The organism is Streptomyces sp. NBC_00154, from assembly GCF_026342835.1.
Taxonomy (GTDB): Bacteria; Actinomycetota; Actinomycetes; order Streptomycetales; family Streptomycetaceae; genus Streptomyces.
Window position 1 is genome coordinate 799,325 of the sequence record NZ_JAPEMI010000002.1, and the last position, 55,846, is coordinate 855,170.

Here is a 55,846-nt window from a genome sequence, read left to right on the forward strand (position 1 = left end):
TCTGGCCCGATCTGGCGGCCCGCGGAGCGATGACGGTCACGGGCGCCGCCTGGCCTGAGGAACCGGCCGAGCAGAAGCCGCCGATGAACGGTACGGGCCCACGCGTCGACCTCTCCGCAGTCGCGCGGCAGATCGGTGGGCTGCCGCACCGGCTGCTGGCATTCCGGGGCGCCGACGGCTTCCCTGTGATTCTCCCGGTGGCGGTCACCGGACACGACGACGCGGGACTGCACCTCGACGTGCCCCCTGGACTGTTGCCGCCGGGCGGGCGCAGAGCCGGGTTCCTCGCCCACGCCTTCCGGCCTCAGTGCGTCGGGCTGGGCATGCGGACGTTCACCGGATGGCTGACCGTCACCGATGAAGGTGCCCGCTACGCCCCCCACACATCCAAGGGGCTGGCCGCGCCACCGTACAAGACTCTCCTGACGGTCTCGAATGGGCTGCTGGCCAAGTACGGGCTGTGGCGTGCCCGTTGTGACGGCACGGCTGCCCGCCTGCAGGACCTCGCCGCCCGCGGCAAGGTGGGCTGACCCGGAAGGCCATGGGTCGCCCTGCGGCCTCGTCGCGCCCCAAAGCGTCGGGGTGTTGACGGCTGGGTGGGCTGACGCCGGTCGTCTTTTCGAAGCGCGGAGATTCAACTCCCGTAGTGAATCGCCGCGTGACACACGCTTTCCGATCGGAGATATACCGATGAATTCCCTTGCCATACGCGCCGGTTCGATGTTCGACGGATTCAGCCTGTCGGGTCCCGCCACCGTGCACGTATCGGACGGCCGCATCGTGCGCGTGGACCGCACCGGCGCGCTGCCCGCCGACGGCAGCGAGGTCATGGATCTCGGCAGCTCGGCTTGTCTGCTGCCTGGCCTCATCGACACCCACGTCCACCTGGCCTTCGACGCCGGCTCGGACCCCGTGACCTCCTTGGCCGCTGCCTCCGACAGCGAACTCTTGGTGCACATGCGGGCCGCGGCCCGGTCCGCTCTGCTGGCCGGCATCACCACCGTGCGCGACCTCGGCGACCGCGGCTACCTCTCGCTGGCCCTTGTGGAGGAGATGGCCAAGCACCCGGAGCAGGGTCCGGAGATCCTCGCTGCCGGCCCCCCGCTGACCACGCCGGGCGGCCACTGCCACTTCCTCGGTGGCGAGGTCGAAGGCGCCGGAGCTCTGCGTGCCGCTGTCCGCGAGCATCACACCCGCGGCTGTGCCGTCATCAAGATCATGGCGAGCGGCGGCCACATGACACCCGGTTCCGTGCCGCCGCACGCGTCCCAGTACGGCCTGGAGGACCTGCGTGTCGTTGTGGACGAAGCGCACCGCCTCGGACTGCCGGTGGCCGCTCACGCCCATGGCATCCAGGCCATCAGGGACGCCGTCGAAGCGGGCGTCGACAGCCTGGAGCACGTCTCCTTCCTCACCGCTGATGGCATCGTCTCCGAGCCTGACCTCATCGACGTCATCGTGAGAAAGGGAACCTTCGTCAGCCTGACGCTGGGCATGGACCCCGGCGAAGCCGTGCGGCCGCCCCAGGGCATGGCTGCACATGCAATGGCTGCGCATGTCAATGGCATCTTGGACACCTACAGCAACTTGCACAAGTACGGCGCCAACGTCGTCATCGGATCGGACGCCGGTATCGGGCCCTGGAAGCCCCACAACGTCCTCCCCCACGGCGTGGCCGACCTGGCCCGGCTGGGCGTCGCGCCGCTGGACGCGCTGATCTCCATGACCAGCCTGGCAGCCCGCCTGTGCCGTGTGGAGGGCCGCAAGGGCCGGATCACCCCCGGTGCCGACGCCGACATCCTGGTCGTCAACGGCGACGTCGAGCATGACCCTGCAGCAGTCCTGGACGTACAGGCAGTCTTCCGCGCCGGTATCCGTGTGTGCTGATCAGAGCGGGGCAAGTTGGCGCATTGTCAAGTTCGTTCGCCAGTAGGCCGACATGAGCAGGACCCGCTCCTCCAGCGGAAGGGTCCACGGGCGGCCCCTGCGAACCGGATCTGCACCTTCGCGGTGCAGCGCGGTCACCAGCTTCCCTAAGGAACGCGGGCTCAGCGCGGTGGGGCTATCCAGACACCTCAGGGTCCTAACTCGTCAAGTCAAGCCACTGAGGCGCTGGGGCAGGCGCTGTCGTCATCGAACAGAGTCCCTTCGATCTCGATGAGTTCAGCATGGGTCAACGGGGGTGCAGCCCAGTTCTGGCCTTGTGCATGTTGAACGAAGCGCTCGTCCAAGGCGACGTGGTACCGCTCGACGTAGCGCGCGAGGTCCGAGTACCAAAACCACTGTCCGTCGGTGAGTAAATGCAGTCCGTCGATCAGCTCACGGCCCGGACTCAGGATGTCGTGAACCGGAGACGCCTGGCGGCAAGGATTGTTCCCGATCGCAGATATTCCACGAGGCGGAGCTCGTCGGGGTCTGCGCGGTCACGCACGGCAGCGCGGAGCGAAGCCCCGTCAGGCCGGCCGTGTTCGAGCTCCTGGAACTCGCCGAGGAAACGGTCCGCGTTCTCGCTGTTCATGGGCGGGAGCCCAACTGGGGAGACGCCCCGTGTGACTCCCTGGGAGACGTCCTATGCGGCTTTGGGCGATGCCTCAGTTTCCGTCGCGAAGGCCACAGCTTCGTCGTAGTGCTGACCCTGCTGGAGGCAGCGGTAGAGCTGGCCGATCATGCGGTTGAACAGGTTGCGGCGGACCGGTGCGATGGGTGTCCGGGCGACTCGGCGTCGCCGAGTCGATGGCATTCGCGTTAGCCGCCAGCAGTCACATAGCGGAAGCTGGTCTCCTCGCCTGGGAAGTGCCCGGGTGAACGGCTGAGCGACAAGTGTCGGATCAAAGCCGAAGGGATATGGCCCCGGTCGACGACGCCGATGCCATGCTCACGCTCGCCGACTACCAGGGCTGCTGGTCTTATGGAGGAGTTCCACTTTAAACCGGATGCCGGAGGCCAGTCGAAAGCTTGCCCACGCACCGGATGGGGCCGGGCACCTGGTCGGCGCTAGACGGGAACAAAAGCGCGGCGAGAAGCTTTAAGTCGCGATTCCCATTGCGTATCACCGCCGCTCGTAACATTGGCACAGATGAGGCGAGGCTGAGGATGCCCCTGCGGGGCGTCCGGCCATGCGAAGAGGAGGAACCCATGACTGAGTCAGAGGCTGAGAAGCAGCGCGTTAACATCGGAAAGCAGCACCCGGCCAATTACAAGGCTCTTATCGCCCTGTCCTCGACAGTGGAAGACACCACCACCGCGGCAGGTCTTGACCCGCTTCTGGTCGAGCTTTTGAAGATCCGCACGTCCCAGATCAACGGCTGCGCGTTCTGTCTCAAAATGCACACCCGCGACGCGCTCAAGAAGGGCGAGAACCCGGACCGGATCGCAGTGCTGCCCGCGTGGGAAGAAACCGATTACTTCTCCGAGACCGACCGCGCGGCCCTACGTCTTACAGAGGCCATCGCGCGCGTGTCCGAGGGGCACGTGAGCGACGACGACTACAACGCGGCAGCAGCCGTGCTCTCCGCAGATCAGGTCTCGGCGGTCGCCTGGCTGTCAACGCTGATGAACGCCTTCAACCGCGTCGCGATCACAAGCCGATACCCGGTCACCGGCAACTGAACCAGCTTGCTTGCGAACGGGCGGCATGCTGAGCAGTCGATCAGGACGTGGAGGCAAGAAGCGACCGCACATCCACCAGCGTGTCATGAGCGGATGCTCGAACTCGTTCGAGAGCGGGGGCCGGGGGATCTGGGACCTCGCGGCCGAGCTTGGGTGTCCACCGTTCGGAGTTGCGGGTGCTGGAGGGTGAAGCGGTCCTCTCGCTGAAACTCTCCGCCTTCACGTGCTATCAGAGTCGACCACGACGAAGACGTGGTCGGTGATGGACCGGACGTTCCTGACCTGTCCTGGTACCAGACCGCCACGATCAGGGAATTGCGTGACCTGATGTCAAGCCTCAAGCAGTGAGCTCGAGATTCAACCTGTGCGAGCGTCGGCTGGCGTGCCCCCAGACCCGGCGAACGTTCGCGGTCACCGCATTAGCGGAACCTCTTTGGGCCTAGGATCGGGCCATGAGTAGGACGGACCGCGCCAGCCGGGTGATCGCGGCACCACCGGAGACTGTCTACGGCGCTCTCCTGGACCGGGAGTCGCTCGAGGCCTGGCTGCCGCCGGACGGCATGCGCGGGCGGGTCGAGCGGTGGGATCCCCGGCCTGGTGGCGGGTTCCGGATTGTCCTCACCTATCTCGACCCTGCTGACAACCCCGGCAAGACCTCAGATGCGACGGATGTCGTCGACGTCGGGTTCGCCGACCTGGTGCCCCCGGAGCGTGTGGTGCAGCGGGCGGTGTTCGAGGCCGACGACCCGTCGTACGCGGGCATCATGACGATGACCTGGTACCTCGCAGCCGCCGGTGACGGGACCGAGGTGACCGTGACCGCCACGGATGTGCCACCCGGCATCGACCAAGGGGTCCACGAGGCCGGGATCGCCTCCTCGCTGGCCAACCTGGCGTCGTACGTCGAAGCGGTCGGCTGACTCACGTCGGACCCTCTTCGCCATCACCTTGGATGCAGACGCTGTCACACGCTGAGAGCCGAGAATCAATACGAAACTCGGGACACAGTTGGCGGGCCTCGATACCGGTATGAGCGCGCGGGTTGGGGTGGGGTCAAAGACTGGTCCGCAGGCTGCAGTCGGTGCCGCCGCCGCAGACGGCCGGGCTTGTGTCAGGTGCCGAGCCAGGCGAGGGCGGCCACGGTCATGGCGCTGACGCCGGTGGCCAGCGTGGGCTGGATGACGGGGGCGAAGGTCGGGCTGTGGTTGACGGGGATGTCCTGGGCGATGGTGTCGTTCTTGGCGGCCTCGGCATAGCGGCCGGGGTCGAGGCCACCGATTCCCCTGTAGGTGAACTGCGTGCCGAACGCCTTGGGGATCTCGCTCATGTCGTCGCTGACGGTCTGCATGTCGATGGTGTGTGCGTCGTCGCCGAAGTGGGCGGCGAACGCGTCGGCGACGCGCCGGGTCGGCGCCTCGTCGTTGACGGTGGGCGGGAAGGATGTGGTCCGCTCGATCTCGGGCGCCGTGGGCGAGCGGGACGCCTCGCACTCGGCTTTGACGATCCGTTCGATCGCCTCCAGAATCTGGGTGCGTGAGGCGTCGTCGTAGGTGCGCACGTTGAGCTGGATGACAGCGCTGTCAGGGATGACGTTGGGGACGGTACCGGCGTGGATGCTGATCACGGTGACTACGGCGGGGGTGGTGGCGGCCAGTTCCCGGGAGACGATGGTCTGGGGCGCCGCCGCCGACGGCGGTCAGGGTGCCCAGCAGGACGGCCGGAAGCCAACCCAGACCGACCGCCAACGTCTTGTTGGCGCCCGCGACCGCCCAGAACCCGATGACCGCGGCGTCGAGCGCGGTGAACAGCCGGTTCCAGGATTCCTCACTGATCTTGATGAGGAACACCACCACGGAACCAACGACGGCGGCCAGCAGGTAGGCGTAGTCGGTCAGCGCGACCGGTGTGTCGTGCTGCAGCAGCACATCCTTGATCAGGCCTCCACCCAGACCGGAGATGATGCCGACCACCAGGAACCCCGAACAGGTCAAGGCCGGCCGTGCGGGCCACCGCACCGCCCAGCAGGGCGCACGAGAAGACGCCGGGAAGGTCCAGGTAACGCGTCGCGACACCCGAATGGCCGGCTCGCTCTCGGTCGCCACGCATGAACCTCACGGACGGGCCCTCGTCCAGTCACAGGGACGACGCGTGGGACGCCGAACGGAAGGCGAACGCGGCACGGGCCCAGGCCGACGCGACCTCTGCCGTAGATTCGTGCTGGCAGAGCGAGCTCGCCGCTCGGTTGCGTGGTCAGAAGGGGCCATGGAGTGTGCCGAGGCGATCGGTCAGCCGCAGGTTCTCGGAGTAGTCGATGGGGCAGGCGATCACGGACACGGCGTCCTCCTCCAGCGCGCGCCGCAGGACGGGAAGCAACTCGTCGGCCGACTTGATGAGGTGGCCGCGCGCGCCAAAACTCTCGGCGTAGGCGACCAGGTCGGGGTTGGTGAAGCGGGTGTGGCCGTGGCGGCCGAGTTCCAGCTCCATTTTCCAGGTGATCAGTCCGTACTCCCCGTCCACCAGTACGAGGACGGTCAACGGGACGTGTTCGCGGACGGCCGTCTCCAGTTCCTGGGAGTTCATCAAGAACGAGCCGTCGCCCATCATCGCCAGGACCTTTCGTTCGGGTCGGGCGAGTTTGGCGGCGATCGCACCCGGCAGGGCGAATCCCATGGTGGACAGGCCGTTGGAGACCAGGCAGGTGTTCGACTCGTAGGCCGGGTACAAGCGGGCCATCCACATCTTTCCGGCGCCCGTGTCGACGAGCACGATGTCCTCCCGGTCCAACGCGGCGCGCACATCGGCCACCACGCGCTGCGGCACCAGCGGGCACGCCGCGCTGCGCTTCCCGTAATCGAGTTCCTCGGTGAGCAGTGCCCGGATGCGCTGACCGGCTGCCTTGCATGAGAAGGTCTCCGGAACGGCGGCCGCGAGCGCGTCGAGCGACTGGGACAGATCGCCCTCGACGCCGACTGTCACCGGATAGTGGGCGTCGACCTCGGCGGGGAATCGGTGCAGGTGCAGGATGCGCTTCTTGCCGTCCGGGTTGATCTTCGCGGGGTCGAACTCCTGTACCTCGTACCCGACGCAGACCAGGACGTCGGCCGCGTCGAAGCCGAAGTTGCTGTAGTCGTGACGCATGAAACCGACTGCACCGAGCGCGTTCGGATGGTCGTCGGGAAAGACGCCTTTACCGTGGAAGGTGGTCGCGACCGGTAGGTTCAGTTTTTCGGCGAAGCGGACCAGGGCCGCCGAGGCCCCGGCCCTGGCGGCGCCGTGACCGGCCAGCACGACGGGACAACGGGCCGTGGCTAGCGTGTCTGCCGCACGCGCGATCTGTGAGGGGGATGGTGCGTCGGCCCGTACCGTGTCGACCTGCAACGGGGCGAGCGGCCTGGTGGAGCGTGCCGCTTCGATGTCCTCGGGGACCGCCAGGAACACGGCGCCAGGACGCTCGCTCTGCGCGGTCTTGAACGCCTTGCGCATCACCTCCGGCACTGCATCGGGGGTCTGGACACACGCCGCCCACTGGGTGACGGGAGCGAACATCGAGACGAGGTCGATGACCTGGTGGGACTCTTTGTGGAGCCGGGCCAAGGAACCCTGCGCGGCCAAGGCCACGAGCGGGGTGCTGTTGGTCGTCGCGTCCGCGGTGCCCAGGAGCAGATTGATCGCGCCCGGCCCCAGGGTGGCCGAGCAGACGCCGGCCCGGCCGGTCAGCCGACCGTACATCTCGGCCATGAAGGAAGCTCCTTGCTCATGGCGGACGAGAACATACCGGATGCCGGAGTTGTTGAGCGCGTCGACGAAGCGGATGTTCTCCTCGCCGGGGATCCCGAAGACGTACTCCACGCCCTCGGCCTGAAGACAGCGCACCATCAAGTGCGCAACATCCTCCGTCTCGAGTGCGTGGTTCTGCCGGTCGGAGGGGTCCTGTGAGGCCATGGGCACAACGTAGGCACGCCGCGGGGGCTGCGGCGAGCCGGCAACCACGCACGGGTGACCGCGTGGCTCCCGATGCTCCGGAGCGCTCGGTTGCCGGGAGGATCGGCGGCCTTGCGCGTCGCGGGCGTCACGGCCCCAAGCAGCACCACTACTTCAATCCCGGAGCACCAATTCCCGGGCAGCACGGCAGCACCACAGTCAGAGCTTGCAATGGACCCATGTGCCGTCGGCCGACCAGCGAAGCTGCCTGTCGTAGACCCCATCTGGCTCACAGGATCGTGTTGCGAGCTCTATGCCTGACCGGGAGTACCGGCTTCCGGCGCTGCGGCCCGTTCTGCGACAAGCGTGGCTGGGGCTTCGTCGCCACGACACCCATCGGCGGCCGACCGTGGCTGAAGACCTGAGCTCGGACCCTCAGTTTCAGCGGCACATGCCTATCGCCAGTCTGACTCCCTGGAACTCGCGCGTCGTAGAAGGACACGTCAACCGGACCAAGGTGCTCAAGCGCCCAGAGCCGCGACGAGGGCGATGTGGCGGTGCTGCGCCTCCGTCAACGGCCGCTGGGGGCCGCGCATGCCCTCCGTGCGGGCGCACGGCCAAAGAGCGGCGTACGGAGCGGTGCGGGTGCCGACGAACCTTCAGCGCTGCCGGTCGATGGCGTCGGCTGCGGCGAGCTGCGTCCTGCGGCGCCGATCGGCAGGCGACCCACGCGCGGGTCGCTCGCAGCGCAGAGCGACCGCCCGCACCCGGGCCCGCTGCAGCCCTCAGAGCCCGGTACATCTCGTACGCCGCGTCACGCAGATCCTCGGTGTGCGCGGACGGGCCACCGGACAGCTGGCGGCTTCGATCGACTTCCTTCACCTGGCCACGCACTGGGCCGCCACCCTCCTGCCGGACCACTCGGAGCGCGTTCGCCAGGCGCTTGCACGCGTCAACATGAAACGGACCGCCGCCCTGCCCACCGAAGGGGACCTCCTGCGCGTCGAACTGGCCGCACTCGGCCGCCAGGCCTTCCTCGGAGGCGGCAGGGGCGGCTTCGAGCCTGAGGCCAGTAACTACGGGCACGACTCCTCGTACTTGACCGCGGTGAACTTGACTGGCTGCCCGTGCAGTGCGACACCAGGGCTGGGGAACTGGGTGCAGACCTGCCAGTTGCTCTCCAGGAACACGATGCGATCACCAGTCGCATCGGTCACCGTGATCCACGTCCCCGAGTCGAGAGCCCCACGTGCGGCCTTCACAGACTTGCCGGCCAGGTTCGGCATCTTGCCTCCCTCAACCTCCGGCTCCTTCTGATCCTTCGCGGGGCAGGCCTCTTCGAGCTTCACGGTGCCGAAGTCCAGCTCGGTGTCGACCGGAACGGCCTTGCCCGGCGCGTAGTTCTGAGAGCAGACCTTCCAGTTCCGGTCGAACGCCTGCATGCGATCCCGTCCGGCACTGTCATGAGACTTCAGGCTGTAGAAGCCGTCAGCCTGCGCCTTGTCCTGAGCGGACTGCAGTCCCATACCAACGAAGTTCGCGACCGCCTTGCGCTCGACAGGCTTGTCGTCCTTCGCCGACGGCGCCATGGCCGAGCCGGCGATAGAGGGTGTCGGAGCAGCGGGCTGCCCGCTGGAGGTGGCCGGGTCGCAGCCGACCAGGGTCACAGCTGCCAGACAGCTGAGTGCGGCGGTAAGTGTGCGGGTGTACAAGTTGTCCCCCCAAGGATGGTTCATGGAGGGATGACCGTATCGGGCCCGCATGGGCGAAGGGAGCCACATGTTCCGTTGGTGACGCAGTTGTGACCGGAAGGTTGGAAAGTTGCATGTTGGCCTGCCGAGTTGATGGTGGCTTCGTGGACACGCCAGTCGTAGTCGAACGCCCAGTACGTGACGAGGCGTCGCAGTTCGCCGGGTCGGTGCCGGCCTCTCATCCGCCGGCGGGCCAGGGGGCCGGCCAGCGTGTGTGGAGCAGTCGTGAGCGCAGCTCGTTCAGCTGAACTCCTAACAGAATGAGGATGGGACAACCTGGTTGTGCCTGGTGATCTGGTTCAGCACCATGAGCCGTGAACATGTGGGCAGGCGGAGCAGAGGGTGCACGGTGGAACTGATCAGCCTCTCGGATGGCGACAACAGCTTTCAGGTGCGTGTGCTGGGGCGTCAGTCGCCGGGCGTGCTGCATCTTCACGACATTCTCGACGCAGAGGTCGTGGTCACGAGCAGCTTTGTCAGCGGTCGACTGGCCATGTCCCTGTTCCCTGCAGATCTTGAGGACTGGTCTCGGGCTTTGGACTTGCTCGCTGCCGGTCAGGACGTCTGCTGGAGGGACGACGATCACAGCCCCGAGATCAGGATCCAGCCGTACAACGCAGAGCACGAGACTCCAGTCGTCCGTGTTGAGGATCCGAGCAGTTCGTGCGTCTCAGTGTTGCTTCCCATGAGTCTTGAAGAGGGCTGGATCGACGAGCAGCGGGGGCTGCTTGGGCAAGTGCTGAGGAAGTGGCCGAGCGAAGTGCTGAACCCCTCACCAGGTGTGTATGAGTGGCGTCGCTGAACTGCGACCAGGCGGCGCCGGCAGATGAGTGCGCATCCGAGGGTGAGGAAGGGTTCGTGGATGTCATCGCGGATCTCCCAGCGGATCCGTAGCGGGCGGAACCTGCGAAGATGGGTGAAGGCGCGCTCAACGACCCCGGCGGGACGCTGACTCGGCCGGCGGCACGAGCGGGCTCGTCGGCCCCGGCACTCATGCTGATCGGAAAGCCGAGCGCAGCACCCATCCCCCAGAGCAGTGTTCCGGCGAACGCCATGCCGGTGGACGGCCCGAGCGCGAAGACGACGACTCCGGCGGTGGCGAAGGCGGCGACTGTTCGCAGGACGGTGACCCGTCCGGATCGTTCGAGGACCGTCGGCCCAAGCCAGCGGCCGGCCGTGAGTGCGGCCAGGAATGAGGCGTACGCCAGTGTCCCGATCGTGGCGGTGACGTGGTGGCGGTCGATGACCGAGACGAGACGCTGACCCAGTTGCTGCCCCCCTTTCGCGATCGCGAAGGCCAGTGCGACGAGCCCCGGGGCTCTCTCCACGCGCCCAGCCCCGGGCGGGACACCTTCACCGTCGGCGGTGCTGCGCTGCGGCGCGCGGAATGCTCGGGCAGGAAGTGTCGTGCGGCCGCGGGTATCGTCCGCAGGCTCGCCGGCGCCCCCAAGGGAGGCAAGAGGTGCCGGTGACCTGCCGGGCGAGTCACCGTTGGTTGCTGGGAGGGGCAGGCGCTGATGCATCTCCGGCAGGTGTCGGAACGCTCCGCCCGTGCGACCTGAAACCCGGGCGGTGCTTTGCCTCGCAGGGTTATGTGCGTCACCTGTCGGTGATCTCGGAGAGCCAGGCAGTGTCCTCCGGGCCTGGTGCTTCGGAGCCGGGCGCGGGCAGCCGGCGGACCTCGCCCGTGCGCAGGGCGACCGTGGCCCGTGGCCGCATCGGCCCATCGCCCCTGCGTGAGAGCAGGACGAGCTCCCAGACCGTCGCCGTCATGGCGTCGAGCCGGGTGGCGCAGGCGGCGGTGACTCGCCGCGGATCTCGGGTCCGGCCCAGGGACAGATGCGGGGTGAAGTTCTTGGCGGGCCCATAACAGCGCGGGAACCGCTGCTGCAGTACGCGGTACAGGTCCGCCCACGGCGCTTTGCCGGCCGCCGTTGGGTCGAGCCACACGGTGAAGTACGCCCTGTGCCGGAAGGTGCGCACCCCGTCCAGCCGGGCGGTGAAGACCGGCGTCTCGGCCGTCGCCGCGGCGAGCAGCGGGGCCGCCCGCTCGAAGTCGGACTCCGGCACGAAGCCGAAGAGCACATTCACGTGCGGCGGCCAGCGGTGGATCTGCGGATCGTAATCCCGGCGGATGTCCTGGATCGGCGGCCACAGCTCCGCAGGCGGGATCCAGGCCACCGCCGTGCGGGCCGTCGGGGACACGTCGAGGACGCCGTCGGGCTCGCCCCTGCCGGAGCTCGTGTCGGAGCTCAGCTCCGCTTGCCGGTCATGCACCCGGCCGGCGCGCGACGCGTCGATGCGGTCCACACCCGTGGACCGGTCCCAGATCACCTCGCCGTCCGCCTCGATGAACACCACCCGGTGCCACGGGATGTCGCCCCCGGGCACGAAGGAAGGCAGTGGGATGCGTTTGAGGGCATCCCCGCGCTGGCTGATCCCCAGTACGAACCGGGCCGGGTCGAACCGCGGGTCCCAGCGGACCCGGTGATAGATCTCGTCGCTGGTCCGCATCACGCCTCCTCTGCCGCCTTCATACCTTCTCTTCCTCCAGGGTGCCGCCCACCCTGTCGTCGATGGTTGTTCCGCTCGCACCGCGACGCATCAGGCGCGGTGCGCCTGATGGGGGAGGGCAGGGAGAACCGGCGCGCCAGTGTGGTGAGCACCCGCGGCAGAACTGCCGCACCTCTTCTCGGCGCGCTGATGCGCAGTGCACCGGGCGCCTTGAGCGGGAACGCGCAGCTCGGGAAGCGGACGAGCGCCGTCGCGTCGAGGCCGCCGAGGCGGCTCTCGCCGTGGAGATGCCCATGCGCACCACCGTTTATCACTTCACGGCCGCCGAGGAAGTTGCCCTCGATCAGGCGCGCGGGCTGGCTCGCACGATCGCCGACACCCTCGCCGCGATGTACCCGAGCGCCGCCTACCTGGTGCCCCCACCGACCGGGGCGATTCAGGACCCGGCAAGGGAGGAGATGAGCAACCGTCGCGACCAGGCAGGACGGCACCGCCGCGGCCCGCGGCGGGAGCGGATCGGCGGTATCCCGCGCACCGGGGATTCCAGAGCCTGGCTGTCGTGCAGATTCGCACCCGATGAGGCTGTCCTGACGGTGGGAGCGGCTACCCATATTTCGTGGCGGTACCACCGTCCGTCACACGCGGTGTTCCTGCTCCCAGATGGCTCTGGTGACGGCGGCAGGGCGTGGAAGAAGTTGCCCGTCGAGGTAGAGGTCCACGCGTTCATTGTAGAAGGCGACCAGTCCGGCGATGGGCGTTAGCTGCCGGGTTGGGAAGTCGTACGCCCAGGCGAGGTCGGGGTAGGTGGCCGTGTCGGTTGTGACAGACCAGTAACCGCTGGTTCTGCCTTTATAGGGGCAGCTGGTGACGGTGTCGGTGGGCTGCATGCGTGTCCAGTCGATGCGCACGCGGTCGAGGTAATAGCGCGTCGGGAGGCCTGTCTCCAGGACCATCACCGAGGACGGCGCGTCTGCGAGCACGGCTCCGTCGAGCATGACGCGGACACTGCGGCTCGACCGCAGCGCGTCGACGCGGGTGTAGGGGCTGCGGGGGTGGACGAAGACCTGCTCGTCCTCCTCGAACCATGCGTCGATGTCCTCCCAGCGGAAGCTGACGGAGCCGGAGATAGCGGGTGGAGCGTCGTCAGCCCATTCCCAGGCCGCGCCCGAGCGGGTGAGTGCGCCCAGCCGGAGGGTGTGGCGGCGCGCCGTGCCGATCCGTAGTGCCACGTTTCGGCCCTCGTCGAGGAGCACCCCGTCCCGGATGTCCTCCCGAGGGATGCAGTACTGCGGGTAGCCCGGCCACAGCCACACATATCGTGCTCGCACGGTGTCGAGGACGGGAAGGTTTGCCGTGTAGCCGCGGATGCGGCGCGGAACAGGCTCGACATGGCCGACTGGGACGATCATTTCCGGGTAGTCCGGTGTGTACTGCTTCATGATGCGTGTCCTCGTGGCGGTTCATGCCGGCTCTGCGGGGCCAGAGACCTTAAACAGCCCATCGGCACCAGGCAATCACGGGGGCGGCCGTCCAGCATCTTGTGCTTCAGACAGGCTGGAGAAAGCCGTCCACCAGCACGGAGGGTCCGTTGAGACCTACCGTGGCGGATCAGCCACCTTGAGCTCGTCTCCCGTGTTGGAGATGAAGATGACCAGCAGTTTCGCCGATTCCGTCCGGCTGGTGTTTTCTGTGAGTATGTGGTGGGCGCCCGGCGGCTCGACCCAGTTCTCGCCCTGGTGGTAGGTACGCAACGGCCCGCCCTCGAGCTGGCTGCGCACACTGCCTTCAAGCACGTAGGCGTATACGAAAGCGTTTCCGTGCCGATGTGGCACCGCGCGTGCAGCCGGCGGGAAGTCTACGATTGCCGAGGTGAACGTCTTGCCCTGGACATTGGGAAGCGCCTGTTCGAACAGAGTCGATAGCGTCTCGGACGGTTGCTTCGAAACCGTGACAGCAGCTGGAACCTTGTCGGCCGCATGCTCTGCTGTGGGGGCGCATGCGGCGCCTGTAGCCAACACCCCAGCAGCAAGAAGGCTACAGACAGACCGTATTCCTGTCATGACGGTTCTCTCATCCTTCTTGTGACTCTCCGCTTTGAGGCGGCGGTACGTACTCGCCTGTGCCGTCCTGTTGCGGAGCCGTTGTGGGCATGCTGCGTTTCTGCTCGAGTACCGGGCAGTCATCCGCAGGGCTTGCTTCGTCTTCCACTACGTGGATCGGTCCGCTTGGTCACTGCAATCAAGACGAGTTGGACTCGCCGGGCGGAAGGTTGTAGGTCCTGGGGTGCGTACTCTGCCGCAGCGCATCACGCCGTCAGAAGCAACTCTGGAGCCCGTGAGAGTGGCGATCTCTATCGGCGCATTGCCCGGGGCATCGCGTACCGCAGCCATCCCGCGCTCCGTGCGGGGATGCGAGTGATCTGACGCCAGGCCTCACACATGACTCGAGAACCGTGCGACCGTACGTCGCAGCAGCACCTGACGTATACCAAAGGCTCCGTCCAGCAAGTCGAGCCTACTCAGACTTACCGAGGTTGCAGTTAAGGATAGAGCGAAATGGGCACGGGCGCTTGGGTTGCGCACTGCCGCGTACGTTTGTAAGCACCCGTCTGCTCGGCCTAGCACGTCGCCAGCGGCTGTTCCGGCGCTGTGGCGCCTCGTATCCAACACCCTGGTACGCAGGGCGAAGCACTGTCCGCCGCGCCCCAGACATGGTCATCGTCGCTACCCGCGAGGTCTTCGATACGGGTGGGCAGCTCGACCGGGGTGTCAGCGGACTCGACGGAGGACTCGGCGAAGGGGTCGGCGACGAGGCCGTTGGGATGGCGGGTTTCGATCGCAGGCGCTGGGCGTCTACTGTCTTCGGCCTCCGCAAGCGCGTCCTGGTCGCCGTCGGCCACCCGGCACGTACGTGAGACCGCGGTCGACGACGCGCCGGTCGAGGTCGGTGGCTTTGCAGTGGTGCCCTTCGACCAACAACTCACGGCGCTACGACCGGCCGATTGAGCGCTCGATGTCGCGTTCGCCCCTGAGCCGGGCGCCTTGCGCAGGGCTACGGTCGGCGGCCCAATGCCCCGGACGAGGCCGGGGACGCGCTGTGGCGGGCGCGGCAGATTTGCCCACACACCCCATGTGCCATCCGTACCTGCGGCCGGCACTCAGCCTGTGCCTCATGTGTCGCGGCAGGCGGCGGGGGAGGCGTCCGGCTTTCCCCGGTTCGGTGACCGACACGGCGTCCCTCCGTCCGGCATCCCGTCGGCGAAGCGGGGGGCCGGACGTGGGCAGGTCGAGGTCAGGCGGGGACCAGCGGTGTGACGACCAGGTGCTCGGCCAGGAACCAGGTCTGCAGTTCATCGGTGCGGATCACCTCAGAGGCCAGCAGGTCGTTGGTGCCGTCGTCGCCCAGCTCAGCGACCCGGGCGGCGGCGTCCTGCGCCTGGACGAGGATCGTCTCGTGGGCCTCCAGCAGCCGTGACAGCATGGCCGGGATCTCCTCCACGCCGTTCGGCGGCCGCGGGATGGAGGTGATCTCGGCGACGAGCCTCGGATCGCCCACGGCCACACCGCCCAGGCTCTGCACACGCTCCGCCAGGGCGTCGATCTGCTGCAGTTGCTCGCCGGCGTGCTTGACCAGTACGAGGTGCAGCTGGTCGAAGGTCGTCGCCCCGCGTACCGGCCAGTGGTGCTTCTCGTAGAGGGCGTGGAGGATCTGAGTGTCGGCCAGCACCTGGATGAGCCGCTGGCAGGAGTACATGCGTGCGTCGTAGGACAGCTCAATCGGGAACTGCTTGACCGTGCCGAACTCCTGGAGGACCTCACCCTTCTGGTGCGGCCTTGGCTGGCTGCTGCTGGGTGAGGAGCAAGTCCGGCGGCGCGCTGGTCCGGGAACGGTCCGGATCCTGGTCTGACGCGCGCCGTTGCGGTGGGCGCGGCAAGCAGCAGGGGCAGCGTGCCGGTCACAACCATCCGCTGCGCTGAGCCTGCAAGGCCATCTGGAAGCGGTTCGCGGCGCCCAGTTGGGCCATCAGGATCTGCAGGCGGCGGAACAGCGTGCGGCGGCTGATTCCCAGCTCGCGGGCGATGATGTCGTCGCTCGCGCCGCCCGCGAGGAGCCACAGCAGGCGGCGGTCGCCGGGTGGCAGGCCTCCTGGGCGAGTGGTGCGGCCATGGAACGGCAGGGCGTTCTGCCAGGACTGCTCGAACAGTGCGATGAGTGCGGAGAGCAGGCCGCATGGCTGCACGACCAGCATGGTGTTGTGTACGTCCGCCTCTTTGATCGACAACGACACGAGTGCGTACGCCTCGTCGATGATCACGAGTTTGACTGGCACCGACGGCAGCACCCTGGCCTGTTCGCCGGCCTTGATGCACGGTTCGATGACCTCCTTCAGGTGGCCCGGGTGCTCCAACGACTCCCGCGAATACACGACACGCTGCGTCACACTGCGGGCGAGCGTGGCCAGCGCGTCGTCCGTGGCGTCGGCCAAGGGGAAGTACGGCGGTGACTCGAACTGCCGGATCTGATCGCGGGCGCTTGCCCATGCGTGACGAATCCTGGGGCCGATGGTGTCGCCGGTGACGACCTCGACGAGATTGTCGTTGTACGCGGCGAGCCGCTGTCGCCGGAACGACTCGAACGCGCCCCCGACGGTGATGCGTGACTCCTCGACCTCGGCCGCACGGTGCCGGGCGAGGATCTCCAGGCCTGCGGTCGGTGGCACCGGGGCAACCACGTCCTCACCCTCCTCGGCGGCACTGGCGAGACCGGCGTCGACCAGTGCGGCGTATGCCGTGGCCAGTTCCGCACCGTCCAGGTCGGCCGCGGCCGCGATCGCACTCAGCGGAGCGGGGGCCAGCTCGAGCAGTGCCAGATAGACCTGGGCCGCCGCGTGATCGATGCCCAGAAGCTGAAGGGCCTCGCCGAGTTTCGCGTTCGTCATACGTCGCATTATCGACGGCTCCGGCCGGAGGCTGTGGCCGATCTGTGCCAGTGGCACTTTTCAGCACCGAGCACGCGCGGTACGGGATACCGTCCGGGAGCCGCCGACGACCGGCGGCGGCGAGGGAGCACGAGCCGCACCGGGAGCAAGCCTGTCCGTACGGCTCACTCTGCCCAGCGCCGCTTGGGAACCCATCCAGAAGAAGGTGTATGCCGTGGCGAAAGGCCGAAAGAACGGTCTCTACTCAGGGATCTCCGAGGAACTGTCCGCTCTGATGCGGACGGGGTGGGCGGACACCGAGCGGCACGACCTGCGACTCGGCGAGCAGGCCCCGTACGCAGCCCGTCGCCGCTCCTCGCTCTCCGCGCGCTTTCCGGGCGAACGCCTCGTGATTCCCTCGGGGAACCTCAAGGTCCGTTCGAACGACGACAGCTACCCGTTCCGGCCGTACTCGGGCTACGTGCACATGGCCGGAGACCAGGCCCGGGACGGCGCTCTCGTCCTCGAACCCCGAGCGGACGGCGGCCATGACGCCTTCTGCTACCAGCTGCCGCGGGACAGCAGGGACAACGACGAGTTCTGGACCGGCGCCACGGCGGAGCTGTGGATGGGCCGGCGCCGCTCCCTCGCCGAGTCGGAGCTCGTGCTCGGTCTGCCCTGCCGGGACGTCCGCACGGCGGCCGGCGACCTGGCCGCCGCCTCCGGTGCGCCCACCCGGATCGTCCGGGGCCTCGACCCGTCCCTGGAGGTCGCCGTCACCACAGATGAGGAGCGCGACGCCGAACTGGAAGAGGCGCTCGGCGATCTCCGCCTCGTCAAGGACGACTGGGAGATCGCCGAACTCCGCAAGGCCGTGGACTCCACGGTGCGCGGATTCACCGATGTGATCGGTGAGCTCTCCGGGGCGATCGCGTCGTCCGAACGGTGGATCGAGGGCACGTTCTTCCGCCGTGCACGCCTCGAGGGCAATGCCGTCGGCTACGGCTCGATCTGCGCCGCGGGCGAGCACGCCACGATCATGCACTGGACGGACAACGACGGTCCGGTGCGCCCGGGAGACCTGCTCCTGCTCGACGCCGGCGTGGAGACACACACGCTCTACACCGCCGACGTCACGCGCACGCTGCCGATCAGCGGCACCTTCACGCCTCTGCAGCGCAAGGTCTATGACGCGGTGTACGCGGCACAGGAAGCCGGCATGGCAGCCGTCAAGCCGGGCGCCGCCTACCGCGACTTCCACGAGGCGTCCCAGCGATACCTGGCGGCACAGCTGGTCGAGTGGGGCTTCATCGAAGGCCCGGCCGACCGCGCGTACGAACTCGGCCTCCAGCGCCGCTTCACCATGGCGGGCACCGGTCACATGCTCGGTCTGGACGTGCATGACTGCGCGCAGGCCCGGAACGAGGAGTACGTCGACGGCGTGCTGGAGCCGGGCATGGTGCTCACCGTCGAGCCCGGCCTGTACTTCCAGCCGGACGATCTCACCGTGCCCGAGGAGTGGCGCGGCATCGGCGTCCGCATCGAGGACGACCTGGTCGTCACCGACGACGGTCACGAGAACCTGTCAGCGGGCCTGCCCCGGTCGGCGGACGATGTCGAGGCGTGGATGGCCCAGTTCGCGGGTTGAGCGCGTCGAAGAAGGGGCCTGGTGCTGGATCCCCTGGATCGAACTGGTGCCGAGTCTGCGTGCCCCCGTGCGTTGTCAGATGACGCGAACGAGACGACCTGGCCCGGAGTGCTACTCCTGATCCGGGCTCCTCGCGTACCAGCCGGGTCTTGACCGGTCCGTCGGGGTGACGCACGGCGTCGGCGACCAGTTCGCTCACGATGAGCGTCCAGCTGAAGTCGACTTCGGCGAGGCGCCGTTCATCGAGTTGGCTGGTGATCAGCCGGCGGGCTTCGGTGGCGCTGCGCGGGGGTGCGGGCAGCGTCCACGTGGCCGGTTTCTCCGGGCCGAGAACGCGGGTGCGCGCGAGCAGCAGGGCGTCGTCTCGCGGCGCCCGGGTAGCAGCAAGACCGTCGGTCCCAAAAGACGCCTGGCCTGGGTAAAGCCCCAGGTCAGGCACCTTCTGTCGTGCCGTTAGAAGAAGCCGAGCTGGTTCTGGGCGACCCGGGGCTGCACAGGAGTGCGGGGTCGCTTGGAGCGTGCGTGGCACGTCGGCCGGGTCGTGGCGCGCAGCATCGCAGCTTCACACCACGTGTGGCTGACTGCCGGGGGAGACATGCGGGCTCTTCCGTCCAGAGCGGCGCGCAGGTGGTGGGGCCGGTGTGCCGGGCGCGACTGCGCCCGGCACACCGGTGAGGCTCATCACACCATCACTCACGGCGATGCCGACCGGGTGCGGTCCTACGAACTGCTGGCCGAGGTGTGGCAACGCGGATGAGCCGGGTCCGGGCCGGGATGGGTCAGGCGGCGAAGCCGGCTTTGAGGGCGCCCGCGACCTGGACGACGCGCTCGGCCTGGTGACGGGCGGCGTTGCGGGTCTGGTCGCCGATGGGGTTGTTGCCCTGGGCGTCGACGTGCGAGGTGCCGTAGGGGTTGCCGTCGACGAACTTGACCGGGTCGGTGTAACCGGGGGAGACGACGAGGCCACCGAAGTGGTGGATCGAGTTGTACAGCGCGAGCAGGGTGGACTCCTGGCCACCGTGGGCGGTGGCGGTGGTGACGAAGCCGCTGTAGACCTTGTTGGCCAGCTTGCCCTGGGCCCACAGGCCACCGAGGGTGTCGATGAACTGCTTGAGCTGCGAGGAGATGTTGCCGAAGCGGGTCGGGGAGCCGAAGATCACGGCGTCGGCCCACTCGACGTCCGCGGGGGTGGCAACCGGGATGCCCGCGCTGGCGGCGGCGTGTGCGGCCCATGCCTCGTTGGAGCTGATGGCGGCCTCGGGGGCGAGTTCGGCGGCCTTCAGGAGACGGACCTCGGCCCCGGCCTTCTCCGCGGCCTGGGAGATCTCCTTGGCGATCTCGGCGCTGAAACCGGTGGACGAGTAGTAGATGACGGCAAGCTTGACGGCTGTGGTCATGTCTTTGTTCTCCGTTGAAAAGTGCGTAGGGGCAGTGGGCGGACACTGGCCGCCGGCGTCGCCGCGCCGGTGGAGCATGCCCGACATCGTTGAACCATAAATGAATATGATTTAAGAATCAACTAATTTTTTCTGAACCGGTGCTGTGCGCGACCGGTGTCTCGGCGCCCGGCAGGGGGTGGTGCCGAAATCACTGCTGCGGGATCACGCGCACGGGATGCTTGCTCATGATGGAGACGCGGTTGAACGCGTTGATGGTGATCGCTACCCAGATCGCTGCGGAGATCTCATCGTCGGTGAGGGCCTGGCGGGCTGCATCGTAGGCACTCTCCTGCACGGCGGCGTTCGCGGGTTCGGTGGCCGCCTCCGCCAGAGCGAGTGCCGCGCGCTCCCGCGCCGTGAACAGTTCGGTGTCGCGCCAGGCGGCCAGTACCCCCAGGCGCTGGGTGGTCTCGCCTGCGCGCAGGGCGGCCCGGGTGTGCACGTTGAGGCAGTATGCGCAGCCGTTGACCTGTGACACGCGGAGGTTGATCAGTTCCACGAGCGTGCGATCCAGCCCCGCGTCGGCGGCGACCGCACGCACTGCTTCGGCTGTCTCGGTCAGCGCGTGGTACGCCTTCGGGCTCTGCTTGTCGATGAAGACCCGCTTGCTCACGGGGCCTGCTGCCGTGTCACTCAACCTGGACTCCTTCACGGGCCGCCCCCGGCCCTCGCCGGCCCTGTCGTGCGTACGGCAGGGCATCCTCGTATGATCGGAAACAATTGTTGAATATAAAATCATCCTTGGGTGAGAGGGGCGTGCGATGAGTAATGTCGAGAGGGAACCCGCCGAGCTCCGCTGCGGGGCCTCGGAGCACGGTGAGCATGTGCCGCAGGTCGAGGTCCTCTCCGCGAGGGACGTCCCGTTGGGCGGTCCGAGGTCGATGACCGTACGGCGCACGCTGCCGCAGCGGGCCCGGACGCTGATCGGGGCCTGGTGTTTCATCGACCACTACGGCCCCGACGACGTTGCCGGCACGGGCGGCATGGACGTCGCGCCCCATCCGCACACCGGTCTGCAGACGGTGAGCTGGCTGTTCAGCGGGGAGATCGAGCACCGGGACAGTCTGGGCAGCCACGCCTTTGTACGGCCCGGTGAGCTGAACCTCATGACGGGTGGGCACGGCATCAGCCACTCGGAAGTTTCCACCGCCCGCACCACGATCTTGCACGGCGTCCAGTTGTGGGTGGCGCTTCCCGAAGAACACCGGCACGCCGGCCGTGACTTCCAGCATTACGTCCCGAGCTCGGTCCGGGTGGACGGAGCCGAAGTCAGAGTGTTCCTTGGGTCGCTGGCAGGTGACACCGCTCCGGTGCGGACGTTCACGCCCCTGCTCGGTGCCGAACTCATCCTTGAGCCGCACTCGACGACCACGCTCGCCATCGACGCCGGCTTCGAGCACGGCCTTCTCGTCGACCACGGGGAGGTCCGTATCGCTGGAACACTCCTGCACCCGACGGAGTTGGGATACGTCGGCACCGGAAGCGACACACTGACGCTGGCGAACGAGACGGACACCGTTGCGCGGGCAGTCCTGCTCGGCGGCACGCCGTTCGAGGAACAGATCGTCATGTGGTGGAATTTCATCGGTCGGAGCCACGAAGACATCGTCGAAGCCAGGGAAGCGTGGCAGAGCGCATCCGACCGCTTCGGCAAGGTCGACGGTTACGACGGCGACCGTCTTCCCGCGCCGGCCCTTCCCCACGCCACCATTGCACCTCGCAAAAACCCGACGCGTCACTGAAAGGCATGCGATGACCCAGCCCGCCGCCGCTCCGACTGTCCAGCGAGTGGACCCGAAGCACCGTTACGAAATCCTGGTCGACGGTACAACCGCAGGCCACACCGCGTATCGCGACCGCGACGATCAGCGCGTTTTCTACCACACCAAAATCTACGACGCCTTCGCCGGACAGGGCCTGGCCGCGATACTCGTACAGCAGGCGTTGAGCGACGTACGCACGTCAGGGAAGCGCATCGTGCCGGTCTGCCCCTACGTCGCGAAGTTCCTCAAGAAGCATGACGAGTTCGCCGACATCACCGACCCGGTGACCCCCGAGGTCCTGCAATGGCTGGACACCGTGCTGCCTCACTGACCACCGGTGCCGCGTCTTCTCCGACGCCATCGGTACGTCCGGACCGGCGGAGCGGGATCTGCGACGATGCCCCACCGGCGGCCCCACGGTCTTGGCCCACCGGGCACACCATGTAGGACAGCGGAGCACCCCGCCGCCGAAACGGTGTGGGAACAACTCGAAGACGGACGGGACGTCGGGAGCCGGGAGACGGCATCGTCGTCGCCGCGACAGTGGACCTCGACGGCGACGGCCCACTTGTTCAGTGGTCCGCGTGCCTGCCGAGGCGACACCATCGACCGTAGCGACCGCGGCGCGGTCACAGCATCTGCGGTGCGGACAAAGCCGCAAGGACCTTGTACGCCACCATCGGGGCTACACGCACCGAGGCCGAGTTCGGCTCCGCCGCGGTCGTCGGCGACTTCCATCACATCGTCGGAGGCGATGTCTTCGTGGCGGGTGTTGGGTGCGGCGTCGTCGGTATGCGGAACCGGCGCGGCAGCGCCACTGGCCGTACCGGTCGCCACCGGTACGGCCAGTGTTGGTCAACTCCAAGGACCCACTGACGGGTGACCCATTGTCCTGCCCGACGGACCACAGGACATGGGGGTCACCCTGTCGAGGCACACCCACCGGCTGCCAGTCGCTGTACGTGGCACCCCCTCGCGATCCGGCCTACCAGATCCGCGCACCTGAACGACCGGTCCCGGTCGCTGCTCCTCTTGCCGGATCCGACACGCATGGGCGGGTTCCCCTCCGGCGGGCGCGGCGCGGCCGTCGAGCCACAGCGTATGGAGAAGCACATAGGACACGCTTCGGCACCGGAGTATCGGGTGTCGGGCCGGTGGGTAATGCGGTCGCTTCATATGGGAAGGCGGTCCGTGCAGCAAGACGCGGAGGTACTCGGGCCCGGGGGCTCGTTACCGCCCGGGATGACGCCCCCCCCGCATCGGCAGACAGTTGGGTGGGGAGGCTACTCGGGAGCAGTCTGCGGGGCTTCCTGGTTCACCACCCCGAACGGGATATGGACGCTCGGTGTCGTCTGCGACGTGCCTTGGAGATGGCTTTCCTGGTCGTCGAAGAAGATGTGCGGCTTGAGCACTTCCATGATCGAGCTTTTGTCGATTCCGCCGAGGAAGAAGGCGTCGTTGACCGTGACGCCCCATTGGTTCAGGCTCATGATGGCCCGCTCGTGCGCGGGCGCATTGCGGGCCGTGACGATGGAGACGTGGACGCGGATCGCGTAGTCCGGGTCTTTCTTGCGCCGTTCCTCCTCTCGGCGCTGCAGCGTGTTCACCTTCCGGAGGAACTCCCGGAGCGGACCCGCGTCGTGAGGCGTGGCAACGTTCAGGGTCTCATGATTACGGAAGCTTTCTATGCCGTCCTGTTGGAACACGCGCTCCGACTCGTCGCTGGCGAGAACCCCGTCGAAGTCGAAGGCGATCCGCAGATCCCTGTCGTCAGGATCGTCGGCGACGGCGGAGCCAAGGACACGGCCTGCTGGCAGCCCAGCGCTTGTAGCCTCGCGGACGTCGCCGTCGTCGGCGGACAGAAACAGCGACATCTGCAGCGCGCGCATGAACTTGTACGGCGAGCGTCCCTGCATGAAAATGGCGCGAGTTATGGGCAGGCCATGAGACCTGATGGATCGCATGACCCGAAGCCCGGTGTCGGGGTCGTTGCGGGAGAGAATGATGACTTCGACCAGTGGGTCACCATCAGGATTCAGATCATTCAGCGACAGGAGTCTGCGGATGAAGGGGAAGGCGACTCCCGGCTGCAACGTCTCGTCCAATTTGGTCCGCTGATAACAGCGGTAGCTTTCCTCGCCCTTCTCCCGGAAAACGGCATCGGATTCCTTCAGGTCGAAGAGGGCGCTGGATGCGATTCCAATGACCAGCCGGTTTTCGAGGCTGTAGCGCGGCACAGTCTCTCCCTGTCGTGTCCCGGAGGGAATACTTGGTCCCTCGGTCGTGGCGACCATTTTATCTTCGTGGGCTGTGACGCCAGCGGGTCAGGGCGAGCACGGCCTGGCTTCTCTCAGGTCCCTGTGCTGGGCCGTTGGCCGACCCTGACGGCGTGCGTAGTTCCACTCGGCCAGTGTGTACAGACGCAGTCCCGCCTCGCCGGGGACCGCGAAGCCGCGCGCCGCCAGGAGTGGACGGATCTCATGGACGGCGCGTGTGACGGTGGAGCGGTCCACGCCATAGAAGACAGCGAGGGCGGCGTGCGGAAGCTGGAACCGGGATCACCAGGGTCGCGATGGCCCGGTCGGTGGAGACCAGTTGCTGGCTGGGTCTGCCGCCCTCGGCGCGCAGACGGTCATGGCCTCGGCGTTCGCCCGGCCGGGACTCTTCCCGCGCCGCCCACGGGCTGGCCAACTCGGCGATGAGCGCCCCGAGTCGACGCCTCGCCAATGCCCGTGCAGATACGACGCGAGCGACCACGACGTACCGGTAGCCGGCGTCCCGCATGCCCGAGGACACCATCGCGTCGGCGGCCTGGCGCACCTGGACCTCGGTGATCCCGCACCCGAAGCTGTTCCACCGTTCCTTGGGCAGTGAGCAGGAGTGAGTCCTGGCTCACCGGCGCGCCCCGAACGGTGTTGGGCGCACTGGTCCTCCGCTTTCGCGTCCCGGTCGGCGACGCATATCCCGTATGCGGTCCGTCCCGGGCGGGCGGAATCCCTACGATCTGGCCATATGGGTGTGGCCAGAGGCGACGGGGAGCGCACCATCTCGCTGGTGACACGGGGGCCCCGACCGCTGACGCCACACCCGGCGTCCCAGATCGCACCGAGAACATTACGCACACCCCGCCAGCCATGCCTACAGACCGTCGCACCGTTCACTCAATCGTGCCCATGTTCGCCAAAGCGGCTTGTGTGCCCAGCAGTTGTGAACCTCCAGCGGCGGGGTGCGCGCCAGGCTGCCCGGCGCGGCCGTGGCGGTGGAGTGGGAGGAGGCCGTCCCGGACGCGGTGACCGTCAGCACGGCGGTTACGGGGAGGCGGAGCAGTCGTCCGCCTGATCGTCTGGGCACCCTCGGCTCCTTCCGGTAATGGAGAGGCGACCGTAGGTCAACACCGTCCACGAAACCGGCCCCGATCCGGCACCGAAGGGCTGTCCATCCGCTCGGCCCGATCGGCTTGACCTGCGGCGTTTCATCCATAGAGCGCTGCGAATGTTTCGGCGCTACTCGCGAATCATGCGAGAAGTATTGACACCGTTCACCGGTTCCCTATCATCCAGGTTGCTCGATACTTCGACCCTTGTTCGATATCACGAACAAGCTGGAACCGCTCCACTCGCACAGCAGGGCACCTCCGGGTCACGCCCACCGCAACGGCCGAGCCGCAAGGAGCACGCCGCACATGCGTATGTCATGGCCTCGTCATCCATACCCTCGTCGTCGCGCGCCGGCGGCCGCCACCGGCCTCACCGCCGGCGCGGTTCTCCCGCTGGCGGGAGCCCTCCGCGCCGCAGCTGCTCCCGCCCAGGGGCCGGCCCGTGCCGCCGCCGGGGAGTACACGAACCCGTTGATCTGGCAGGACTTCGCGGACATCGACGTCATCCGCGTCGGAAACACCTACTACGCCTCGGCCTCGACCATGCACTACTCGCCGGGCGCGCCCGTCCTGCGCTCGTACGACCTGGTGCACTGGGAGATCGCCGGCCACTCGGTGCCGGTCCTGGACTTCGGCGCCAAGTACGACCTGAACGGGGCCCGTGGTTTTGTCAGAGGGATCTGGGCGTCGTCGCTGGCCTACCGTCCGAGCGACAGGACGTTCTACTGGCTGGGCCAGATCGACTTCGCCCGGACGTACATCTACACCGCAACGGCCGTCGAGGGGCCGTGGAACCGGCTGACGACGATCAGCACGCCCTATTACGACGCGGGGCTGCTGGTCGACAGCGACGACACCCTGTACGTGGCGTACGGCAACACCACGATCAGCGTGGCCCAGCTCTTCCCCGACGGCCGAGCCCAGGTCCGTACGCCGCAGGTGTTCACGACCCCGTCGAGCGTCGGCACCCTTGAGGGCTCCCGCTTCTACAAGATCAACGGGCAGTACTACATCTTCCTGACTCGCCCCGCGAACGGGCAGTACATCCTGAAATCGTCGGGCGGCCCCTTCGGTCCGTACACAATGCGGCAGGTGCTCCTCGACCTGCGCGGGCCGATCCCCGGCGGTGGCGTCCCGCACCAGGGCGGCCTGGTGCAGGCGCAGAACGGCGCCTGGTACTACCTGGCATTCGTCGACGCCCACCCCGGCGGCCGGGTGCCCGCGTCGGCACCGGTCACCTGGACCTGGGACGGCTGGCCTGATCTGGCGGGGCGGCGGCACGGCCGGGCTGGGACAGGAGGTGCCCCATGCGCCGTTCACCAGTTGGACGACGGTTCTTCATGGGCTACCGGTTCGCCCTCTTCAACCACGCCACCCAGGCGCTCGGCGGCTCGGTCCGCGTCACGCGGGACGAGCCGCCCACGCCCTGAACCGAGCCGATCCAGGCCAACCCCCCACCCGCACCCGACCGTACGAAGAGAAGCATGAAGCCGCTCAAACGCTTCGGCCGTCGCCGAGCCTCGGTCCGGGGCCTTGTGGCCGCGACCGTCCTGATCACGCCCGGGAGCACGACGGGCTCACCCGACGCCGTCCGAGCCTCCACCCTGGGCGCCCAAGCGGCCCGGACAGGCGGGCGAACACGGTCGGGGCCTTTGTGAAAAAGCCGTTGACAGCTCCATCCGTCCACCCGACTCGGTGGCGCTCGATGCCCTCTTCAGGTGGGGCACGGAATGTCGTTGAGCCGTTCGATTCCTCAGCTCCGTCTCACTCAAGGAACGCCATGAACAATCCAATCCACCCCGTCCCGCGCGGGCCCCGGTCTCGATCAGAGCTCGAACGGCTCGCGGAGTATGTGGCGGTCACCGTGCGGCGGGCTTGCACCACGACGATCAACGTCCGACACAGACCGGTGCGCTTCGCAGCAGCCCGAAGAAGCCGGGCGCCGCCGGTCTTTCAAAAGGTCTCGCAGGACCGGGAAGCCACAAGGGGTCAGCCCGGTGCCCACGGTCCGCTAAGAACCGCACCACATCGACAGTCCGGACAGCCTCTGGCGGGGCCAACCGGAACCGCTTACTCAAGGATGAGGAAGTCACCATGCGCAGAGGAAGTTTCAGCCGCAGGCATCTTTCTGTGGTGCTCGCCGCCGCGGTTGCGGCCCTGGTCGCGTTAGCGGCGATGCTCGTCGCCAACCCGGCTCAGGCGGCCACCAGCGGTGCCTTGCGCGGTGTTGGTTCCGGCCGGTGTCTCGATGTGCCGAACGCCAGCCAGACCGACGGCGCGTACCTGCAGATCTGGGACTGCTCGGGCAAGACCAACCAGCAGTGGACGTTGACGGACAGCAACCAGCTGACCGTGTACGGCAACAAATGCCTGGATGTTCCGGGCCACGCCACCGCGGCCGGTACCCGGGTGCAGATCTGGACCTGTTCCGGCGGTGCGAACCAGCAGTGGCGGGTGAACGCCGACGGCACGGTCGTCGGCGTGGAGTCCGGGCTGTGCCTGGAGGTTACGGGCGCCGGTACGGCCAACGGCACGGCGGTGGAGATCTGGACGTGCAACGGCGGCAGCAACCAGAAGTGGACCGGCCTGTCCGGGACGTCGACCCCGCCGGCGGGCGGCACGTGTTCTCTTCCGTCGACGTACCGGTGGACGTCGACGGGCGTCTTGGCGCAGCCGGCGAACGGGTGGGTCTCGCTGAAGGACTTCACCAACGTGGTGTACAACGGCAAGCACCTGGTCTACGCGTCGAACGTGTCGGGTTCGTCGTACGGATCGATGATGTTTGGTCCCTTCACGAACTGGTCGGACATGGCGTCGGCCGGCCAGACCGGGATGAGCCAGGCCGCAGTGGCGCCCACGCTGTTCTACTTCGCGCCCAAGAACATCTGGGTGCTGGCGTACCAATGGGGTGCGTCGGCCTTCGTCTACCGCACGTCGAGCGACCCCACCAACGCCAACGGCTGGTCCTCGCCGCAGCCGCTGTTCACCGGTAGCATCTCCGGCTCCAGCACCGGCCCGATCGACCAGACCCTGATCGCTGACGGCCAGAACATGTACCTGTTCTTCGCCGGTGACAACGGCAAAATCTACCGGGCGAGCATGCCGATCGGAAACTTCCCGGGCAGCTTCGGCTCGTCGTACACGACCGTCATGAGCGACTCGACGAACAACCTGTTCGAGGCGCCGCAGGTCTACAAGGTTCAGGGCCAGAACCAGTACCTCATGATCGTTGAAGCGATAGGTTCGAATGGGCGCTACTTCCGCTCGTTCACGGCCTCCAGCCTGAGCGGTTCGTGGACCCCGCAGGCCAGCAGCGAAAGCAACCCCTTCGCGGGCAAGGCCAACAGCGGTGCCAACTGGACCAACGACATCAGCCACGGTGACCTGGTCCGCAACAACCCCGACCAGACCATGACCATCGACCCCTGCAACCTGCAGTTCCTCTACCAGGGCAAGTCCCCCACCGCGGGCGGCAGCTACGACCAACTGCCGTGGCGACCGGGCGTCCTTACCCTGCAGCGCTAACCTGCCTGATCCACGGCGATCGCGATATGGTGCGGTCTGCCGGTGCGTGGACGAGCGGTTTACGACGTGGGCAACTCCACCAGCTGACCTGTACTCACCGCCTCGAGGAACCCCAGCCGTGCGTCGGCTGGGGTTCCTCTCTTTCGTGGACTCTCATCGTGGGTACGGACCGAAGCACCATGACGCCAAGGGGATACGACCCTCGTCGTGCAGCGGCCCCTCGGAGACGACGTAGCGGTGCGGGATGCGGGCCAGCGCGCAGCGATGGCCCTGCGTATCAACTCCACGTCGGCGGAGGCGAGCGAGCCGAGGCGAAGTAGATTAGTGCGCTCCGTCCGCACGTCCTACGAGACTGTCCGGCGGGTCAGCCAGTTCGACGGGCACCTCGTCGGTCTCCCGGACGGGGAGTCCAGCCGGTGCCAACGCCGGCCCGCTGGGCGGGCCTTCGCGTAGTCGGCGATCTCCGGGTAGAGGTATAGGTTCAGGGCGCCCTCGTGGATGAACTCCAGGTCGCGCAGCGGCCGTGAGCTCTGCTCCATCACCCAGGTGTTGAAGGCGTTCCAGACGTCCGCGTCGTTGGTCGTGTGCTTCGCGACGGTCACGGGACGCCGGTGGCGGCCTTGAAGCGGGCGGGTAGGTCCTCGGGCATACAGCCGTCCCAGGTCGAGACGGTGAACCGCTGCCTGCCCACGTCCGCCCTGGCGTCGAGTGAGGCGGGGACTGCGGAGGTGCCTCCTCCGGGCTCGGTGTCGCAGCCGCACACGGCGAGCGTGAGGGCGAGGACGGCCGCTGCCACGGCCATGGGAACGTGACGGAATCTCGGTACGCGTGACACACCACTCCCTTGTGGTGGAGACCAGCGGCCGGATCGGAGTCTCACACTGTTGACGTGTACCGAGTGAGGCGACAGGTCCGGAATAACTCCTGCTCCGCGCAAGGGAGTTCATGCCAACGGCCCGCCCAGATACACAGGAGCGGGCAGCGGCGGCCGTGGGACGACCTGACCGGTCAGGTTTTCTTGCGTGCCGACATCGCGCGTTGGATCAGGATGAACGCGCACAGCAGCACACCGGTGGCGATCTTCGTCCACCATGAGCTGAGCGTGCCCTCGAACTGGATGATGGTCTTGATCAGGCCTAGGACGAGCACACCGAAGACGGTGCCCAGCACATAGCCGGAGCCGCCCGTCAGCAGGGTGCCGCCGATCACGACGGCGGCGATCGCGTCGAGTTCCATGCCGGTGGCATGCAACGGGTCACCGGACTGGATGTACAGGGTGAACAGCAGCCCGGCCAGCGCCGAGCAGAAGCCACTCGTGGTGTACACGGCGATCTTCGTGCCGCCCTGCGGGAGACCCATCAGCATGGCCGACTGCTCGTTGCCTCCGATGGCGTACACCCGGCGCCCGAAGCGTGTGTAGTGCAGGACGTAGAACGCCACGGCGAGGACGACCAGCGCGACGATCGCGCCGATCGACAGGAAGCCCATCCCCAGCGACACCTGCGCTTGGGCCATGCTGGTCACCGAGGAGTCGCCGATGGAGATCGACTCCTTGCTGATGACCAGGCACAGGCCGCGGAAGAGGAAGAGGCCGGCGAGGGTCACGATGAAGGGCTGGATCTCGAAGTTGTGGATCACATAGCCCATCAGGAAACCGCCGAGGGCGCCCACGGCCAGCGCCATGGGGATCACGGCCAGGAGCGGCAGCCCCTGGCGCTCCACCAACCACGCCGTGAACATCGTCGTAAACCCGATCACCGAACCAACGGACAGGTCGATGCCGCCCGACAGGATGACGAAGGTGACACCGACGGCGGCGACCAGCAGATAGCCGTTGTCGATGAACAGGTTCATGAAGACCTGCGGTTCGGCGAACCCGTAGTTCTGGTACCGGCTCAGGCTCGCGATGTACATCATGAGGAAAAGCAGGGCCGTCGCCAGGACGGGCATGCGCCGGTCGCCGAGCAGAAGCACGGCCTTGGACGTGGTACGGCTGTTCGGGGCTGAGGGGCTTTGGGTGGTCGCGCTCATCACGACACCTCCATCTTGGGAGCGGCCTCGGTCGCCGCGGCGGTGTCCGCCGGGGCCGCGCCCGGCTTGGCGTTTCCCTTCGCACCGGACTTGGCGCCGAATTTGGCGCCGAGGACCTTGGCGCGGAATTTCGGGGACTGCAACAGACAGACGACGATGACGACGGCGGCCTTGAAGACCAAGTTGGTCTGGGTCGGCACGCCAATGGTGTAGATCGTGGTGGTCAGGGTCTGGATGACGAGGGCGCCGACGACCGTGCCACCGATGGAGAACCGGCCGCCAAGGAGTGACGTGCCGCCGATCACCACGGCGAGGATAGCGTCGAGTTCGATCCACAGGCCGGCGTTGTTGCCGTCCGCGGCCGAGGTGTTGGAGCTGATCATCAGGCCCGCGATGCCCGCGCACACCGCGCAGAACGCGTACACCATGATCTTGATGCGCCGGGACCTGATCCCCACCAGGCGGCTGGCCTCGGCGTTGCCGCCGACCGACTCGACCAGCAGCCCGAGTGCCGTGCGGCGGGTCAGCGCCACGGTGACGGCCACGACCACCGCCACCACGAAGATGGAGAAGGGCAGTGCCAGCCAGTAGCCGCCGCCGATCAGCTTGTACGGCTCGCTGTTGATGGTGATGATCTGGCCGTTGGTGATCAGCTGGGCCACGCCGCGTCCGGCGACCATGATGATCAGCGTGGCGATGATCGGCTGGATGCCCATCCTGGCGACCAGGAAGCCGTTCCACAGGCCGCAGACGACCGCGGCCAGTAGGCCCAGGCCCATGGCGAGCAGCACCCTGGAAAGGGCGCTTTGGTCGGCCTGGTCGCTGATGTACGAGCAGGCCAGTGCTCCGGTGATGGCGGCCACGGCGCCGACGGAGAGGTCGATGCCGCCGGTGGCGATGACCAGGGTCATGCCGACCGCCACCAGGATGAGGGGTGAGCCGAACAGCACGATCGAGACGAGGCTGCCGTAGAGGTGGCCGTCCGTCATCCGCACGGAGAAGAAGTCGGGGGTGAAGGGAACGTTGACGAGCAGCAGGAAGACAAGGACCGCTACCGGCCAGAGCAGGTGGTGGTGGGTCAGCGCTCGCCATCGGGAAGAGGTGGTCACTGGTTCTCTCCGCTCGCGATGGTCTCCAGGATCCGGCTCGTGGTGATCTCGGGTCCGTTGGCGATCTGCGCCACCAGCCGACGGTCGCGCAGCACTCCGATGGTGTGACTGAGCCGGAGTACTTCCTCCAGCTCGGCCGCGATGTACAGCACGGACATGCCGTCCTCGGAGAGTGAGACGACGAGCTTCTGGATCTCCGCCTTCGCGCCGATGTCGATACCGCGCGTCGGCTCGTCCAGGATCAGCAGCTTCGGCTGGGTGATCAGCCAGCGGGCCAGCAGCACTTTCTGCTGGTTGCCGCCGCTGAGCTGGCCGACCGTGGCCTCGGGGTTGGCGGGGCGGATGTCCAGCGCCTTGATGTACTTGGCGACGAGTTCGTCGCGCTGGGAGACCGGGATGGGCCGGGTCCAGCCACGCGAGGCCTGCAGGGCCAGGATGATGTTCTCCCGCACCGTCAGATCGGGCACCAGGCCCTCGCTCTTGCGGTTCTCGGAGCAGAACGCGACACCGGCGCCGATCGCGTCGTTCGGGGCGCTCATCGAGACCTGCTTGCCGCCGATGGACACCTTGCCGCTGTCTGGCTGATCGGCGCCGAAGAGCAGCCGGGCGAGTTCGGTCCGGCCCGATCCGAGCAGGCCTGCGAGCCCGATCACCTCGCCCTTCTTGATCTCCAGGTCGAAGGGGGCGATGCCGCCGGTCCTGCCGAGGCCGTCCGCCTGGAGCAGCGTCTCGCCGACGTCGGAGTGCAACTGGTGGTCGTGGAGCTCCTCCAGTTGGTCCAGAGCCTTGCCGAGCATGAGCTGGACGAGCCCGACCTGATCGAGGTCGCGCACCATGTGCTCACCGACGAGGTTGCCGTTGCGCAGTACAGTCATCCGGTCGCAGACCTCGTAGATCTGGTCGAGGAAGTGCGAGACGAACAGGATCGCAACGCCCTCATCCTTCAACCGCCTCATCAGGGCGAACAGTTCAAGGACTTCGTCTCGGTCGAGGCTGGAGGTCGGCTCGTCGAGGATCAGAACCTTGGTGCCCGATCCCTCTCCGTCGCTGTCGCCAGTGCCCACCGACCGTACGATCGCGACCAGTTGCTGCACGGCTAGCGGGTACGAGGACAGGGGGGCGGTGACGTCGATGTCGAGGCCGAGCCGGTCCACCAGCTCTGCCGCATCCTGACGCAGCCGCTTCCACTGGATGCGGCCCATGCGGGTCGGTTCGCGCCCGATAAAGATGTTCTCCGCGACCGACAGGTTCGGGCAGAGGTTGACCTCCTGGTAGACCGTGCTGATGCCGGCGTGCTGGGCCTGCAGTGGGCTGCCGAACCGCACGGACCTGCCGTCCAGCGTGATCGTGCCGCCGTCCAGGGAGTAGACCCCCGTCAGCACCTTGATGAGGGTGGACTTGCCCGCGCCGTTCTCGCCTATCAGGGCGTGGATCTCGCCGGGGAAGAGCCGGAAGTCGACGTCCGACAGAGCCCGTACCCCCGGAAATTCTTTGACTATGCCCGTCATATCCAGGACGGGCCGTGGCTCTGCCATGGCAGCGCTCCTTGTGAGATTGGTTCAGGCCCGCAGGGAGCCCCGGGACCGATGGCTCGGTCGGCCGGGAGCTCCCCGTCGGTGGGTGCGGTCGGTCAGTACTTGCGGTTTGGGAGCGCGGCCTTGGCCTGGTCCTGCATGAAGTCGCTCTCCTCGGTCTTGATCCAGCGCTCGACCGTCTCGCTGTCCTTGACCTTCTTCACGACGTCCATCAGCTGGGGACCGAGCAGCGGGTTGCACTCGACAATGGCGTTGATCTTGCCCTCGGACATGGCAACGAAGCCGTCCTTCACGCCGTCGATCGAGACGATCAGGATGTCCTTGCCGGGCTTCTTGCCGGCGGCCTCGATGGACTGGATGGCGCCGATGGCCATGTCGTCGTTGTGCGCGAAGAGCACGTTGATGTCCGGGTTGGACTGCAGGAAGGCCGCCATGACCTGCTTGCCGCCGGCGCGGGTGAAGTCACCGGTCTGGCTGACGACGATCTTCCAGTCGTCCTTGTGCTTTGCCTCCATGACCTCCTTGAAGCCCTTGGCGCGCTCGATCGCCGGGGCGGCGCCCGTGGTGCCCTCCAGTTGCGCGATCTTCACGGCGCCCTTGTGGCCGGCCTTCTCGAGGACCTTCTCCAGGATGTTGGCCGCGCGCCTGCCCTCGTCCGTGAAGTCCGAGCCGACCAGCGTGACGTACAGGGAGTCGTCGGAGGTCTCGACAGAGCGGTCGGTGAGGACGACCGGGATGTTCTTGGCCTTGGCCTCCTTCAGCACAGCGTCCCAGCCGGTGACGACCACCGGCGAGAAGGCTATGACGTCCACCTTCTGGGCGATGAAGCTACGGATCGCGGAGATCTGGTTCTCCTGCTTCTGCTGGGCGTCGGAGAACTTGAGGGTGTAGCCCGCCTCCTTGGCCGCTTCCTTGACCGAGTCGGTGTTGGCGGTGCGCCAGCCGCTCTCCGAGCCGACCTGGGAGAAGCCCAGGCTGATCACCTTGCTGCCGCCCCCGGAGGAGGAGCTGTTGGAGCCGCTGTCCTCCTTGGCGCAGGCCGCCAGGCCGCCCGCGGCCGCCACGCCGACCGCGGCGGTGAGGAAGTTCCGTCTGTTGAGCATGTTCTTCTCCTTTGAAGAGCCGGCCCGGGGATGGACCCGCTGGTACTCGATGGAGCGGTCGCAGTGCGTCCGGTCTGTCGATCATTGTTCGATATATCGACCACGCTGATGCGCGGGATGCAGCCGGTTGGTGACGGGTCAGTCGGGAGCGCCCCCCGATTGTGGGGTGTACGGAGATGTACTGGCGCGGACGACGAATTGGGGTTCGATGGAGATCCGGGGTGCCCCGGCGGGTGCACGGCCCTCAATGAGATCCAGGAGCAGGGCGATGCTGCGCTTGCCGACGGTCGCGAAGTCCTGCCGGACCGTGGTGAGCGGCGGGGCGAAGAACTCCGACTCCGGGATGTCGTCGAAGCCGACCACCGCGACGTCCTGGGGAGTTCGCACGCCCGCCTCCCGCAGGGCACGCAACAACCCCAGTGCCATCTGGTCGTTGGCGACGAAGACCGCCGTCAGTCCCCGGCCCACCCAGCCGGCCAGTTCCTGGCCGGCGCGGTAGCCGGAGAGCGGACTCCAGTCACCGTGCACCACTAACGGTGGCTCGATGCCCGCTGCTTCGAGGGTCGCCCGCCAGCCGGCCGCCCGGTCGGCGGACTCCTGCCAGTCCTCGGGTCCGGCGAGGTGCCAGACCTTGCGGTGGCCGGCCGCCAGCAGATGACCGGTGGCCAGCGTCGCGCCCTTGTGGTTGTCCACGGTGACGCACGGCGTGTCCACTCCGGGTCCGCCCCCGACGGTGACCACCGGGAAGGGGTGGCGCAGTCGGGAGAGGGCGTCCACCGCCGACCGCTGTGGGGCGATGGCGACCACTCCCTCAACGCCGCCCTCGCTGAGGTGGTCCAGGGCCTCGGAGAGTGTCTGGACGGTCAATTTGCGCAAGCTGACCGTGGAGACCAGATATCCCCGCGCGCGGGCCGCCTCCTCGAGCGCGAAGAGGGTACTGGCCGGGCCGTAGAGGGTGGTGTCGGAGGCGACGACACCCAGGGTGCGGGTGCGCCGGGTGGCCAGGGCCCGTGCGGAGGGGTTGCGACGGTAGCCCATCTCCTCGATCACGCGCAGCACTTTGGCCCGGGTCTCGTCCCGCACGTTGGGGTGGTGCCCCAGGACGCGGGACACGGTCTGGTGCGACACGCCTGCCTGGCTGGCGACGTCGGCCATGGTGGGCGGCCGGGGCTGTGCTGATACCACGGCCGCATCTCCTTGGCGGTCGTCTGCCGATAAGACCTGTGTCGTGGGCGGCTGCCTCCGCGTGGCCGGGTTCACGACCACCCCCGCGGTGGCCGGTTCGCCCGGCGGCCCCGTAATCCGGCCGGGTGTTCGGCCGCTCACGGCACCGGCCGAGGAGATGGGGCGGGATCCTGCGGACACGACGGTCACACCTCCTCGGATGTCACTGGCGCCGCCGACTCGGGACTTGCACGGACGTCATTGTGAGCGCTAACAATTCATGGCGGTCAAGAGGGCTGCGGCGGGAAGCCGTCACGTTTGCGTAACGTGGCGCGAGGGCGTGAGGGCGCGAGCCGGGGGACGGGTGCGCGGCGGCGTGCCTCTATCGGCGCAAAGGCCCCGATCAAACGAGGTTGACGGTCCTGCAGGACGGCCCTGTTTTCAGAACCGAAACTTCGAACCATGTACTAAATACCGGACGTTGATGTCCGCAACAACCTCGGCTGGAAGACTCCTGCCGAGGCACTCACCGAGCACCTATGCTCATTGACAAGCAGTGTTGCAACGACCTCTTGAACCCGGGCTCGCTGCCGCGGTCTGAGTGGTAGACACGCCCTTGACATCGCCGCCGCGGGTGGCGACGGCCATGTGAAGGGCGGCGACGACCAGTTCGGCGTCGTGACGTTCGGACGTGGTGCCGGGCCCTCGAGGAACCGGGCGGCATGAGCGGGGCGAGGTGCTGGATGCCGAGCAGCAGGCCGGTGACGTCGACCGCGTGGACGCGGGACATGACCTGGGTGCGCACGTCGCCGACGCGGGCGCGCCAGCACCGGACCAGTGACGACCGCAGAGCCTCCACCTTGGCCGGCACCGCGTCCAGGCCGAACATCACGGCCAACTCCTGCCAGTTCAGCGGCCCTTGGTGGAGCCGGTGCTGGTCCGCGAGGGTTTCGAGGATGCGCTGATACTCCAACGACAGCACCGACCAGGCCAGCCCCTCACGCCACACCGGCACCTGCGACGTCGGTTTCGCCGCCTGCCTGAATGCCCAGCACGCGTCCGCGTCCCGTGGGCCGAAGGCGGCCTCCTCATTGGTGATGTTGCCGCCCTCCGGAGCCAGGACCGTGCGCACGCGCCTGCGAGCGATTGCCCACTCCTGCCATTCCTGCTCGGCCGTGGCCAGCTCGGCCTGGACACGATCGGCTTCCTCACGCAACGCGTCGACCCGACGGCGAGCAGCGTTCTCGTGCTGTTCCAGCAGCCCTACGACCGACGGCATCCGCAACCCCGGAGAGTGACGACGTCGACGACGGTAGCGCCAGCGTGCACAGACCGGGATCCGGCACCTCGCCCAGACCGGTCGGTATCCGTTCCACCGCGCGCAGGAGCAGGCCGTCGGCCTAGTTGGGTGGTGCGTCACATCCAGTCGTCGGGGCCGGGATCGCCGCCCTCTGCCCAGATCACCAGGCGGCGGATGTAGTGGGTCCAGCCCTCCGCGTGGGCGGCGCATGCCTCGGGGGAGGGGAGGCCGCGGTGCGTGAGGCGCAGCAGGGTGCCCTCGTCGATCGGTTCGAGGGTGATCTCCACGGTGCTGGAGCCGGGAGGTACAGGAATGTCGCCCTCGGCCCAGCCCCAGGTGAAGACGATCCGTTTGGGCGGGTCGATTTCGATGAATTGGCCCTGGGCGATGTTTTCGCCGGTGACGTTGGTCCGGTAGGCGCCGCCGGGCTCGAAGGTGAACTCGCCGTCCTTGCCCATCCATGCGAGCCACTTGTCGCGTTCGGTGAAGAAGGAGAACACCGTCTCGGGGCGGGCGGCGATGTGCCGCTCCAGTGTCACTACTTCTGTATTCACTGTGCGATCCCTTCGGACTTCTCGCTGCGCTCGGCCGCTTCCGCGAGGACGGCGAGGGTGTCGAGTTTGGCGGCCCACATGGACTGCAGGTAGTCGGCCAGCGGGCCCATGGCCTCGCGGTCGGCCTGGTAGAACCGCCTCTTGCCGTCCTGGCGCAGCGTAACCAGGCCGGACTCCCTGAGCACCTTGAGGTGCTGCGAGACCGCGCCGAAGGTGACGTCGAAACGCTCGGCGATCTCGCCCGCCGACAGCTCCGAGTCCCAGACCAGCCGCAGAATCTCGCGACGCCTGGGCTCGGCGACCGCCCGTACCGCATCCATGCGGTTCATTTTAGCGTCCACTGCAATTTGCCAAGTCGGCGAGAGTCATTTTAGTGTGAGCTAAATCGAAGGATTCGGCACTCAGTCGGATCCCCGACGAGAAGGACTCCTTATGGCTGACATCGCACTGCAGATCCGTATCGCCGCCGACCCGGAGACCATGTACCGCGCGATCTCCACCCCCGAAGGCGTCGCCGGCTGGTTCACCACCGGTGCTGAGATCAGTGAGGGCGTCGGCGCCTTGCACCGGCTGTCGTTCCCCGGCGCCCCGATGACCTGGGACTTCCGCATCGACGAGGCTGCGGCCGGCAAGCGCCTGGCGCAGACCGTGGTCGCGGGGCCGCCGCAGTGGATCGACACTGAGATCGTCTACGCCCTGGAGGCCCATCCCGAGGGCGGCACGGTGGTCCGGTTCGACCACACCGGGTTCGCCGAGATCGACGACATGTTCCGCGAGGTCACGATGGGCTGGGCCGGCATGTTCGCCCGCCTGAAGGAGTACGTGGAGACCGGCACTCCGGTCCCGTACTTCACCCTCTGAGCCCCGCCCTCATCCCCCCATTCCCCCCCTCCCCAGGAGCAGTAATGCCCGAGATCACCTTCCGGACCGACATCGACGCCGACCGCACCAAGGTCTACGAGGCGCTGAACACCCACGACGGCCTCACCGGCTGGTGGACCACCGGCGTGAACCGCGAGGGCGAGGTCCTCCTCTTCGACTTCCCGCAGATTCCCGAGCCCTTCCGGCTCCGCCGGGACCGCGCGGACAACGAAGAGATCGTATGGACGTCGATCGGCGCCTTCCCTCCCCACTGGTCCGGCACCGTCATCACCTGGCAGCTGACCGATGCCCCCGATGGGACCGGCACGCGGGTGGACTTCCGGCACACTGGTTTCGCCGCCGACGACTCCGACCTTCCGTCCACGGCCGAAACCTGGGGCCAGCTGATGTACCGGCTCAAGCAGTACGCCGAGACGGGCACGCCCCAGCCCTTCTTCACCCTCTGATCAGGCACTCCGATGACGGTCGACGCGACGGCGGAGCGGGTGATCCCGCTCCCGCCCGGCCGGGTAGCGGCGTACGCCATTGCTCGCTGACCAGCACCCGGCCGGTGCCGTGCGAGACGGTCATCCGTCGCACCCTGACCCGACTCGATGCCGATGCACTCAACCGGGCAGTGGGCATCTGGCTTGCCGGCCGTCGTACGCAGCCCGGCCAGAGGGCCTGGCGGGCGGTGACGGTGGAAGGCAAGGGCCTGCACCGTGAACACAGCAGTCAGAGGTCCTGACCGAGCTAGAAGGGTTCGTCATCGGCGTAGTGGTCGAGTTCTCCCGGTGGGGAAACAAAGTTCGGTGACGTCCGCGCTGATCACGTACTCGTCATCGCCGAGCTGTTCGCCCTGCCAGGTGCGGGTGTACAGGTCCAGCACCCAGGCGGCCTTCAGCCGGAAGCCGGGGCTGGTGATGAAGATCCAGGAGCGGTGCTGCCAGGGCTTGAGCGCGTCCTGGGCCGGCCAGCGACGCACGGTCGACGCCGACATGAACGGGGTGATGCCCCGCCGGGCGGCCTCGCGGGCCAGTTCCGGGCACGACCAGCGTGAGAGCGGTACTTCACTCTCGGCAGGCAGCCGGCAGGCCAGCGCCTTGACCTCGGCGGCCTGCAGCGGTGTGAACGAGGCGGAGCGGCCGCAGCGTTGACGGTCTTTGAGCCCGGGCAGGCCCGCCTGGGCGAACCGGCCACGCCAGCGGCGCACGGTGTCCAAATGCAGCCCCGTCTCCCGGGCGATGCATGCGTTGGAGCGTCCACGCGCGGCGTGCAGCACCACCTGTGCACGCACCCGCAGCCGCTGCTCGGTCTTGTGGCCGTAGGCCAGCTTCTTCAACCGCACGCGTTCGGCGGCACTCGGGGCTATCGGACAGGGGGTGCGGACGGGCATGGCGGGCGAACCGATCGGCCGAAGTGGATCACTGGTACCCCGCAGCCTGCCCCGCCCGTCACCGCCCCAGCCCCCGCAATCACCGGTGCAAGAGGCCACTTGGACAGGGAAAACGCAACTTCGACATGGCCCGCAGAGGCAGCTACCTTCACCTGGTCTTCGGCGATCGCCCACCGTCGCACAGGAGTTCCTTCAGGCTGAGCCACCCGCGACGGGATGAGTTGGTCACGCCCCACGAATCCTCGCCCCCATGCGTAAGCCACCGAACCGGGTCCACACCAGGCACCCCCAACCAAGGAGAGACGCATGCCCCATCTTGCGCTGTACACATTCGGCATCCTGAAATCACCTCTCGCCGATCCCGCACCTCTCACGCGCGAGTTCTACGACAGCGGTGAGGCCGTCTACCGGAAGATCAGTCAGCACCCCGGGTACCTCGCTCGTGCTGAAGCGGCAGACGGCGACCGGGGCATGCTCTTCGAGGCGGACTGGGGTGCATGGGGAGAGTTCGCCGTACCGACCTGGTACGGCAAGGGCCATACGGTGGAAACCACCGCCCTGGCCGCGACACTCTCACTCTGGACCGACCTGCGCCCCACCTTCGACGCCGTCTACACCGGACTGCACCGTGAGGCGCTGAACAGGCGTTACGACTGGTTCGAGAGGACAGGGCACCCGAATTACGTGTGCTGGTGGGTCTCCGACGGCGTGATACCCACCTGGCGGGACGGGGTTTGCAGGCTGGAGCACCTCCACGACCACGGCTCCGTGTCGCACGCCTTCACCTTCCACCACTCATTCGCCCCGGACGGAACTCCGACCAGGATCAAAGGCATCGGGCCGAAGAGCGACCAGGTTCGCTGACAAGGAAGCCTGAACGACTGGGTTCGCTGTCAAACGCCTCGATTGAATGACGGCGAACAGATGCGTCTGCGCTACGGCGGATCCGCCAGTACCTGGGGCTTCGCCCTCTACCTCGCGAGCACCGATGAGTACCAAGACGCCATCCTGCCCACCAGCGGCTTCGCCGGCACCCCCGAAGACGCCCTCGACTGCGCCTGCGGCCTCTACCTCACCGACCCCAGCATCTGACCCCGCACCACACACAACACAGGCTCCACAGTCAACCCCCGAAGGATTTACGGAGCCGACCACTTAGAGGTTGTCTCTTTTGGCTATAGCGCGCGCCGTTGACCGGCTCGGATGTGTGTCGGTGCGGTGTGGGAGTCTCGGGGCATGAGCTACGACCTAGCTGTCTGGGAGGGCGATCGGCCGGCGGGTGACAGGGCCGCCCGCCAGATCTTCAGCGACCTGTACGACCGCTACCTCGACGGTGAGACAGGAGAGCCAGCGTCCGAACGCATCGCGAGCTACGTCAGTACCCTTCTTGAGCGGTGGCGCGACATCACCGAAGACGAGGAGGAGACCTCGCCCTGGTCGGTCGGGCCGTTGATCGACAGCGCAAGTGGTCCGCTCATCTACTTCGGGATGAGCTGGAGCATGGCTGAGGAAGCGTCGGCCTACTCGGCAGCTCTCGCGGAATCGCTGGGACTGGTCTGTTTTGACGTCCAACAGGACCGGCTCAGGCCATGAGTGGGGCAGTCAATCGGCGATAGCAGATGAGGGTTGCGGCTATGCCGACGAAGGCTAGGAAGTGCTCGGGTTTTTGTTCGTAGCGGCGGTGGAGGCGTCGGCAGCCGGCCAGCCAGGAGACGGTTCGTTCGACGACCCAGCGGTAGCGGCCAAGCCGTTGCGAGGACTCGACGTCTCTTCGGGCGATGCGGTGGCGTATGCCGCGTCCACGAAGCCATCGCCGCAGGTGGTCGTAGTCGTAGCCCTTGTCCGCGTGCAGCTTCGCCGGTCGCCTGCGGCGCGGGCCGCGGCGGGAACGGATGGGCGGGATCCCACGGACGAGCGGTTCCAGGCCCTGGCTGTCGTGCATGTTGGCGCCGGAGATGCCCAGTGACAGTGGCAGTCCGTTCCGGTCCGTGACCAGATGGATTTTCGATCCCAACTTGCCACGGTCGGTCGGATTCGGTCCCGTCAGAAGCCCCCTTTTGCCGCCCGGACACTGACGGAGTCGATTGCGCACCGGGACCAGTCCAACTCGCCCCGGGCCCCGAGTTCGTCCAGGACAACGCGGTGGAGCCGGGCCCAGACCCGGTCCGCACTCCACTGGACGAACCGCCGGTAGACCGTCTGCCAGGCCGCGCCGAACACCGGCGGGAGCTGCCTCCACGTACAGCCCGAGGTGGCCACGAAGACGACTGCTGCCAGGACTTCACGATCACCGGCCCGTCGCCGGCCCCCGCCCTGCGGACGCTTCACCTCCGTGGGCGGCACCACCCGCCGGAACAGCACCCACAGCTCATCCGGCACCAACCGCTCAACCAGATCCGTCATGCACAGCTCAACGAGCACTCACGCCATAAGAAACGGCGTCTTAAGCGCAGCGGACCGATTCTGTCCGGTGGGTGTGGCAGGACAGCACGCTGAACGGCCGCGGCAATGTCACGTACGGCCTCCAGTTGCATTTTCCGGTGGTACACGACGCGATTGAGGAAGCCCGCGAAATCGTCCGTTGCCTCAAACGCTAGGCGGCCCGGGAGATCTTCCACCTGGTCACGGACAGCTGCAGCCAGGACCCCGCTCATAGGGGCTGTGTTGGAGGCCGCTGCGGGGAGCGGAGTACGAGCAGGGTGATCTCGCTGGGGGCGAAGACGCGGAACGGCGGGCCCCAGAAACCGGTGCCGCGGCTGGTGTAGAGGAGGGTGCGGGTGCCGTGGCGGCTGAGGCCGGCGAGGGCGGGTTGGTCGATGCGGACGAGGTGGTGGAAGGGCCAGATCTGGCCGCCGTGGGTGTGGCCCGAGAGTTGGAGGTCGATGCCGCCTGCTGCGGCCCGGTCGACGAACTTGGGCTGGTGTGCCAAGAGCAGGACGGGCAGGTCGGGGTCGGCGCCGTTCAAAGCTCCGTCGAGGTGGGCGCGGTGGCCGGCCAGGCCGGAGGACTCGGCGGTGACGTCATCCACGCCGGCGACCACAAGGGTGTCGCCTCCGCGTTCGAGCAGCAGATGACGGTTGCGCAGCGGCTCCCAACCCAGCTCGTCCATCAGATCGACCCAGCCCTGGGCCTCGCTGTAGTACTCGTGGTTGCCGGTGACGTAGACCCGGGCCCGGGTGGCTCGCACGGTGCCGAGCGGAGCGGCCTGGGCACGGCGGCGTTGGGCCGTGCCGTCCGCGATGTCGCCGGTGTGGCAGACCAGGTCGGCCTCCAGGGTGTTGACCTTCTCGCAGACCCGCACCGACCAGCGGGCGCGGTCGAGCGGGCCGTAATGGGTGTCAGTGATGAGGACGACGCGGGTGCCGTCCAATCCGGCTCCCAGCCGCGGGATTTGTACGTCGAGCTGGCGCACCCGTGGCACCCGGCGGGCCTCGGCGTACCCCCAGGCGAGCAGCCCGGCGGCTACGCCGAGGACCACCCAACTGACGATCCGGGCCCGGCTCTGCCCGGTGCCTACGCCGGCCACGGTCAGGGCGAGGCGCAGCAGGACGCCGAGCAGGACGGACCAGGTGAACAGTACCCAGCTGGCCCCAAGGAGGGTGTCTCCGACGATCGCCGCCCAGTCCTGCTGCCGCCGGCCGTGGCCGCGCATCATCGCGAGCGGCATGGCGACCAGACCGAGGACGAACAGGGCGGTGCCGCCCAGCGCCACGGGGAGCGGCCAGTGCTGGCCGGCGTGCAGCAGCACCCAGCAGGGCACAGTCCACAGCAGGACGGGGGCGATCAAAGGGATGTAGCGCATCAGGCGGCGCAGTCGACTCTGCTGGGTCGCATGAGTTGCACCGTCCGCGGATCGGGCTTCGCTGGTGTCGGTCACGCTTCCCCTCCTCAAGTAACCAGACTGCCGGCGCGCACTGTACCCGGTCGTCCTAGTGACCTGAGTCGGAGATTCGTTGAATAGGTGGCGACCTTGTCGCCTCGAGCTGAACCCCGGCGCGCCCTGCAGCGCTTTGGTGGCCATCTGCGCGGTGGCGGCGACCTGGGCGTCGATCGGACCGAGTCCGGAGTCGACCAGCGAGCCGATGTGGACGGGCCGGTCCGGCGGCGCGCCCAGACAATCTCGTTCTGGCTTGCCTCGGGTGTCGACCCCGCGGAGTGTGTGCGGCGGGCCGGGCAGGGCATGCAGGTTCTCTTCCGCTGCTACGTCAAGTTCCTGGCCGAGGCGCGGAATCATGTCCACAACTGGATTGAGGAGTCGATGCGGCGATGGGAGGGGCCGGCGCTGGGACGTCGTAGTCATCGACCGGGACAAGGCGCCCGTCGGGCAGTCGGTGACGGCCGACCGCTCTGCTTGACGCCGCCGAAGGGCATGCGCACCGTCCCCTGCTGGAGAAGCTGGCCCAGGCCACCGGGGCGTCCGAGCGTGCCGCGATGCTGGACGCGTCGGAAGCCTGACCTCCGGCCGGGCCGCGCCCATGCCTGTCAGGCGGCGCTTCCCGCCGAGGTTCGGGCGGTATCAGGGACCGGGACGGTGCCCGTGTCCTCGGCGACCGCGGCCATCGCCGATACCCCGATTCCGAGCTTCTCGAGGATCTTCTTCTCGATCTCGTCGGCGAGATCGGGGTTGTCCTTGAGGAAGTTGCGGGCGTTCTCCTTGCCCTGGCCGAGCTGGTCGCCCTCGTAGGTGTACCAGGCGCCCGCCTTGCGGACGAAGCCGTGTTCCACGCCCATGTCGATCAGACCGCCCTCGCGGCTGATGCCCTGGCCGTAGAGGATGTCGAACTCCGCCTGTTTGAACGGCGGCGCGACCTTGTTCTTGACGACCTTGACGCGGGTGCGGTTGCCGACGGCGTCGGTGCCGTCCTTCAGCGTCTCGATACGACGGATGTCGAGGCGCACCGATGCGTAGAACTTCAGCGCCCGGCCACCGGTCGTGGTTTCCGGCGAGCCGAACATCACACCGATCTTCTCGCGGAGCTGGTTGATGAAGATCGCCGTCGTCTTCGTCTGGTTGAGCGCGCTGGTGATCTTGCGGAGTGCCTGGCTCATCAGACGGGCCTGCAGACCCATGTGGGAGTCGCCCATCGCGCCCTCGATCTCGGCGCGTGGCACCAGGGCCGCGACGGAGTCGATCACGATCAAGTCGATCGCGCCGGAGCGGATCAGGATGTCGACGATCTCCAGCGCCTGTTCACCGTTGTCCGGCTGGGACAGGATGAGGTTGTCGGTGTCGACGCCGAGCTTTTTGGCGTACTCCGGGTCCAGCGCGTGCTCGGCGTCGATGAACGCCACCGCGCCGCCGGCCTTCTGTGCGTTCGCTACTGCGTGCAACGTCAGCGTCGTCTTGCCGGAGGATTCCGGCCCGTACACCTCCACGACACGGCCGCGCGGCAGTCCGCCGACGCCGAGGGCGACGTCGAGTGCGGTCGATCCGGTGGGGATCACCTCGATGGGCTCGTTGGGCCGCTCGCCGAGGCGCATGACCGCGCCCTTGCCAAACTTCCGCTCGATCTGTGCGAGCGCGGTGTCCAGCGCCTTCTCGTGATCGGTTCCTGCCATGAGCTTCACCCGGTCCGATTGAGTGGCACGCCGCACGTCGGAGAACGTGAGCGTCTAGTGCCGACAACGGACGTGTCGGATATCCCAAAAACGAACATCCGAGCGATTTTCGTGTCCAGTGAAAGGTACCAAACCGAGGGAAGCGGGACGGGTCGCGCGCCGGACCGCTCCGGACGTAGACCGCGCCGCCCGCTTCCCCTCGCTGAACCACGGCGTCGTCGAATGTCGTCACTGCTTCCGAGAATGCGTTCCGCCGGCTTCGTGACGTACGAGACCTCGCTGCGGCGGGCCCCTCGTTGGCCTGAGGCGTACTCAGGTGGCCGTGCCGATCACGAAGCCGCAGTCACGCTGCCCTGCTGTCTCTCGGTAACAGTGAACGGCAAGCGTCCCAGACCGCATGGCAGTGCCGTCGTGCCGAGGTCTGCGAAGGCCGGTGCGGCTACTGGGGGTAGAAGCTTGACCAGACCTCTGAGCTCAGCGGAGTCGCCGGGACCTCGGGAGCGTGGGGGTAGGCGGCTGACCGGTGCTGGAAGGAGAGGATCTTCGGGTTCTGGACGACGCCGTCGCGGATCTCGATGGCCTTTCTGACCGTGACGTCGTTGTCCCATGCCGCGGGGCCGCTCATGACCTTGCGCAGGTAGGGAAGGAGCGCCTCGCTGATTTCCCAGGTGGCGGAGTTCCACAGATGGGACGGGCTGTGATCCACCGCGTAGTAGTGGCAGCCCGACCCCACCGCGGGCATGGGCTCGCCGAAGGTGGTCGGGCGGGCCCATTCGAAGCCCATGCCCTCGTCGCAGGCGACGTCGATGAAGAAGGTCCCCGGCCGGAACAGGGCGAGTTCCTCGTCGGTGACGAACATGAGCGGCGCGTCGGTGTCCTGCAGGACACAGTTGACGATGATGTCGAACCCGGCCAGGTACTCCGCGAGCGGCACGGAACCGGCCGCAGTGAATGCCCGCAGGCGCGACGGATCGTCCTCCTGCTCCTCGAAGTGGCCCATCACGACCGAGGACATCGGCGAGGCCACCGCTGCGGCGGCGCGCTGGGTGAGCACTGTGACGTCGGAAACCCCCATGGCGCCCAGGCCCGTGACCGCTCCGCGCGCCGTGGCGCCGAAGCTGATGACCACCGCGCGCAGGCGGCGTCCGTAGCTGCCGGTCAGCCCGCCGAGCTGCAGGGCGTGCAGCACCGAGCAGTAGCCGGCGAGCTCGTTGTTCTTGTGGAACACATGGACGCTGAAGGCGCCTGTGGAGGTCCAGTGGTTCATGGCTTCCCAGGCGATTAGGGTCAGCCGTCGGTCGATGCCGATCTGGGTCATCTTCTCGTCCTGCACGCAGTGAGGCCATCCCCACAGCACCTGACCCTCGCGCAGCTCGGCGATGTCGTCGTGCATCGGTTTGGGCAGCAGCACGACGTCACACTCGGCGAGGAGTTGCTCGCGGGAGCGCAGGCCGGCCACGAGTGGTCGCAGCGCGTCGTCGGCAACGCCGAACCGTCGGCCGTAGTCCTGTTCGAGGAAGATCCTCTCGCGTATGTCGGGAGCGATCCGGTCGAGGTGGCGGGGGTGCAGCGGCAGCCGGAACTCGTTCTCCTTGTGGGAAGAGGCGAGTACTCCGAGACTCATCAGGCTCATGTGGGGCGGCTCATTTCCGGCCGGCTGCGATGTGCTCCGGCCTTGCCGTTCCCCGAGGGCGACGCCGAAATGGATGACGGCATGCGAGGTGCGCTCGGTACCGCCACCGTACTCCGCCGTTCCGGCCTCGGAACGCCCATGGCCATCTTCTACTCCTTGCCGAGGCGAGCGAAAGCCTGCGTGACGTCCGGGCTGGTCCACGTAACCGTGCTCCTCGAGTACCAGCAGGTGCTCGGCGGGTCTCGCCGGCGCGTGCCGTCCCGTGGGCTTGGGAGACGAGCGTGGTGGTCAAAGCTGATGCTTGGGCGGCGATGTAGAGGACCGGTGCTGCCTTCGAGCGTTGGCTGGAGCGAAGCCGTGGAAACTCCAACCGCCTTGCGGCCGCAGTTGTGCTGGGGCTGATCGGGTACGCGACGCGGCGTGGCGGTCTATCGGCACGCTGTGGCGGGCCGGTCTGGGTGGCGGAGGCGATCTTTGTGGGCGACGAGAATCCGGTGCGCCGAATGTTTTTGCAGTCCCGCGGCCCGACGCGGCAGCCGACGTTGCTGCGTTCATAGGCTCCATGACCCCGGACGGGGCCTCCTTCGAGCGGGGTCAGGTCGGAGCATGGGGCAGCGGATGCCCCGTTGACTGAACGAAGTACGGAGGTAATGCAGTTCAGGGGCGGATGGGGTCTTCGGTCGCTATGGTCACCGGTCGTGATGAACAACGTTCCCGGACGGAGTGGGGATTGAGGAACACGCTTGTCGGATCGTGCGCTACGGCCCAGGTCGGTCCGTTGTCGCAGTTACGCGGCTGGTTTCACGCGGCGCGGGGCGTCCCGGACCCGCAGTTTGTGACCTGCGCGGTGGACGGTACTTCGGGCTTGCCCTGTGGTGGAGGCGTAGCTTCTCGTAGGCAGAGGTGGTCCAACATGCCGTCTTGAGTGGTAGGCGTACGCCTCGCCGGGGCGGGCTGCACCGAGATGGGGACGCGTTCGTCGGCCCAGGTCGTCTTACCGACTTCCGCCGGTGCCGTTGGTCTCGTGTGGGGGTGGCTGGACTGGTCTTCAGGCTGACCTCGATCTCGGCTTCGAGTTCCTTGCGGGCTTCCTCGGTGGCGGCGTCGTTCTTCAGCCGGTGCATCGGGCCCTCGTCGCGCCGCTCGGATCCGCTGCGGATCGCGCGCAGGGAGACTCGGTTGATCAGCGGGATGAGGGACGCGAAGTGCCCAGCTCTGGACTGTCAGCGGCGTCTACGGCTGGTTGAGGACGGTCGCGTTCGGCCAGTGGGCCGCAGGCGCAGGGCGAACTCTCGGCCCGGGCAGGTGGTGCTTGGTCTAGAATTGAAGAGTTCTGCAATTTATTAGTTACTGAGTCAGTCAAGTGTCGTGCGGGGGAGTGACCGTGGGCGGGTTCGCCGAGGCGGTACGAGAGCGCATCCGCGAGGCGCGGGCCCGGCTGAAGGCCGCCTTGGAGACCGAGGACGCCTTCGAGGTGGCGATGGCCGAGGACGAACTCGAGGACGCCCTCCGCATGGCCCACAAGTACGGCATCAACACGGGAGACGAAGTGAGCGAGCAGTGAACGCGACGACGGTGCCGCTGTATCAGGCGAAGGCCGAGTTTTTCCGGATGCTGGGGCATCCGGTGCGAATCCGGGTGCTGGAACTGCTGCAGGACGGGCCGCTGCCGGTCCGTGACCTGCTTGCGGCGATCGAGATCGAGCCGTCGAACCTCTCGCAGCAGCTGGCCGTGCTGCGCCGGTCCGGAATCGTGAGCGCGACCCGGGAAAGTTCGACCGTGGTGTACGAACTGGCGGGCGGGGATGTGGCGGAGCTGCTGCGGGCCGCCCGGCGGATCCTGACGGTGATGCTGGCTGGGCAGCAGGATCTGCTGGCTCAGCTGAACGACCCCGGTACCGAAGCGGCTGCGCCGTGAGGTGGGGGCATGGCGGGCATGAGCAGGGTGGGGTGCGGACGCTGCCGCATGTGAACCGGCACGCGATCACGATGCCTCTGGTCCCGTCCTCGGTGCGGATCGCCCGCATCAGCACGGCGGAGGCACTCGTCTCCTTCGGTGTCGCCCCGGACTCCTCGCCGCCGCGGTTCTGCTGGTGGTGAGTGAACTGGTCTCCAACGCGGTGCGGCACGCGGCCGAGCAGTCGCCGGACGCAGAGGTGACGGTGACCGTGGCTGCTGGGCAGCTGGTGATCGGGGTCGGTGACCAGGATCCCCGCATGATCGACCTGGCTTCGGGTACGGCGGGCGAGGGCCTGCGCACAGTGGTCGAACTGGCCGCCGCCTACGAGGGTGACGTCAGCGTCGAGCCCGCCGCACGGGGCAAGACGGCCCTGGTCCGCTTGCTTCCAGCTCCCGGGCACCCGGCGATGAGCACGGGCGGGGAGGACACTTCGGTGCGCTTCGAGATCACTTACCTGAACGCGGACGACGACCCGGCAGTGGGCACCGGCGTAGGCCAGGCGACGGGAGGGACGCGGTGAGCGACGACATGAAGGTCCCTGCTCCGGCAGACACCGAGCGGGACATTGAGAGATGGAAGGAGAGGGGGGTTGCCCTGCGCGCCTTCGTCTATATCTTCGGCACGCACCTGTTCGCGGGATTTATCTGGCTGCTGTTCTACGTGGGCGAGCACGCCCACAAGTGAACGCGGCACACGCGGGGGAGGGCGCAGAGAGAAGCACGGGACTGCGCCACCCCGGCCCTCCGCCTGCTTGGCCGCTGCGCCGGCCTTGGTGGTGCCGTACCACTGAGCGTTGTGGCCCAGGCCGCAGCAGGGGCGACGGCGGCATCCGGGCGAGCCATCCGAGAGATGGGGCGGACCGCTGGTGGTGGTGCCCCACCTGGTAACCCGCTACCGTCTGCTCCCACTGTCCGCGTCGTAACCCACCGCATTCGAGGTGGAGAACGGACTCCCCCCGCTGTCCAGAGCGCGGAAGAGTTTTTCCTTCGGGAGACGGCCGCCGATCACCAGGGGCCGCGGTCTAGGACGACCTGCGCCGCCGGGTTGGGGGCGTGGTGTCGGGTTCGGCAGCCTTCAAGTCGGCCAGCAGTTCGGCCTGACCCGTCAGTACACCGGACAAGATGCTTCGCGCGACCCGCAGCAGCTCCGCCACCTGGGGATTGGCCAGCGAGTAGTAGACCGCCGAGCCCTCCCGGCGGGGGACGACGAGGTTGGCTCGGCGCAGGACGGCCAGCTGCTGGGAGAGGTGGGCCGCCTCCACGCCGACCTCGAGCAGCATTTCGGACACCGCGTGCTCACGCTCGCTGAGAAGTTCCAGCACCCTGATCCGTACCGGGTGGCCCAGGGTTTTGAAGAACTCCGCCTTCAGCTGGTACAGCGGCGCGCTCACTGCACCCGCCCCGCGCAGATAGGGGCCGCCGGGGTGCCGGACGGCCGTTGTCGTGCGTGCACCATGCATCGCGTCCACCCAAAACTCTTCGCCATGGGGACATCCTCGCGCCCTCACACATACATGATGATCTCGGGAATTAATAAGATTAGCAATTATGAAAGCCGTGAGAGGCCAGGCGCGCATGCCACGACAGCCTGGCTCCGACAGAGCCCTTCTGACGTACCCGCCCTGCCGTCTCAAATGCCTGTCGGCGAGGACGGCGACTGCCCGCGCTGCGGCCACGGCCACCTGGTGCGTGCGGGCATCCTGAGCGGAAGCACTTGGGGGCCCAGAGGGAAGCCGCATTCTTGGATCCTGCCCGCCGCGTGTCGGGCAGGCCTCAGCCGCAGCGACCTGGACACAGCTCTGGAGGCACTGGGCGCGGCCCGCGGTCAAGAACTCGATCCCCTGGCGTGCGCAGGGTCCCGCCCTCCGCCGAGGACGGGACCACCTAGCCATGTAGTTCGTCCCCAGTGGGCCGAAGTGCGGGTCAGGCTTTCTTGACCACGCTGGACTTGAGCTGCATGGAGCCGAACCCGTCGATCTTGCAGTCGATGTCGTGGCCGTCCGCACCGTCCACGAGACGGATATTGCGCACCTTGGTGCCGGCCTTGATCCCGCTCGGGCTGCCCTTGACCTTCAAAGTCTTGATCACGGTGACTGTGTCGCCGTCGACGAGCACGTTGCCGACCGCATCCCTGATCGTCGCATCCTCGCGGTCGTCCGCAGGTCCGGTGGACGTGGGCGACCACTCGTGGCCGCACTCGGGACAGATCAGGAGCGCGCCCATCTCGTAGGTGTACGCGCTGGAGCATTCGGGGCACGGCGGTAGTGCCTCGGTTGCATCGCTCATGGTGTTTCCTTGCCTTGTTCGTTCCTGTGCATCTCTTACATCAGGTGTTATGCCGCCGCGGTGCGCCCTTTGGGCCACGCGTCGCTGCACCACTGCCGCTGCCACCGACCATCGCCCGGTGAGCAGCAAGAGCTGAGGGCAAGTCGCAGTGCACGGGGATCGGTGGATGGGTGCCCTCTGGGACCAGGGAGCCGTCGGAAGGGATCGCGGCGAGTTCCAGGCGCCGTCCCACCTGGGCGAGTTGGCGGGCTGCCTGGGCCACGGCCATCTGTCCGCCGACGGACCAGCCGCGCAGTTCGGTCAGGTCGAGGATGACCGGTCCGGTGCCCCGGGGCAGGACCCAGCCGATCGCTCCGGTGAACCGGGCGACCGCCGCCTCGGGTCCCAGGTGCCCGGCCAGGGAGAGAACGCCCAGATCGGGGTGGATGGTGTAGTGCCACTCCATGGTCATCGGCTGCTGTCTCGGTCTTTCACAGGGGGAGGGTGATCCAGATGCTTTTGCCCTTGCCGTCCGCGTCGCCCCGGATGACGGCGGTGCCGCCCAGGCCGAGGGTGAGTTCCATGACGGTGCCCAGCCCGCTGGCACCGGTCGCGGTGATCGCCGAGAAGAGCAGGGGTTGGTAGGGGTGGCGGTCGTGGACGGCGAACGCGAACGTGTCCTGACCGGCCGCGTAGATCACGGTGACATTCGGGGAGAGCGCGGCGGCGTGTTGGACGCTGTTGGTCACCAGCTCGGACAGGATCAGCAGTGCTGGGTCCACGGTGGGATGCCGTCGACTGACGCCCCACTCGGCAAGGACCTGCTCGGTGGTCTCACGGGCGATCCGCACCGCCGAGCCCATCGTGGGCAGGGTCAGCACATGCCGCAGGGGCAGGGTTTCGAGCTGGGCGCTCACCGGACGGCCTCGGCGTGGGCCAGGCGGAACCCGGTCACCGTCTGCGGGCGGATCCGCACCAGGGTGTCGTGCGGGCTGTGCGCCCAGCCGGGCAGGGTGCGGCGGTAGTGGCCGGCCTCATCCGGATCGGTGATGATCTCGGCCGGTCCCGTGGCGGTCACGGTCCAGCCGATCCCGCCCGTCGTCTTGATCTCGGCCGCGTGATAGGTGAGCGATGGCCGGCAGGCCAGAGCGGTGGCCTGTGCGGGCGTACGCACGATCAGACGCCCGTACTCAAGGATGTGGACGGCCGGGCGGACCACAGGGATCTCGCGCTGGACGTACACCAGGTGCCCCTGGGCGGCGCCTTCGAGCAGCCACAACGCCTCGGTGCCGGGCACTTCGACCATGCGGCGGGAGACGGGGGTGGTCATCGGGAAGCTCCTTCGGTGACAGGGACACCGGGCAGGAGGCCGGCCTGGTGCAGGTGGGCGCGGGCCCCGGCGATGGCCTCCGGCGTGGTGGCGTACTCCCGGCCCTCCAACCGGAGCAGGTCCAGCGCACCGACCGATTCGAGGGCGCGCCGCTGGCCGGGGCGTACCCCGGAGGTCATCACGGCAATGCCGCGCCGGTTCAGCTTCTGCACGGCGTCCTTGAGGACCAGGGCGCCGGTGGCATCCATCGTCGACACCCTCGCCATCCGCAGGATCACCACACGGACGTCAGCGACCTCGGAGAGCTCCAGGAGGAAGCGGTGGGCACCGGCGAAGAACAACGGCCCGTCGATCCTGTACGCGACGATGTGCTCCGCCAGCAGCGCGTACTCCTCCTCACTGTGCTCACCGGGCAGATCGGCTGTGAAGTCGACTTGGTCCAGCCGCGCCTGGAGGGCAACCGCCCGCAGCGCCAGCGCACCGGCCACCACCAGGCCGATGATGACTGCGTAGACGAGGTCGAGCGCAAGCGTGGCGACGGCGGTCAGCACCAGGACGATCGCGTCCGAGCGAGTCGCGCGGACCATCGCCCGCAGCGCACCGACCTCCACCATCCGGATCGCGGTCGCCAACAGCACCCCGGCCAGCGCAGCCAGAGGGATCTTGGAGACGAGAGGGGCGGCCGCGAAGACAATGACCGCGAGGACGGCGGCGTGGGTGAGAGCGGCGAGGCGGGACCCCGCGCCGGTACGGACGTTGACAGCGGTACGGGCGATCGCCGCGGTGGCGGGGACTCCGCCGAACAAAGGGGCGGCAAGGTTCGCGATGCCCTGCCCGAACAGTTCCTTGTCCGGGTCGTGCTTCTGCCCCACCGTCATCCCGTCCGCGACGGTCGCCGACAGCAGCGACTCCAACGCGGCCAGCGCGGCGACCGCGACGGTCGGGGCGAGCAGCGAACCCAGCGTGGACAGGTCGAGAAAGGCCAGCGACGGCGCGGGCAGCCCGGACGGCAGGTCGCCGATCGGGGCGGCCGCGTCCAGGTGGAAGAGCTGGGCGGCGAGCGTTGCGGCGACGACCCCGATGATCGAGAACGGGATGGTGGGGCGCCACCGGGCGCCGAGCAGCATCACGGCCGCCACGGCGAGGGCCAGGGCGACCGCGGTCCAGTTCGGGGTGCGTACGAACTCCTCGACGGCCCGCCAGGTCACCACCAGGACCTTGTCGCCCTCCGGCTTGGCCACCCCGAGCGCGTTGGGGACCTGCTGGAGACCGATGACGCAGGCGATGCCGAGGGTGAAGCCCTCCACCACCGGGGCCGGGATGTAGCGCATGTACCGGCCGGCCCTCAGCAGGGCGAGCGCCATCAGCAGAACACCGGCCATCAGCCCGACGGTCAGCACCCCGCCCGGCCCGTACTCGGCGACGATCGGTACAAGGACGACCGTCATCGCCCCGGTCGGCCCGGAGACCTGGAGGTTGGAGCCGCCGAACAGCGCGGCGAGCGCGCCGGCGACCACGGCGGTGGCGAGTCCGGCCTCGGCGCCGAGCCCGGAGGAGACGCCGAAGCCGAGCGCGAGCGGCAGCGCGACGATCGCGACGGTGAGGCCGGCGAGCAGATCGCGGCGCGGGTTGCGGCCCATGACGGCGAAATCGGCGCGGACGGGCAGCAGCGACCGCGCCCGGTGCAAGGAGCGAGCAAAGAGTGTACTCACCGTGCCGAGACCTCGGCTCCCCGCAACTCGGCCAGCAGCTCGTTCTGCCCGGCCAGCATCTCCGTCAGGATCCGCCGCGCAGCCCGCATCAACTCCGCGACATCCCCGCCGGCCAGCTCGTACACCACGGTCGAGCCCTCACGGGCCGAGGTCACGATGCCCGAGCGGCGCAGCACGGCCAGTTGCTGGGACAGCGCGGAGGGCTCCACCTCGATCGCCGCGAGCAGGTGGCGCACCGGCATCGGCCCGCCCTGCAGCAGCTCCAGTACGCGTATGCGGACCGGGTGTCCGAGCATCCGGAAGAACTCGGCCTTGGCCTGATACAGCGGAACCGGCACGGTCGCGGACTCCCTTCACCACCCCGATACCCCGGGGTGTCATCTGGTGCCATGCCCGCGGCTACCTGCGGACACGGCCAACACAGCATGTAATGAATTGCAGAATTTCGCAATTCGTAGATTCGTTGAGAGCTCGGCTGTGCGGAGAGGAGGCGGGTCGCCGCCGACCACGGCGGCCAGAGGTGTGGAGACGATTCCCAGCAGCGCGTTGAGGCGCCTGACCTTGCTGTATCCGTACCTGGCACACTGCTTGGCGTAGCCGTGGGTGCGGCGGATCGTATCGTCGATGTCTACGTAGGCGACCTGGTCCGCAGCGGGCAGCAGCGGAGGGCACGAGGCCAGGCGGGGCAACAACCGGCAGGCCACGGCGTGCAGTTGCTTGACATGCCCGTGCGTGAAGGAACGCAGAAACGACCCCAGCGTGGACGGGGCCTGCACACCGTCGGGGGGCACGTCCGCCCGCTCGACGACCTCACCCACCGTGCGGTCCTGGACTGGCTCGACCACCGCCGCAGCCGCTGGCCGAACACGGCCAACCCCCACCTGCTGATCACCCCGCCACCCTGGAACGTCTCACCGCACCGGAGCTCAGGCACAGCGTGGCGACCACCGCTGGCAGCAGGTGGCCGCCGGCCGCCCCGGACCAGGCACCGCTCAAGGAAAGCGGTCGGCACCCGGACCTCCTCGTTGCTGTTCCTTGTCGGCGGGGCATTGGTCAGTGACGGCTTCCTCGGTCTGATTCACATCACGCCGGGCAGTGACATCGTCGGGGTCACTGCGGATCTCGCTCTGTTCGCGGTACTTTTCACCGACGGAATGTACGTCTCCTTCCCGAAGCTGCGCGCGAACTGGAAGAACCCGGCGCGGGCTTTGGGCCTGGGTATGCCGTTGGCTCGTCGGCATGGCCCTGGTCACGCACTACGTGATGGGTCTGGACTGGACGACGTCGTTCCTGGTCGGCGCAGTACTGGCGCCGACCGACCCGGTGTTCACCTCGGCAATCGCCGGACGCAAAGAAGTGTCAGCCGAGCTGCGGCAGTTGCTGAATGTCGAGAGCGGCATCAACGACGGCCTCGCACTGCCCATCGTCCTGGTCCTCATCGCCGCCGCCGGCCACGCCGCCGGCCACGTCGAGGCCTCGCTCGGCAAGATCGCCCTGGAGCTGGGCCTCGGACTGGGACTCGGCATCATCCTGCCGCTGCTCGTCATCAGCCTCGTCCGTTTTCGACTTCTGGGCGCGGAGCCCAAGCTGCAGCCATTGCTGCCGCTCGCCATCGGGATCACTCTGTACGGGCTGTGCTACCTCACCCACGCCAACCCCTACCTCGCCGTTCTCCGTACCGCTTCAACCGCACCCTGCTGGAGGAATGGGCCTACCTGCGGCCCTACACCACCAACACCGAACGCACCGCGGCCCTGGCAGACTTCCGCCACATCTGCAACCACCACCGCTGGCACACCGCACTCGACGGCAAGCCACCGATCAGCCGAGTCAACAACGCTACGGGTCAATACAACTAGCGGAAGAAGTGGA

55 protein-coding genes and 9 pseudogenes (2 of these 64 cut by a window edge) are annotated in these 55,846 nt (G+C 67.5%); 23 read left to right on the forward strand and 41 right to left on the reverse strand.

The features are described from left to right. Both OHA03_RS40045 and OHA03_RS40050 read left to right on the forward strand, forming a co-directional pair. Window positions 1-530 carry the 3' portion of a hypothetical protein gene (locus OHA03_RS40045; RefSeq protein ID WP_267008891.1) on the forward strand. 448 nt of this gene lie to the left of the window's left edge, so only the last 530 of its 978 coding nucleotides appear in the window; its start codon lies off the left edge, out of view; the stop codon is at window positions 528-530. A 160-nt stretch (window positions 531-690) separates the two neighbouring features. Next, a complete protein-coding gene (locus tag OHA03_RS40050) occupies window positions 691-1,887 on the forward strand; it encodes an amidohydrolase family protein (RefSeq protein WP_267008892.1) in 1,197 nt (398 codons plus the stop codon). 3 nt (window positions 1,888-1,890) lie between these two features. Here OHA03_RS40050 and OHA03_RS40055 read toward each other — a convergent pair. Next, window positions 1,891-2,079: pseudogene (locus OHA03_RS40055) on the reverse strand (hypothetical protein); the annotation flags it as partial. Between the two features lie 1,056 nt (window positions 2,080-3,135). Between OHA03_RS40055 and OHA03_RS40060 the strand changes: the two are divergent. Both OHA03_RS40060 and OHA03_RS40065 read left to right on the forward strand, forming a co-directional pair. Then, window positions 3,136-3,609, forward strand: coding sequence for a carboxymuconolactone decarboxylase family protein (locus OHA03_RS40060; protein ID WP_267008893.1), 474 nt, complete (start codon window positions 3,136-3,138; stop codon window positions 3,607-3,609). Window positions 3,610-4,061: 452 nt separating this feature from the next. Next, a complete protein-coding gene (locus OHA03_RS40065) occupies window positions 4,062-4,529 on the forward strand; it encodes an SRPBCC family protein (protein ID WP_267008894.1) in 468 nt (155 codons plus the stop codon). A 191-nt stretch (window positions 4,530-4,720) separates the two neighbouring features. On the opposite strand, the pseudogene OHA03_RS40070 reads toward OHA03_RS40065, so the two are convergent. The 5 genes and pseudogenes from OHA03_RS40070 to OHA03_RS40090 form a co-directional block, all read right to left on the reverse strand. After that, window positions 4,721-5,284: pseudogene (locus OHA03_RS40070) on the reverse strand (peptidase dimerization domain-containing protein); the annotation flags it as partial. Beyond that, complete coding sequence (locus tag OHA03_RS40075) at window positions 5,190-5,711, reverse strand: TRIC cation channel family protein (protein ID WP_323181371.1); 522 nt, start codon at window positions 5,709-5,711, stop codon at window positions 5,190-5,192. The pseudogene OHA03_RS40070 and the gene OHA03_RS40075, both read right to left, overlap by 95 nt. A gap of 148 nt (window positions 5,712-5,859) precedes the next feature. After that, window positions 5,860-7,551: an acetolactate synthase large subunit gene (locus OHA03_RS40080; protein WP_267008895.1), complete on the reverse strand. Its 1,692-nt coding sequence runs from the start codon at window positions 7,549-7,551 to the stop codon at window positions 5,860-5,862. Between the two features lie 1,055 nt (window positions 7,552-8,606). Further along, entirely contained in the window at window positions 8,607-9,266 is a 660-nt protein-coding gene (locus OHA03_RS40085; protein WP_267008896.1) for a hypothetical protein, read from the reverse strand. After that, complete coding sequence (locus tag OHA03_RS40090; protein WP_267008897.1) at window positions 9,263-9,463, reverse strand: epoxide hydrolase N-terminal domain-containing protein; 201 nt, start codon at window positions 9,461-9,463, stop codon at window positions 9,263-9,265. Before OHA03_RS40090 ends, OHA03_RS40085 begins: the two co-directional genes overlap by 4 nt. A 167-nt stretch (window positions 9,464-9,630) precedes the next feature. On the opposite strand from OHA03_RS40090, the gene OHA03_RS40095 reads away from it, so the two are divergent. Then, entirely contained in the window at window positions 9,631-10,083 is a 453-nt protein-coding gene (locus tag OHA03_RS40095) for a DUF5959 family protein (protein ID WP_267008898.1), read from the forward strand. A 20-nt stretch (window positions 10,084-10,103) separates the two neighbouring features. Here OHA03_RS40095 and OHA03_RS40100 read toward each other — a convergent pair. The 5 genes and pseudogenes from OHA03_RS40100 to OHA03_RS40120 form a co-directional block, all read right to left on the reverse strand. Continuing rightward, window positions 10,104-10,217: pseudogene (locus OHA03_RS40100) on the reverse strand (IS5/IS1182 family transposase); the annotation flags it as partial. 741 nt (window positions 10,218-10,958) lie between these two features. After that, a pseudogene (locus OHA03_RS40105) lies at window positions 10,959-11,795 on the reverse strand (RNA repair domain-containing protein); the annotation flags it as partial. Window positions 11,796-12,276: 481 nt separating this feature from the next. Further along, window positions 12,277-12,366 (reverse strand): annotated as a pseudogene (locus OHA03_RS40110) (IS5/IS1182 family transposase); the annotation flags it as partial. Window positions 12,367-12,430: 64 nt separating this feature from the next. Further along, entirely contained in the window at window positions 12,431-13,234 is an 804-nt protein-coding gene (locus OHA03_RS40115) for a DUF427 domain-containing protein (RefSeq protein WP_267008900.1), read from the reverse strand. Window positions 13,235-13,390: 156 nt separating this feature from the next. Next, window positions 13,391-13,813 (reverse strand): cupin domain-containing protein, encoded by a 423-nt coding sequence (locus OHA03_RS40120; RefSeq protein ID WP_267008901.1) that lies wholly within the window; start codon window positions 13,811-13,813, stop codon window positions 13,391-13,393. Window positions 13,814-14,505: 692 nt separating this feature from the next. On the opposite strand from OHA03_RS40120, the gene OHA03_RS40125 reads away from it, so the two are divergent. Beyond that, window positions 14,506-14,709, forward strand: a complete 204-nt coding sequence (locus OHA03_RS40125; protein ID WP_267008902.1) for a hypothetical protein — start codon at window positions 14,506-14,508, stop codon at window positions 14,707-14,709. Between the two features lie 377 nt (window positions 14,710-15,086). On the opposite strand, the gene OHA03_RS40130 is transcribed toward OHA03_RS40125, so the two are convergent. Both OHA03_RS40130 and OHA03_RS40135 read right to left on the reverse strand, forming a co-directional pair. After that, window positions 15,087-15,692: a Dps family protein gene (locus OHA03_RS40130; protein ID WP_267009642.1), complete on the reverse strand. Its 606-nt coding sequence runs from the start codon at window positions 15,690-15,692 to the stop codon at window positions 15,087-15,089. Window positions 15,693-15,750: 58 nt separating this feature from the next. Then, window positions 15,751-16,734 carry a LuxR family transcriptional regulator gene (locus OHA03_RS40135; RefSeq protein ID WP_267008903.1) on the reverse strand — a complete coding sequence of 328 codons (984 nt, stop codon included), beginning with the start codon at window positions 16,732-16,734 and terminating at the stop codon, window positions 15,751-15,753. A gap of 214 nt (window positions 16,735-16,948) precedes the next feature. Between OHA03_RS40135 and OHA03_RS40140 the strand changes: the two genes are divergently transcribed. Beyond that, entirely contained in the window at window positions 16,949-18,361 is a 1,413-nt protein-coding gene (locus OHA03_RS40140) for an aminopeptidase P family protein (RefSeq protein WP_267008904.1), read from the forward strand. A gap of 779 nt (window positions 18,362-19,140) precedes the next feature. Here the strand turns inward: OHA03_RS40140 and wrbA are convergent. Both wrbA and OHA03_RS40150 read right to left on the reverse strand, forming a co-directional pair. After that, the gene (wrbA, locus tag OHA03_RS40145) at window positions 19,141-19,758 is read right to left on the reverse strand and encodes an NAD(P)H:quinone oxidoreductase (protein WP_267008905.1); all 618 of its coding nucleotides are present in this window, start codon (window positions 19,756-19,758) and stop codon (window positions 19,141-19,143) included. A gap of 190 nt (window positions 19,759-19,948) precedes the next feature. Further along, window positions 19,949-20,437 (reverse strand): carboxymuconolactone decarboxylase family protein, encoded by a 489-nt coding sequence (locus OHA03_RS40150; protein WP_267008906.1) that lies wholly within the window; start codon window positions 20,435-20,437, stop codon window positions 19,949-19,951. 124 nt (window positions 20,438-20,561) lie between these two features. On the opposite strand from OHA03_RS40150, the gene OHA03_RS40155 reads away from it, so the two are divergent. Both OHA03_RS40155 and OHA03_RS40160 read left to right on the forward strand, forming a co-directional pair. Continuing rightward, entirely contained in the window at window positions 20,562-21,542 is a 981-nt protein-coding gene (locus OHA03_RS40155; protein ID WP_267008907.1) for a pirin family protein, read from the forward strand. A gap of 10 nt (window positions 21,543-21,552) precedes the next feature. Further along, on the forward strand, window positions 21,553-21,894 hold the full coding sequence (locus OHA03_RS40160) for a GNAT family N-acetyltransferase (protein ID WP_267008908.1): 342 nt from the start codon (window positions 21,553-21,555) through the stop codon (window positions 21,892-21,894). Window positions 21,895-22,846: 952 nt separating this feature from the next. Here OHA03_RS40160 and OHA03_RS40165 read toward each other — a convergent pair. Both OHA03_RS40165 and OHA03_RS48130 read right to left on the reverse strand, forming a co-directional pair. Beyond that, the gene (locus OHA03_RS40165; RefSeq protein ID WP_267008909.1) at window positions 22,847-23,800 is read right to left on the reverse strand and encodes a 5'-nucleotidase; all 954 of its coding nucleotides are present in this window, start codon (window positions 23,798-23,800) and stop codon (window positions 22,847-22,849) included. Window positions 23,801-23,887: 87 nt separating this feature from the next. Beyond that, window positions 23,888-24,076, reverse strand: coding sequence for a hypothetical protein (locus OHA03_RS48130; RefSeq protein WP_354006172.1), 189 nt, complete (start codon window positions 24,074-24,076; stop codon window positions 23,888-23,890). A 1,175-nt stretch (window positions 24,077-25,251) separates the two neighbouring features. Here OHA03_RS48130 and OHA03_RS40170 point away from each other — a divergent pair. Beyond that, window positions 25,252-26,316: pseudogene (locus OHA03_RS40170) on the forward strand (glycoside hydrolase 43 family protein); the annotation flags it as partial. A gap of 717 nt (window positions 26,317-27,033) precedes the next feature. Then, a complete protein-coding gene (locus OHA03_RS40175; protein ID WP_267008910.1) occupies window positions 27,034-28,464 on the forward strand; it encodes a non-reducing end alpha-L-arabinofuranosidase family hydrolase in 1,431 nt (476 codons plus the stop codon). A 344-nt stretch (window positions 28,465-28,808) separates the two neighbouring features. Here the strand turns inward: OHA03_RS40175 and OHA03_RS40180 are convergent, their stop codons facing one another. The 10 genes from OHA03_RS40180 to OHA03_RS40225 all read right to left on the reverse strand — a co-directional run bounded on the left by OHA03_RS40180 (window position 28,809) and on the right by OHA03_RS40225 (window position 37,580). Next, window positions 28,809-29,066, reverse strand: coding sequence for a hypothetical protein (locus OHA03_RS40180; protein WP_267008911.1), 258 nt, complete (start codon window positions 29,064-29,066; stop codon window positions 28,809-28,811). Further along, a complete protein-coding gene (locus OHA03_RS40185) occupies window positions 29,063-29,266 on the reverse strand; it encodes a hypothetical protein (RefSeq protein WP_267008912.1) in 204 nt (67 codons plus the stop codon). The genes OHA03_RS40180 and OHA03_RS40185 overlap by 4 nt, the downstream gene beginning before the upstream one ends. A gap of 206 nt (window positions 29,267-29,472) precedes the next feature. Then, the gene (gene yjfF, locus OHA03_RS40190; protein WP_267008913.1) at window positions 29,473-30,495 is read right to left on the reverse strand and encodes a galactofuranose ABC transporter, permease protein YjfF; all 1,023 of its coding nucleotides are present in this window, start codon (window positions 30,493-30,495) and stop codon (window positions 29,473-29,475) included. Then, window positions 30,495-31,604: an ABC transporter permease gene (locus tag OHA03_RS40195; RefSeq protein ID WP_267008914.1), complete on the reverse strand. Its 1,110-nt coding sequence runs from the start codon at window positions 31,602-31,604 to the stop codon at window positions 30,495-30,497. The genes yjfF and OHA03_RS40195 overlap by 1 nt, the downstream gene beginning before the upstream one ends. Then, window positions 31,601-33,139, reverse strand: a complete 1,539-nt coding sequence (locus tag OHA03_RS40200) for a sugar ABC transporter ATP-binding protein (protein WP_267008915.1) — start codon at window positions 33,137-33,139, stop codon at window positions 31,601-31,603. The genes OHA03_RS40195 and OHA03_RS40200 overlap by 4 nt, the downstream gene beginning before the upstream one ends. 95 nt (window positions 33,140-33,234) lie before the next feature. After that, on the reverse strand, window positions 33,235-34,242 hold the full coding sequence (locus OHA03_RS40205) for an ABC transporter substrate-binding protein (protein ID WP_267008916.1): 1,008 nt from the start codon (window positions 34,240-34,242) through the stop codon (window positions 33,235-33,237). Between the two features lie 138 nt (window positions 34,243-34,380). After that, entirely contained in the window at window positions 34,381-35,427 is a 1,047-nt protein-coding gene (locus OHA03_RS40210; RefSeq protein ID WP_267008917.1) for a LacI family DNA-binding transcriptional regulator, read from the reverse strand. A 505-nt stretch (window positions 35,428-35,932) separates the two neighbouring features. After that, on the reverse strand, window positions 35,933-36,685 hold the full coding sequence (locus OHA03_RS40215; protein WP_267008918.1) for a hypothetical protein: 753 nt from the start codon (window positions 36,683-36,685) through the stop codon (window positions 35,933-35,935). A gap of 137 nt (window positions 36,686-36,822) precedes the next feature. Next, window positions 36,823-37,260 (reverse strand): SRPBCC domain-containing protein, encoded by a 438-nt coding sequence (locus OHA03_RS40220; protein ID WP_267008919.1) that lies wholly within the window; start codon window positions 37,258-37,260, stop codon window positions 36,823-36,825. Continuing rightward, entirely contained in the window at window positions 37,257-37,580 is a 324-nt protein-coding gene (locus OHA03_RS40225) for a helix-turn-helix transcriptional regulator (protein ID WP_267008920.1), read from the reverse strand. Before OHA03_RS40225 ends, OHA03_RS40220 begins: the two co-directional genes overlap by 4 nt. A 112-nt stretch (window positions 37,581-37,692) precedes the next feature. On the opposite strand from OHA03_RS40225, the gene OHA03_RS40230 reads away from it, so the two are divergent. Both OHA03_RS40230 and OHA03_RS40235 read left to right on the forward strand, forming a co-directional pair. Continuing rightward, window positions 37,693-38,121: an SRPBCC domain-containing protein gene (locus OHA03_RS40230; protein WP_267008921.1), complete on the forward strand. Its 429-nt coding sequence runs from the start codon at window positions 37,693-37,695 to the stop codon at window positions 38,119-38,121. Window positions 38,122-38,165: 44 nt separating this feature from the next. Further along, window positions 38,166-38,588, forward strand: coding sequence for an SRPBCC domain-containing protein (locus tag OHA03_RS40235; RefSeq protein WP_267008922.1), 423 nt, complete (start codon window positions 38,166-38,168; stop codon window positions 38,586-38,588). Window positions 38,589-38,887: 299 nt separating this feature from the next. Here the strand turns inward: OHA03_RS40235 and OHA03_RS40240 are convergent, their stop codons facing one another. Continuing rightward, window positions 38,888-39,469, reverse strand: a complete 582-nt coding sequence (locus OHA03_RS40240; protein ID WP_267008923.1) for a helix-turn-helix domain-containing protein — start codon at window positions 39,467-39,469, stop codon at window positions 38,888-38,890. A gap of 354 nt (window positions 39,470-39,823) precedes the next feature. Here OHA03_RS40240 and OHA03_RS40245 point away from each other — a divergent pair, with 354 nt between their 5' ends. The 3 genes from OHA03_RS40245 to OHA03_RS40255 all read left to right on the forward strand — a co-directional run bounded on the left by OHA03_RS40245 (window position 39,824) and on the right by OHA03_RS40255 (window position 41,110). Further along, window positions 39,824-40,381, forward strand: a complete 558-nt coding sequence (locus OHA03_RS40245; RefSeq protein ID WP_267008924.1) for a DUF3291 domain-containing protein — start codon at window positions 39,824-39,826, stop codon at window positions 40,379-40,381. A gap of 60 nt (window positions 40,382-40,441) precedes the next feature. After that, window positions 40,442-40,609, forward strand: a complete 168-nt coding sequence (locus tag OHA03_RS40250) for a hypothetical protein (protein WP_267008925.1) — start codon at window positions 40,442-40,444, stop codon at window positions 40,607-40,609. A 144-nt stretch (window positions 40,610-40,753) separates the two neighbouring features. Then, window positions 40,754-41,110, forward strand: a complete 357-nt coding sequence (locus OHA03_RS40255; protein ID WP_267008926.1) for a hypothetical protein — start codon at window positions 40,754-40,756, stop codon at window positions 41,108-41,110. Here OHA03_RS40255 and OHA03_RS40260 read toward each other — a convergent pair. The 4 genes from OHA03_RS40260 to OHA03_RS40275 form a co-directional block, all read right to left on the reverse strand. Next, window positions 41,100-41,920, reverse strand: a protein-coding gene (locus tag OHA03_RS40260; protein ID WP_267008927.1) for an IS5 family transposase whose coding sequence is annotated in 2 segments (ribosomal slippage) — window positions 41,100-41,570 and window positions 41,573-41,920 — 819 coding nt in all. Because the reading frame shifts where the segments join, the coding sequence is not laid out codon by codon here. The two genes, OHA03_RS40255 and OHA03_RS40260, sit on opposite strands and share 11 nt — an antisense overlap. Window positions 41,921-42,167: 247 nt before the next feature. Then, window positions 42,168-43,394 carry a metallophosphoesterase gene (locus OHA03_RS40265; protein ID WP_267008928.1) on the reverse strand — a complete coding sequence of 409 codons (1,227 nt, stop codon included), beginning with the start codon at window positions 43,392-43,394 and terminating at the stop codon, window positions 42,168-42,170. A 605-nt stretch (window positions 43,395-43,999) separates the two neighbouring features. After that, the gene (gene recA, locus OHA03_RS40270; protein WP_267008929.1) at window positions 44,000-45,076 is read right to left on the reverse strand and encodes a recombinase RecA; all 1,077 of its coding nucleotides are present in this window, start codon (window positions 45,074-45,076) and stop codon (window positions 44,000-44,002) included. A 439-nt stretch (window positions 45,077-45,515) separates the two neighbouring features. Further along, entirely contained in the window at window positions 45,516-46,709 is a 1,194-nt protein-coding gene (locus tag OHA03_RS40275) for a N(5)-(carboxyethyl)ornithine synthase (RefSeq protein WP_267008930.1), read from the reverse strand. A 1,384-nt stretch (window positions 46,710-48,093) separates the two neighbouring features. Between OHA03_RS40275 and OHA03_RS40280 the strand changes: the two genes are divergently transcribed. The 5 genes from OHA03_RS40280 to OHA03_RS40300 are packed head-to-tail and all read left to right on the forward strand — an operon-like array spanning window position 48,094 to window position 49,352. Further along, entirely contained in the window at window positions 48,094-48,273 is a 180-nt protein-coding gene (locus tag OHA03_RS40280; protein WP_267008931.1) for a hypothetical protein, read from the forward strand. Beyond that, a complete protein-coding gene (locus OHA03_RS40285; protein ID WP_267008932.1) occupies window positions 48,270-48,626 on the forward strand; it encodes a helix-turn-helix transcriptional regulator in 357 nt (118 codons plus the stop codon). Before OHA03_RS40280 ends, OHA03_RS40285 begins: the two co-directional genes overlap by 4 nt. A 50-nt stretch (window positions 48,627-48,676) precedes the next feature. Beyond that, the gene (locus tag OHA03_RS40290) at window positions 48,677-48,808 is read left to right on the forward strand and encodes a hypothetical protein (protein ID WP_267008933.1); all 132 of its coding nucleotides are present in this window, start codon (window positions 48,677-48,679) and stop codon (window positions 48,806-48,808) included. Further along, entirely contained in the window at window positions 48,802-49,188 is a 387-nt protein-coding gene (locus OHA03_RS40295; protein ID WP_267008934.1) for an ATP-binding protein, read from the forward strand. The genes OHA03_RS40290 and OHA03_RS40295 overlap by 7 nt, the downstream gene beginning before the upstream one ends. 8 nt (window positions 49,189-49,196) lie before the next feature. Beyond that, window positions 49,197-49,352 (forward strand): DUF6126 family protein, encoded by a 156-nt coding sequence (locus OHA03_RS40300; RefSeq protein WP_267009643.1) that lies wholly within the window; start codon window positions 49,197-49,199, stop codon window positions 49,350-49,352. A 337-nt stretch (window positions 49,353-49,689) separates the two neighbouring features. Here OHA03_RS40300 and OHA03_RS40305 read toward each other — a convergent pair whose 3' ends face one another. From OHA03_RS40305 to OHA03_RS40340, 8 genes and pseudogenes are all read right to left on the reverse strand, one after another. After that, a complete protein-coding gene (locus OHA03_RS40305) occupies window positions 49,690-50,058 on the reverse strand; it encodes a helix-turn-helix transcriptional regulator (RefSeq protein WP_267009644.1) in 369 nt (122 codons plus the stop codon). A gap of 532 nt (window positions 50,059-50,590) precedes the next feature. After that, window positions 50,591-50,953, reverse strand: a complete 363-nt coding sequence (locus OHA03_RS40310) for a zinc ribbon domain-containing protein YjdM (protein WP_267008935.1) — start codon at window positions 50,951-50,953, stop codon at window positions 50,591-50,593. A gap of 40 nt (window positions 50,954-50,993) precedes the next feature. After that, complete coding sequence (locus tag OHA03_RS40315) at window positions 50,994-51,404, reverse strand: anti-sigma factor antagonist (protein WP_267008936.1); 411 nt, start codon at window positions 51,402-51,404, stop codon at window positions 50,994-50,996. 19 nt (window positions 51,405-51,423) lie between these two features. Beyond that, a complete protein-coding gene (locus OHA03_RS40320) occupies window positions 51,424-51,849 on the reverse strand; it encodes an ATP-binding protein (protein ID WP_267008937.1) in 426 nt (141 codons plus the stop codon). Further along, window positions 51,846-52,262, reverse strand: a complete 417-nt coding sequence (locus OHA03_RS40325; protein ID WP_267008938.1) for a pyridoxamine 5'-phosphate oxidase family protein — start codon at window positions 52,260-52,262, stop codon at window positions 51,846-51,848. Before OHA03_RS40325 ends, OHA03_RS40320 begins: the two co-directional genes overlap by 4 nt. Next, window positions 52,259-53,974, reverse strand: coding sequence for a SulP family inorganic anion transporter (locus OHA03_RS40330; protein ID WP_267008939.1), 1,716 nt, complete (start codon window positions 53,972-53,974; stop codon window positions 52,259-52,261). The genes OHA03_RS40325 and OHA03_RS40330 overlap by 4 nt, the downstream gene beginning before the upstream one ends. After that, the gene (locus OHA03_RS40335; protein WP_267008940.1) at window positions 53,971-54,312 is read right to left on the reverse strand and encodes a metalloregulator ArsR/SmtB family transcription factor; all 342 of its coding nucleotides are present in this window, start codon (window positions 54,310-54,312) and stop codon (window positions 53,971-53,973) included. The genes OHA03_RS40330 and OHA03_RS40335 overlap by 4 nt, the downstream gene beginning before the upstream one ends. A 165-nt stretch (window positions 54,313-54,477) precedes the next feature. After that, window positions 54,478-54,744, reverse strand: a pseudogene (locus OHA03_RS40340) (IS1380 family transposase); the annotation flags it as partial. Window positions 54,745-54,990: 246 nt separating this feature from the next. Here OHA03_RS40340 and OHA03_RS40345 point away from each other — a divergent pair. Further along, window positions 54,991-55,642, forward strand: a pseudogene (locus OHA03_RS40345) (cation:proton antiporter); the annotation flags it as partial. Between the two features lie 11 nt (window positions 55,643-55,653). Then, window positions 55,654-55,833: pseudogene (locus tag OHA03_RS40350) on the forward strand (integrase core domain-containing protein); the annotation flags it as partial. On the opposite strand, the gene OHA03_RS40355 reads toward OHA03_RS40350, so the two are convergent. Continuing rightward, on the reverse strand, window positions 55,830-55,846 hold the 3' end of the coding sequence (locus OHA03_RS40355) for a PQQ-binding-like beta-propeller repeat protein (protein ID WP_267008941.1). 1,426 nt of this gene lie beyond the right edge of the window; the window shows 17 of its 1,443 coding nt (coding positions 1,427-1,443); its start codon lies off the right edge, out of view; it ends in the stop codon at window positions 55,830-55,832. The pseudogene OHA03_RS40350 and the gene OHA03_RS40355 overlap by 4 nt on opposite strands.

Excerpts from the sequence above, each read along its gene's own strand:
- OHA03_RS40325 (WP_267008938.1), bottom strand. The coding sequence starts at position 52,262 with ATGACCACCCCCGTCTCCCGCCGCATGGTCGAAGTGCCCGGCACCGAG.
- OHA03_RS40315 (WP_267008936.1), bottom strand. The coding sequence starts at position 51,404 with ATGACCATGGAGTGGCACTACACCATCCACCCCGATCTGGGCGTTCTC.
- OHA03_RS40215 (WP_267008918.1), bottom strand. The coding sequence starts at position 36,685 with ATGCCGTCGGTCGTAGGGCTGCTGGAACAGCACGAGAACGCTGCTCGC.
- OHA03_RS40050 (WP_267008892.1), top strand. The coding sequence starts at position 691 with ATGAATTCCCTTGCCATACGCGCCGGTTCGATGTTCGACGGATTCAGC.
- OHA03_RS40155 (WP_267008907.1), top strand. The coding sequence starts at position 20,562 with ATGAGTAATGTCGAGAGGGAACCCGCCGAGCTCCGCTGCGGGGCCTCG.
- OHA03_RS40205 (WP_267008916.1), bottom strand. The coding sequence starts at position 34,242 with ATGCTCAACAGACGGAACTTCCTCACCGCCGCGGTCGGCGTGGCGGCC.
- OHA03_RS40080 (WP_267008895.1), bottom strand. The coding sequence starts at position 7,551 with ATGGCCTCACAGGACCCCTCCGACCGGCAGAACCACGCACTCGAGACG.
- OHA03_RS40275 (WP_267008930.1), bottom strand. The coding sequence starts at position 46,709 with ATGAGCCTGATGAGTCTCGGAGTACTCGCCTCTTCCCACAAGGAGAAC.
- yjfF (WP_267008913.1), bottom strand. The coding sequence starts at position 30,495 with ATGAGCGCGACCACCCAAAGCCCCTCAGCCCCGAACAGCCGTACCACG.
- recA (WP_267008929.1), bottom strand. The coding sequence starts at position 45,076 with ATGGCAGGAACCGATCACGAGAAGGCGCTGGACACCGCGCTCGCACAG.
- OHA03_RS40175 (WP_267008910.1), top strand. The coding sequence starts at position 27,034 with ATGCGCAGAGGAAGTTTCAGCCGCAGGCATCTTTCTGTGGTGCTCGCC.
- OHA03_RS40090 (WP_267008897.1), bottom strand. The coding sequence starts at position 9,463 with ATGAGAGGCCGGCACCGACCCGGCGAACTGCGACGCCTCGTCACGTAC.
- wrbA (WP_267008905.1), bottom strand. The coding sequence starts at position 19,758 with ATGACCACAGCCGTCAAGCTTGCCGTCATCTACTACTCGTCCACCGGT.
- OHA03_RS40185 (WP_267008912.1), bottom strand. The coding sequence starts at position 29,266 with ATGGCCGTGGCAGCGGCCGTCCTCGCCCTCACGCTCGCCGTGTGCGGC.
- OHA03_RS40160 (WP_267008908.1), top strand. The coding sequence starts at position 21,553 with ATGACCCAGCCCGCCGCCGCTCCGACTGTCCAGCGAGTGGACCCGAAG.
- OHA03_RS40230 (WP_267008921.1), top strand. The coding sequence starts at position 37,693 with ATGGCTGACATCGCACTGCAGATCCGTATCGCCGCCGACCCGGAGACC.
- OHA03_RS40310 (WP_267008935.1), bottom strand. The coding sequence starts at position 50,953 with ATGAGCGATGCAACCGAGGCACTACCGCCGTGCCCCGAATGCTCCAGC.
- OHA03_RS40085 (WP_267008896.1), bottom strand. The coding sequence starts at position 9,266 with ATGAACCATCCTTGGGGGGACAACTTGTACACCCGCACACTTACCGCC.
- OHA03_RS40125 (WP_267008902.1), top strand. The coding sequence starts at position 14,506 with ATGGTCATCGTCGCTACCCGCGAGGTCTTCGATACGGGTGGGCAGCTC.
- OHA03_RS40255 (WP_267008926.1), top strand. The coding sequence starts at position 40,754 with ATGAGCTACGACCTAGCTGTCTGGGAGGGCGATCGGCCGGCGGGTGAC.
- OHA03_RS40065 (WP_267008894.1), top strand. The coding sequence starts at position 4,062 with ATGAGTAGGACGGACCGCGCCAGCCGGGTGATCGCGGCACCACCGGAG.
- OHA03_RS40245 (WP_267008924.1), top strand. The coding sequence starts at position 39,824 with ATGCCCCATCTTGCGCTGTACACATTCGGCATCCTGAAATCACCTCTC.
- OHA03_RS40200 (WP_267008915.1), bottom strand. The coding sequence starts at position 33,139 with ATGGCAGAGCCACGGCCCGTCCTGGATATGACGGGCATAGTCAAAGAA.
- OHA03_RS40300 (WP_267009643.1), top strand. The coding sequence starts at position 49,197 with ATGAAGGTCCCTGCTCCGGCAGACACCGAGCGGGACATTGAGAGATGG.
- OHA03_RS40250 (WP_267008925.1), top strand. The coding sequence starts at position 40,442 with ATGCGTCTGCGCTACGGCGGATCCGCCAGTACCTGGGGCTTCGCCCTC.
- OHA03_RS40115 (WP_267008900.1), bottom strand. The coding sequence starts at position 13,234 with ATGAAGCAGTACACACCGGACTACCCGGAAATGATCGTCCCAGTCGGC.
- OHA03_RS40235 (WP_267008922.1), top strand. The coding sequence starts at position 38,166 with ATGCCCGAGATCACCTTCCGGACCGACATCGACGCCGACCGCACCAAG.
- OHA03_RS40060 (WP_267008893.1), top strand. The coding sequence starts at position 3,136 with ATGACTGAGTCAGAGGCTGAGAAGCAGCGCGTTAACATCGGAAAGCAG.
- OHA03_RS40225 (WP_267008920.1), bottom strand. The coding sequence starts at position 37,580 with ATGGATGCGGTACGGGCGGTCGCCGAGCCCAGGCGTCGCGAGATTCTG.
- OHA03_RS40135 (WP_267008903.1), bottom strand. The coding sequence starts at position 16,734 with ATGACGAACGCGAAACTCGGCGAGGCCCTTCAGCTTCTGGGCATCGAT.